Origin of the sequence: Pseudomonas sp. BNK-44-b (assembly GCF_047456245.1) — a bacterium.
GTDB classification, from domain to species: Bacteria; Pseudomonadota; Gammaproteobacteria; order Pseudomonadales; family Pseudomonadaceae; genus Aquipseudomonas; species Aquipseudomonas machongensis.
This window is the reverse complement of record NZ_CP179908.1, coordinates 5,679,702-5,736,824: the sequence shown is the minus strand read 5'-3', so window position 1 is coordinate 5,736,824 and position 57,123 is coordinate 5,679,702. Positions and strand designations below refer to the sequence as shown.

Annotated in this window: 50 protein-coding genes and 1 tRNA gene (1 of these 51 cut by a window edge); 32 read left to right on the top strand and 19 right to left on the bottom strand. The window is 63.6% G+C overall.

The window, feature by feature from the left end; all coding sequences use genetic code 11:
- Positions 1-12: 12 nt before the first annotated feature.
- On the top strand, positions 13-1,119 hold the full coding sequence (locus ACMGGG_RS25995; protein ID WP_414154669.1) for a multifunctional CCA addition/repair protein: 1,107 nt from the start codon (positions 13-15) through the stop codon (positions 1,117-1,119).
- A 156-nt stretch (positions 1,120-1,275) separates the two neighbouring features.
- On the opposite strand, the gene folK is transcribed toward ACMGGG_RS25995, so the two are convergent.
- Positions 1,276-1,788, bottom strand: a complete 513-nt coding sequence (folK, locus tag ACMGGG_RS25990) for a 2-amino-4-hydroxy-6-hydroxymethyldihydropteridine diphosphokinase (protein ID WP_153772391.1) — start codon at positions 1,786-1,788, stop codon at positions 1,276-1,278.
- Positions 1,779-2,135, bottom strand: coding sequence for a dihydroneopterin aldolase (gene folB / locus ACMGGG_RS25985; protein WP_414154668.1), 357 nt, complete (start codon positions 2,133-2,135; stop codon positions 1,779-1,781). The genes folK and folB overlap by 10 nt, the downstream gene beginning before the upstream one ends.
- 73 nt (positions 2,136-2,208) lie before the next feature.
- Between folB and plsY the strand changes: the two genes are divergently transcribed.
- A complete protein-coding gene (gene plsY / locus ACMGGG_RS25980) occupies positions 2,209-2,778 on the top strand; it encodes a glycerol-3-phosphate 1-O-acyltransferase PlsY (protein ID WP_054892211.1) in 570 nt (189 codons plus the stop codon).
- A 24-nt stretch (positions 2,779-2,802) separates the two neighbouring features.
- On the opposite strand, the gene tsaD is transcribed toward plsY, so the two are convergent.
- The gene (tsaD, locus tag ACMGGG_RS25975; protein WP_054892210.1) at positions 2,803-3,828 is read right to left on the bottom strand and encodes a tRNA (adenosine(37)-N6)-threonylcarbamoyltransferase complex transferase subunit TsaD; all 1,026 of its coding nucleotides are present in this window, start codon (positions 3,826-3,828) and stop codon (positions 2,803-2,805) included.
- A gap of 204 nt (positions 3,829-4,032) precedes the next feature.
- Here tsaD and rpsU point away from each other — a divergent pair, with 204 nt between their 5' ends.
- From rpsU to ACMGGG_RS25950, 5 genes are all read left to right on the top strand, one after another.
- A complete protein-coding gene (gene rpsU, locus ACMGGG_RS25970) occupies positions 4,033-4,248 on the top strand; it encodes a 30S ribosomal protein S21 (protein WP_003255575.1) in 216 nt (71 codons plus the stop codon).
- A gap of 230 nt (positions 4,249-4,478) precedes the next feature.
- A complete protein-coding gene (gene dnaG / locus ACMGGG_RS25965; protein WP_414154667.1) occupies positions 4,479-6,461 on the top strand; it encodes a DNA primase in 1,983 nt (660 codons plus the stop codon).
- A 67-nt stretch (positions 6,462-6,528) separates the two neighbouring features.
- The gene (gene rpoD, locus ACMGGG_RS25960) at positions 6,529-8,382 is read left to right on the top strand and encodes an RNA polymerase sigma factor RpoD (RefSeq protein ID WP_054892208.1); all 1,854 of its coding nucleotides are present in this window, start codon (positions 6,529-6,531) and stop codon (positions 8,380-8,382) included.
- A 131-nt stretch (positions 8,383-8,513) separates the two neighbouring features.
- Positions 8,514-12,257 carry an EAL domain-containing protein gene (locus ACMGGG_RS25955; RefSeq protein WP_414154666.1) on the top strand — a complete coding sequence of 1,248 codons (3,744 nt, stop codon included), beginning with the start codon at positions 8,514-8,516 and terminating at the stop codon, positions 12,255-12,257.
- Positions 12,258-12,272: 15 nt separating this feature from the next.
- A tRNA-Ile gene (locus ACMGGG_RS25950) sits at positions 12,273-12,349 on the top strand.
- Between the two features lie 55 nt (positions 12,350-12,404).
- Here the strand turns inward: ACMGGG_RS25950 and ACMGGG_RS25945 are convergent.
- Entirely contained in the window at positions 12,405-12,965 is a 561-nt protein-coding gene (locus tag ACMGGG_RS25945; RefSeq protein WP_054892207.1) for a TetR/AcrR family transcriptional regulator, read from the bottom strand.
- A gap of 87 nt (positions 12,966-13,052) precedes the next feature.
- Between ACMGGG_RS25945 and ACMGGG_RS25940 the strand changes: the two genes are divergently transcribed.
- The gene (locus ACMGGG_RS25940) at positions 13,053-14,273 is read left to right on the top strand and encodes an MFS transporter (protein WP_414154665.1); all 1,221 of its coding nucleotides are present in this window, start codon (positions 13,053-13,055) and stop codon (positions 14,271-14,273) included.
- 15 nt (positions 14,274-14,288) lie between these two features.
- Here ACMGGG_RS25940 and ACMGGG_RS25935 read toward each other — a convergent pair whose 3' ends face one another.
- On the bottom strand, positions 14,289-14,837 hold the full coding sequence (locus ACMGGG_RS25935) for a serine acetyltransferase (RefSeq protein WP_063542366.1): 549 nt from the start codon (positions 14,835-14,837) through the stop codon (positions 14,289-14,291).
- A 20-nt stretch (positions 14,838-14,857) separates the two neighbouring features.
- On the bottom strand, positions 14,858-15,508 hold the full coding sequence (locus ACMGGG_RS25930; RefSeq protein ID WP_414154664.1) for a hypothetical protein: 651 nt from the start codon (positions 15,506-15,508) through the stop codon (positions 14,858-14,860).
- A gap of 210 nt (positions 15,509-15,718) precedes the next feature.
- Between ACMGGG_RS25930 and ACMGGG_RS25925 the strand changes: the two genes are divergently transcribed.
- From ACMGGG_RS25925 to ACMGGG_RS25880, 10 genes are all read left to right on the top strand, one after another.
- Positions 15,719-16,180: an Lrp/AsnC family transcriptional regulator gene (locus ACMGGG_RS25925; RefSeq protein ID WP_054892204.1), complete on the top strand. Its 462-nt coding sequence runs from the start codon at positions 15,719-15,721 to the stop codon at positions 16,178-16,180.
- A gap of 165 nt (positions 16,181-16,345) precedes the next feature.
- Positions 16,346-18,028: a flavin monoamine oxidase family protein gene (locus ACMGGG_RS25920; RefSeq protein WP_054892203.1), complete on the top strand. Its 1,683-nt coding sequence runs from the start codon at positions 16,346-16,348 to the stop codon at positions 18,026-18,028.
- Between the two features lie 15 nt (positions 18,029-18,043).
- Positions 18,044-18,838, top strand: a complete 795-nt coding sequence (locus tag ACMGGG_RS25915; protein WP_112897171.1) for a carbon-nitrogen hydrolase family protein — start codon at positions 18,044-18,046, stop codon at positions 18,836-18,838.
- 91 nt (positions 18,839-18,929) lie between these two features.
- Positions 18,930-21,263 carry a pyrroloquinoline quinone biosynthesis protein PqqF gene (pqqF, locus tag ACMGGG_RS25910; protein WP_414154663.1) on the top strand — a complete coding sequence of 778 codons (2,334 nt, stop codon included), beginning with the start codon at positions 18,930-18,932 and terminating at the stop codon, positions 21,261-21,263.
- Between the two features lie 167 nt (positions 21,264-21,430).
- Complete coding sequence (gene pqqA, locus ACMGGG_RS25905) at positions 21,431-21,508, top strand: pyrroloquinoline quinone precursor peptide PqqA (RefSeq protein ID WP_081255326.1); 78 nt, start codon at positions 21,431-21,433, stop codon at positions 21,506-21,508.
- 72 nt (positions 21,509-21,580) lie between these two features.
- The gene (pqqB, locus tag ACMGGG_RS25900; protein WP_197889800.1) at positions 21,581-22,492 is read left to right on the top strand and encodes a pyrroloquinoline quinone biosynthesis protein PqqB; all 912 of its coding nucleotides are present in this window, start codon (positions 21,581-21,583) and stop codon (positions 22,490-22,492) included.
- Between the two features lie 9 nt (positions 22,493-22,501).
- Positions 22,502-23,257 carry a pyrroloquinoline-quinone synthase PqqC gene (pqqC, locus tag ACMGGG_RS25895; protein ID WP_414154662.1) on the top strand — a complete coding sequence of 252 codons (756 nt, stop codon included), beginning with the start codon at positions 22,502-22,504 and terminating at the stop codon, positions 23,255-23,257.
- Positions 23,254-23,529 carry a pyrroloquinoline quinone biosynthesis peptide chaperone PqqD gene (gene pqqD, locus ACMGGG_RS25890; protein ID WP_054892198.1) on the top strand — a complete coding sequence of 92 codons (276 nt, stop codon included), beginning with the start codon at positions 23,254-23,256 and terminating at the stop codon, positions 23,527-23,529. The genes pqqC and pqqD overlap by 4 nt, the downstream gene beginning before the upstream one ends.
- The gene (pqqE, locus tag ACMGGG_RS25885; RefSeq protein WP_151925266.1) at positions 23,501-24,649 is read left to right on the top strand and encodes a pyrroloquinoline quinone biosynthesis protein PqqE; all 1,149 of its coding nucleotides are present in this window, start codon (positions 23,501-23,503) and stop codon (positions 24,647-24,649) included. The genes pqqD and pqqE overlap by 29 nt, the downstream gene beginning before the upstream one ends.
- Positions 24,615-26,438, top strand: coding sequence for a prolyl oligopeptidase family serine peptidase (locus ACMGGG_RS25880; RefSeq protein ID WP_414154661.1), 1,824 nt, complete (start codon positions 24,615-24,617; stop codon positions 26,436-26,438). Before pqqE ends, ACMGGG_RS25880 begins: the two co-directional genes overlap by 35 nt.
- Before the next feature lie 27 nt (positions 26,439-26,465).
- Here ACMGGG_RS25880 and ACMGGG_RS25875 read toward each other — a convergent pair whose 3' ends face one another.
- Positions 26,466-26,624, bottom strand: coding sequence for a YqaE/Pmp3 family membrane protein (locus ACMGGG_RS25875; protein WP_003177654.1), 159 nt, complete (start codon positions 26,622-26,624; stop codon positions 26,466-26,468).
- 153 nt (positions 26,625-26,777) lie between these two features.
- Entirely contained in the window at positions 26,778-28,055 is a 1,278-nt protein-coding gene (locus ACMGGG_RS25870) for an aminotransferase class III-fold pyridoxal phosphate-dependent enzyme (protein WP_414154660.1), read from the bottom strand.
- 209 nt (positions 28,056-28,264) lie between these two features.
- Here ACMGGG_RS25870 and ACMGGG_RS25865 point away from each other — a divergent pair, with 209 nt between their 5' ends.
- The gene (locus ACMGGG_RS25865; protein WP_054892194.1) at positions 28,265-29,191 is read left to right on the top strand and encodes a LysR family transcriptional regulator; all 927 of its coding nucleotides are present in this window, start codon (positions 28,265-28,267) and stop codon (positions 29,189-29,191) included.
- A 265-nt stretch (positions 29,192-29,456) separates the two neighbouring features.
- Here ACMGGG_RS25865 and ACMGGG_RS25860 read toward each other — a convergent pair whose 3' ends face one another.
- From ACMGGG_RS25860 to bioB, 9 genes are all read right to left on the bottom strand, one after another.
- The gene (locus tag ACMGGG_RS25860; protein ID WP_063542352.1) at positions 29,457-31,226 is read right to left on the bottom strand and encodes an acyl-CoA dehydrogenase C-terminal domain-containing protein; all 1,770 of its coding nucleotides are present in this window, start codon (positions 31,224-31,226) and stop codon (positions 29,457-29,459) included.
- Positions 31,227-31,349: 123 nt separating this feature from the next.
- Positions 31,350-32,633, bottom strand: coding sequence for a sensor domain-containing diguanylate cyclase (locus tag ACMGGG_RS25855; protein WP_054892192.1), 1,284 nt, complete (start codon positions 32,631-32,633; stop codon positions 31,350-31,352).
- 203 nt (positions 32,634-32,836) lie between these two features.
- A complete protein-coding gene (locus ACMGGG_RS25850) occupies positions 32,837-34,642 on the bottom strand; it encodes a phenylacyl-CoA dehydrogenase (protein WP_054892191.1) in 1,806 nt (601 codons plus the stop codon).
- 292 nt (positions 34,643-34,934) lie between these two features.
- Positions 34,935-35,231 (bottom strand): hypothetical protein, encoded by a 297-nt coding sequence (locus ACMGGG_RS25845; RefSeq protein WP_063542348.1) that lies wholly within the window; start codon positions 35,229-35,231, stop codon positions 34,935-34,937.
- Between the two features lie 142 nt (positions 35,232-35,373).
- Positions 35,374-36,054 (bottom strand): dethiobiotin synthase, encoded by a 681-nt coding sequence (gene bioD / locus ACMGGG_RS25840; RefSeq protein WP_054892189.1) that lies wholly within the window; start codon positions 36,052-36,054, stop codon positions 35,374-35,376.
- A 1-nt stretch (position 36,055) separates the two neighbouring features.
- Positions 36,056-36,874 (bottom strand): malonyl-ACP O-methyltransferase BioC, encoded by an 819-nt coding sequence (gene bioC, locus ACMGGG_RS25835; protein WP_414154659.1) that lies wholly within the window; start codon positions 36,872-36,874, stop codon positions 36,056-36,058.
- Positions 36,867-37,598, bottom strand: a complete 732-nt coding sequence (locus tag ACMGGG_RS25830) for an alpha/beta fold hydrolase (protein ID WP_054892187.1) — start codon at positions 37,596-37,598, stop codon at positions 36,867-36,869. Before ACMGGG_RS25830 ends, bioC begins: the two co-directional genes overlap by 8 nt.
- Complete coding sequence (gene bioF / locus ACMGGG_RS25825) at positions 37,591-38,763, bottom strand: 8-amino-7-oxononanoate synthase (RefSeq protein WP_414154658.1); 1,173 nt, start codon at positions 38,761-38,763, stop codon at positions 37,591-37,593. The genes ACMGGG_RS25830 and bioF overlap by 8 nt, the downstream gene beginning before the upstream one ends.
- Before the next feature lie 2 nt (positions 38,764-38,765).
- Positions 38,766-39,824 (bottom strand): biotin synthase BioB, encoded by a 1,059-nt coding sequence (gene bioB / locus ACMGGG_RS25820; RefSeq protein WP_054892185.1) that lies wholly within the window; start codon positions 39,822-39,824, stop codon positions 38,766-38,768.
- A gap of 88 nt (positions 39,825-39,912) precedes the next feature.
- Here bioB and ACMGGG_RS25815 point away from each other — a divergent pair, with 88 nt between their 5' ends.
- From ACMGGG_RS25815 to rarD, 4 genes are all read left to right on the top strand, one after another.
- Positions 39,913-40,650 carry a ComF family protein gene (locus tag ACMGGG_RS25815; protein ID WP_063542338.1) on the top strand — a complete coding sequence of 246 codons (738 nt, stop codon included), beginning with the start codon at positions 39,913-39,915 and terminating at the stop codon, positions 40,648-40,650.
- A gap of 55 nt (positions 40,651-40,705) precedes the next feature.
- A complete protein-coding gene (locus ACMGGG_RS25810) occupies positions 40,706-41,470 on the top strand; it encodes a TOBE domain-containing protein (RefSeq protein WP_414154657.1) in 765 nt (254 codons plus the stop codon).
- Positions 41,471-41,687: 217 nt separating this feature from the next.
- Positions 41,688-42,662, top strand: coding sequence for a serine/threonine protein kinase (locus ACMGGG_RS25805; protein ID WP_063542334.1), 975 nt, complete (start codon positions 41,688-41,690; stop codon positions 42,660-42,662).
- Between the two features lie 63 nt (positions 42,663-42,725).
- The gene (gene rarD, locus ACMGGG_RS25800; RefSeq protein WP_054892181.1) at positions 42,726-43,613 is read left to right on the top strand and encodes an EamA family transporter RarD; all 888 of its coding nucleotides are present in this window, start codon (positions 42,726-42,728) and stop codon (positions 43,611-43,613) included.
- Between the two features lie 215 nt (positions 43,614-43,828).
- Here the strand turns inward: rarD and ACMGGG_RS25795 are convergent, their stop codons facing one another.
- Positions 43,829-44,347, bottom strand: a complete 519-nt coding sequence (locus ACMGGG_RS25795; protein WP_112897161.1) for a glycine cleavage system protein R — start codon at positions 44,345-44,347, stop codon at positions 43,829-43,831.
- Positions 44,348-44,782: 435 nt separating this feature from the next.
- Between ACMGGG_RS25795 and ACMGGG_RS25790 the strand changes: the two genes are divergently transcribed.
- Positions 44,783-46,960 carry a malate synthase G gene (locus ACMGGG_RS25790; RefSeq protein WP_414154656.1) on the top strand — a complete coding sequence of 726 codons (2,178 nt, stop codon included), beginning with the start codon at positions 44,783-44,785 and terminating at the stop codon, positions 46,958-46,960.
- 146 nt (positions 46,961-47,106) lie between these two features.
- On the opposite strand, the gene ACMGGG_RS25785 is transcribed toward ACMGGG_RS25790, so the two are convergent.
- Positions 47,107-47,550, bottom strand: a complete 444-nt coding sequence (locus tag ACMGGG_RS25785; RefSeq protein ID WP_054892255.1) for a response regulator — start codon at positions 47,548-47,550, stop codon at positions 47,107-47,109.
- A 216-nt stretch (positions 47,551-47,766) separates the two neighbouring features.
- On the opposite strand from ACMGGG_RS25785, the gene ACMGGG_RS25780 reads away from it, so the two are divergent.
- The 8 genes from ACMGGG_RS25780 to ACMGGG_RS25745 form a co-directional block, all read left to right on the top strand.
- On the top strand, positions 47,767-49,704 hold the full coding sequence (locus ACMGGG_RS25780) for a putative nucleotidyltransferase substrate binding domain-containing protein (protein ID WP_414154655.1): 1,938 nt from the start codon (positions 47,767-47,769) through the stop codon (positions 49,702-49,704).
- On the top strand, positions 49,701-50,411 hold the full coding sequence (locus ACMGGG_RS25775) for a PolC-type DNA polymerase III (RefSeq protein WP_414154654.1): 711 nt from the start codon (positions 49,701-49,703) through the stop codon (positions 50,409-50,411). Before ACMGGG_RS25780 ends, ACMGGG_RS25775 begins: the two co-directional genes overlap by 4 nt.
- Positions 50,412-50,547: 136 nt before the next feature.
- Positions 50,548-51,066: an RNA polymerase sigma factor gene (locus tag ACMGGG_RS25770; RefSeq protein ID WP_054892176.1), complete on the top strand. Its 519-nt coding sequence runs from the start codon at positions 50,548-50,550 to the stop codon at positions 51,064-51,066.
- On the top strand, positions 51,063-52,019 hold the full coding sequence (locus tag ACMGGG_RS25765) for a FecR domain-containing protein (protein WP_414154653.1): 957 nt from the start codon (positions 51,063-51,065) through the stop codon (positions 52,017-52,019). Before ACMGGG_RS25770 ends, ACMGGG_RS25765 begins: the two co-directional genes overlap by 4 nt.
- 141 nt (positions 52,020-52,160) lie before the next feature.
- Entirely contained in the window at positions 52,161-54,593 is a 2,433-nt protein-coding gene (locus ACMGGG_RS25760; protein ID WP_112897156.1) for a TonB-dependent siderophore receptor, read from the top strand.
- 115 nt (positions 54,594-54,708) lie between these two features.
- On the top strand, positions 54,709-55,821 hold the full coding sequence (locus tag ACMGGG_RS25755) for a PepSY-associated TM helix domain-containing protein (protein ID WP_414154652.1): 1,113 nt from the start codon (positions 54,709-54,711) through the stop codon (positions 55,819-55,821).
- Positions 55,818-55,994 carry a hypothetical protein gene (locus ACMGGG_RS25750; RefSeq protein WP_172964795.1) on the top strand — a complete coding sequence of 59 codons (177 nt, stop codon included), beginning with the start codon at positions 55,818-55,820 and terminating at the stop codon, positions 55,992-55,994. The genes ACMGGG_RS25755 and ACMGGG_RS25750 overlap by 4 nt, the downstream gene beginning before the upstream one ends.
- Before the next feature lie 72 nt (positions 55,995-56,066).
- A protein-coding gene (locus tag ACMGGG_RS25745; protein ID WP_414154651.1) for a dermonecrotic toxin domain-containing protein crosses the window boundary here: on the top strand, positions 56,067-57,123 show its 5' portion. Its footprint extends 1,742 nt past the window's final position; 1,057 of the gene's 2,799 nt are visible here — the first part of the coding sequence; its start codon is at positions 56,067-56,069; its stop codon lies off the right edge, out of view.

The window sequence follows — 57,123 nt, the reverse complement described above, 5'->3', positions numbered from 1 at the left end:
CGGAGGTTGTACATGCACATCTATAAAGTTGGCGGCGCGGTTCGCGACCGCCTGCTCGGGCGCCCGGTCAGCGATATCGACTGGTTGGTAGTCGGCGCCACGGTCGAAGAAATGCAGGCCCTGGGCTTTCGCCCGGTAGGCGCGGATTTCCCCGTCTTCATCCACCCGAAAACCGGCGAGGAATACGCCCTGGCGCGCACCGAGCGCAAGAGCGGTCGCGGCTATGGCGGATTCACCTTTCACGCCAGCCCCGAAGTCACACTCGAGGAAGATCTGATACGCCGCGATCTGACCATCAATGCGATGGCCGAGGACGACCAAGGCAATCTGCACGACCCCTACCATGGCAAAGTCGATCTGGATAGACGCATTCTTCGCCATGTTTCCCCGGCATTCGCCGAAGATCCTTTGCGAGTGCTGCGGGTTGCCCGCTTTGCCGCGCGCTATGCGCCGCTGGGCTTTCACGTCGCCGATGAAACCCTTGAACTCATGCGCCAGATCAGCACCAGCGGCGAACTGCAGGCACTGACTGCCGAACGGAGCTGGAAAGAGATCGAACGTGCGCTGATGGAAGCGCAGCCACAGGTGTTCATCGAAGTGCTGCGCGACTGCGGCGCGCTGCAACAACTGATGCCGGAGCTCGACCCCAGCCCGCAGGCACTCGCCCCGCTGCAACAGGCGGCAGAGCATCGGCAGCCACTGCACGTGCGCTGGGCCTGCCTGCTGCAAGGCGTTCGGGACACCTCACAACTGAAAGCTGTAAACCAGCGCTTCAAGGCGCCACGTGAATGCCAGGAATTGGCACTGCTGGTTGGTGAGTGCCTGCCTCTGGCGCATCGCGCAATGGAGCTGGAAGCAGCGGCATTGCTGGAGCTTCTGCAGAAGTTCGACGTGTATCGCAGGCCGCAGCGTTTCGAAGACTTCATCGCCGCCTGCGAGATGGAGGCACTTGCGCGGCAAGCAGAGCGTTATCCACAGGCCGCCTACCTGCGAGGCGCGGCGTCGGCGGCACGAGACGTCGATGTGAAACCCTTGGTTGCACAGGGTTTGACCGGACAGGCATTGGGAGAGGCACTGAAGGCAGAGCGCTTGCAGGCGTTGACACGCTACAAAGGCTGACCTTGCGCAGCGAGCCCGATCCTTGTGGAGCTGCGGTGGATGGCACCGGCTTTGCCGGCGATCGCGGCGCAAGTCGCAGCGGCAAACCGCCACCGCCAGGTGAGAAAAGGCCGCGACATTGAAACGGCCTTCAGATTCTGGATAACGCAGTCGTGGCTAAAATGGCTGCGTCAGTTGCAACCCACGCCACTCGAACGGCACGGGCGCCAGCTCCTGCTGGATATTCGCCTGCTGCCACAACTCGGCCATGGATTTACCTGCTCCAGGATGCACCAGATCGGGCGCGAGCAACGACAGCGGCCAGAGCACGAACGCGTTTTTCAGGATTTCGGCGCGCGGCAGTACAAGCCCGTCGAAAGTACCGTGCAGCTCATCGAACATCAGCACATCGATATCCAGCGGCAACCCCTTGCGATCCGGGGCATAGCGGCCGTTTTCCGCCTCGATGAACTTGAGCCGGCGATCCAGCTCCAGTAGCGGCAGCGCGGTCTGCCCGCTCACCACCAGGTTGAAGAAAGGCCCGCTCTTGATCCCTACCGCCTGGCTCTCGAACACCGCCGAACAGCGCATGTCCTGGAGGATGCCGGCCAGCGCATCAAGCCCGGCGCACAGGTGGCGCTCGCGGTCGATATTGCTGCCCAGTCCCAGGTAAACCGTGCTCAGAGACATCCGCGCTCGATCTCCACGCCCACGCCACCCCGGGCCGCAGGAACGGCACCGGGCTTGGTCAGCTTCAGCCGCATCCACGCAATGCCGAACTCTTCCATCAAGGTCGCCGCCAGACGCTCGGCGAAGGTTTCTACCAGCTCGAAGCGCGACTGCTCGGCAAAGGCCTGGATACGGGCCGAGACACTGGCGTAGTCCAACGCCAGGTCGAGGTCGTCACCGGCCGCCGCCGGGCGGTTGTCCCAGGCGAAACTCAGGTCCAGGCGCAGGCACTGGCGAATATCCCGCTCCCAGTCATAGGCACCGATGACGGTATCGACTTCCAGTCCCTCGATGAACACTCTGTCCAAGCACTTCTCTCCACAGACGACAAGGGCGACTGGCGCCGTTAGAATCAGGGCGTCCCCGCCCGGAATAGTTAGCATGTTTTGGTTATTGGCGCTGCTCGCCTACCTGCTCGGCTCGCTGTCCTTCGCCATTGTCCTGAGCCGCCTCAGTGGCAACCCCGACCCTCGCTCCAGTGGTTCGGGCAACGCCGGCGCGACCAACATGCTGCGCCTGGCAGGCCGCAAGCTGGCCATCCTCACCCTGCTCGGCGACCTGTGCAAGGGTTTGCTGCCAGTGCTGCTGGCCGGACTTGCTGGCCTGAGCCTGCAGGCCCAAGCCTGGATAGGCCTGTGCGCGGTGATCGGCCACCTGTTTCCGCTGTACTTCCGTTTCCAGGGCGGCAAGGGCGTAGCCACTGCGGCGGGCATGCTCATGGGGCTGTACTTTCCCGCCGCGCTGCTGGCGATCGGCGCCTGGTTGCTGACCTTCTACCTCACCCGTACCAGCTCGCTGGCGGCCTTGATCGCCACGCCTCTGACCCTGCCGCTGCTGGCCTGGCGCGAGCCGGCCGCGCTGCTGCCAATGACGGTGCTGACAGTACTTATAGTCTGGCGACACCGCAGCAATCTGCGCGACCTGTTTGCCGGCCGCGAACGACATTTCTGAATCACTCGCGGGGAAAACGCCGCCTCACAGCGGCGGCAATTGTTCCATCGGCCAACGCGCCTGCACGCTGATCGCCAGATCCTGCTGCTGTCCGGCCAACAGGCGCTGGCAGCCGGCATAGGCGATCATCGCGCCGTTGTCGGTGCAGAACTTTGGACGTGCGTAGTACACATTGCCCTTGATGCTCGCGAGCATGTCCTCGAGCGATGCCCGCAGCGCCTTGTTGGCGCTCACGCCTCCGGCGATGACCAGGCGCTTGAGACCGGTCTGCTTGAGGGCACGCTTGCACTTGATGGTCAGAGTCTCCACCACCGCCTGCTGGAATGCCAGCGACAGGTCGCAACGGGTTTGCTCGCTGTCGTCACCCGCATTGCGGCACTGCTGCCAGGTATTCAGGGCGAAGGTCTTGAGACCGCTGAAGCTGAACTCGAGCCCCGGACGGTCGGTCATCGGCCGCGGGAACACGAAGCGCCCGGGCGTACCCTGTTCGGCCAGACGCGCGATCTCGGGACCGCCGGGATAATTCAGACCAATCAGCTTGGCGGTCTTGTCGAAGGCCTCGCCCGCCGCGTCATCCAGGCTCTCGCCCAGAAGCGCGTACTGGCCGATGCCATCGACCTGCACCAATTGAGTGTGACCACCGGATACCAGCAAAGCGACGAACGGGAACTGCGGCGGTTGCTCCTCGAGCATCGGCGCCAGCAGGTGGCCTTCCATGTGGTGAACGCCGATCGCCGGAATATCCCACGCGAACGCCAGCGCCTGTGCACAGGAAGCGCCAACCAGCAGCGCCCCGACCAGACCAGGGCCGGCGGTATAGGCGATGGCATCGATGTCGGCAGCGACGCAGCCGGCTTCATCCAGCACTTCGCGGATCAGCGGCAGCATGCGCTTGACGTGATCGCGCGAGGCGAGCTCGGGCACGACGCCGCCGTAGACGCGGTGCAGGTCGATCTGGCTGAACAGCGCATCGGCCAGCAGGCCGCGCTCACTGTCGTATAATGCGACGCCGGTTTCGTCGCAGGATGTTTCCAATCCCAGTACTAGCATGGGTCCGTGCCTTGTGGAGGCTGAATTCGAAGCCGCGCATTCTAGTCCCCGTACAGAGTGCCGACCAGCGGTTTTCGATCAGAGGCTTTGCATTCCTCCCCGCTAAGGGTTAACATCCGCAACCCTTGAAAACCGACGTTCTCCAGCACACCTTTGTTTTGCCAGGAGCACGTCTACCCCGGTAATGAATTAAGGTAGCCCTGGATGCCAGCCGTCAAAGTTAAAGAGAACGAACCCTTCGACGTAGCTCTGCGTCGTTTCAAGCGCTCCTGCGAAAAAGCCGGTGTACTGGCTGAAGTTCGTAGCCGCGAGTTTTACGAGAAGCCGACCGCTGAGCGTAAGCGCAAAGCTGCTGCCGCTGTTAAGCGTCACGCCAAGAAAGTTCAGCGCGAACAGCGCCGCGCCGTTCGTCTGTACTAATACAGACGTTCTACGCAAAGCTTCTGCCCAGCCCGGCCTCGTGCCGGGCTAATGGCAGTTGTCGCTTCACACCCTTGGCCATGTGCCTTGGAGGCCCCGGCACTCGCCCATGGGCAGAATTCATACGCCTCACCAGAATGCCCGATGCGGCAGGTGATAGGCCGACACGCATCTCCCTTGTTGCTCTCTCCAGCGATTAGACTTGCCAGTAGCCAGATAACGAGACTGCCATGGCCGGGCTGATTCCCCAGAGTTTCATCGACGACCTCCTCAACCGCACCGACATTGTCGACGTGGTGAGTTCGCGCATCCAGCTGAAGAAGACCGGCAAGAACCATTCGGCCTGCTGCCCGTTCCACAAGGAAAAGACGCCGTCCTTCACTGTCAGCCCCGACAAGCAGTTCTACTACTGCTTCGGCTGTGGCGCCGGGGGCAACGCCCTGGGCTTCATCATGGACCACGACAACCTGGATTTCCCCCAGGCAGTCGAGGAACTGGCCCGCGCCGCAGGCATGGAAGTGCCGCGCGAAGAGGGACGACGCGGACAAAAGCCGCGCCAGCCCACCGACTCTCCGCTGTACCCGCTGCTCGAAGCAGCTGCCGAGTTCTATCGCCAGGCGCTGCGCAACCATCCGACACGCAAGGCAGCGGTCGAATACCTGAAGGGCCGCGGCCTGTCCGGCGAAATTGCCCGTGATTTCGGTCTGGGTTTCGCCCCGCCGGGCTGGGACAACCTGTTCAAGCACCTGGGCGCCGACACCCTGCAACAGAAGGTGATGATCGACGCCGGCCTGCTGATCGAGAATGCCGAGACCGGCAAGCGCTACGATCGCTTCCGCGACCGGGTCATGTTCCCGATCCGCGACAGCCGTGGCCGGGTGATCGCCTTCGGCGGGCGCGTGCTGGGCGATGACAAGCCCAAGTACCTGAACTCCCCGGAAACCCCGGTATTCCACAAGGGCCAGGAGCTGTACGGGCTGTTCGAGGCACGCAAGCACAACCGCAACCTCGACGAAATCATCGTGGTCGAGGGCTACATGGATGTGATCGCCCTCGCCCAGCAAGGCCTGCGCAACGCCGTAGCCACACTTGGCACCGCGACCAGCGAAGAGCACCTCAAGCGCCTGTTCCGCGTGGTGCCCCATGTGCTGTTCTGCTTCGACGGCGACCAGGCCGGGCGCAAGGCGGCCTGGCGTGCACTGGAGGCCACGCTGCCGAACCTGCAGGATGGCAGGCGTGCGCGCTTCCTGTTCCTGCCCGAAGGGGAAGATCCGGATACGCTGGTCCGCGCCGAAGGCACCGACGCCTTCCAGGCCCGCATCCATCAGCACGCCCAACCGCTCGCCGACTATTTCTTCGAGCAACTGGGCAGCGAAGCCGACCCTCGCTCGCTGGAAGGCAAGGCCCACATGGCGACCTTGGCTGCACCGTTGATCGAAAAGATTCCGGGCGCCAATCTGCGTCAGTTAATGCGCAATCGCTTGAAGGAAATTACTGGTCTTGATGTCCAGCAAATGGAGCAGTTGGCACAGAAAGCGCCCGCGCCCAGCGTACCGGACTACGATCCAGGCTATGACTACGATGCCATGGCCAGCTACACGCCGGACTTCAGCGAACAGCACCACGACTACGCTCCCGCCCAGCAGGAGCAACGCCCCTGGACGCCGAACAAAGGGGGTGGCAAGAAGCCCTGGGATGGCAATGGCAAGCCCTGGGACAAGAACCGCAAGGGCGGCAAGGGCTGGCAGCGCGACGAAGCGCCTCCACGCACGCCGGCACCGGTCGAACCCCCGGCGCTCGCGGCCTTGCGCACATTGCTGCACCATCCGCTGCTGGCCGGCAAGGTCGAGGACGCGAGCCATTTCGCCGACGAAGAACATCTTTACAGCCAGTTGCTGGTAGCCCTGATCGAAGCCGTGCAGAAGAATCCTGGGCTAAGCTCCATGCAACTGATCGCACGCTGGCACGGCACCGAACAGGGGCGTCTGTTGCGGGCGCTGGCGGAGAAGGAATGGCTGATCGATGCCGATAACCTTGAACAACAGTTTTTCGACACCATAACTAGCTTGTCAGCCCGCCAGCGCGAGCGAAGCTTGGAACATCTGCTCAGGAAAGCACGTCAAAGTGAGTTGAGCACTGAGGAAAAATCCCAGTTGCTCGCCCTGCTCAGCAGGAATGTTCCCGCACAAACCCCGACCTCATCTGGCGCGTGAGGTCCATGCTCGGGTATAATCCTCGGCTTGTTTTTTGCCCGCCAAGACCTTCAGTGGATAGGGTGTTATGTCCGGAAAAGCGCAACAGCAATCTCGTATCAAAGAGTTGATCACCCGCGGTCGTGAGCAGGGCTACCTGACTTACGCGGAGGTCAACGACCACCTGCCTGAGGATATTTCAGATCCGGAACAGGTGGAAGACATCATCCGCATGATCAACGACATGGGGATCAACGTATTCGAGAGTGCTCCGGATGCGGATGCCCTGTTGTTGGCGGAAGCCGACACCGACGAAGCCGCAGCCGAAGAAGCCGCCGCAGCGTTGGCGGCCGTTGAAACCGATATCGGCCGCACGACCGACCCGGTACGCATGTACATGCGTGAAATGGGTACCGTCGAGCTCCTGACCCGCGAAGGCGAGATCGAAATCGCCAAGCGTATCGAGGAAGGTATCCGCGAAGTCATGGGCGCCATCGCTCACTTCCCGGGCACCGTCGATCACATTCTCGGCGAGTACGACCGTGTAACGACCGAAGGCGGCCGCCTGTCGGATGTTCTCAGCGGTTACATCGACCCTGACGACAACATCGCCGCGCCTACCGAGGAAGTACCGATCCCAGGCGCCAAGACTGCAGCGGCGAAGGAAGAGTCGGAAGATGAAGAAGAAGGTGACGAAAACAGCGACGACAGCGAGGAAGAGGGCGAAAGCGGCCCCGATCCAGAAGTTGCGCGTCAGCGTTTCGGTGCCGTCTCCGACCAGCTCCAGGCCACCAACAAGGTCCTGAAGAAACATGGTCGCAGTGGCAAGGAAAGCGTTGCGGCGCTCCAGGCCCTGGCCGATCTGTTCATGCCGATCAAGCTGGTGCCCAAGCAGTTCGACGTACTCGTCGAGCGTGTGCGCGGTGCCCTTGACCGCCTGCGTCAGCAGGAGCGTGCGATCATGCAACTGTGCGTACGTGATGCCCGCATGCCGCGTGCCGACTTCCTGCGCCTGTTCCCGAGCAACGAGACCGACCAGACCTGGAGCGGTGACCTCGCCAAGCGCAGCACCAAGTGGGCCGCTGCCCTGGGTGAGAAGGACGCCGCGATCGTCGCCTGCCAGCAGAAGCTGATCGACCTCGAGACCGAGACCGGCCTGACCGTCGCAGAAATCAAAGAGATCAACCGTCGCATGTCGATCGGCGAGGCGAAAGCCCGTCGCGCCAAGAAGGAAATGGTCGAGGCGAACTTGCGTCTGGTGATCTCCATCGCCAAGAAGTACACCAACCGCGGCCTGCAGTTCCTCGACCTGATCCAGGAAGGCAACATCGGCCTGATGAAGGCGGTGGACAAGTTCGAATACCGTCGTGGCTACAAGTTCTCGACCTACGCCACCTGGTGGATTCGCCAGGCGATCACCCGTTCGATCGCCGACCAGGCGCGCACCATCCGGATTCCGGTGCACATGATCGAGACGATCAACAAGCTCAACCGTATTTCCCGGCAGATGCTGCAGGAAATGGGTCGTGAACCGACCCCGGAAGAGCTGGGTGAGCGCATGGAAATGCCTGAGGACAAGATCCGCAAGGTATTGAAGATCGCCAAAGAGCCGATCTCCATGGAAACCCCGATCGGTGACGACGAGGATTCGCATCTGGGCGACTTCATCGAGGACTCCACCATGCAGTCCCCGATCGACGTGGCCACGGTCGAAAGCCTCAAGGAAGCCACTCGCGACGTGCTCTCGGGCCTGACCGCACGCGAAGCCAAGGTGCTGCGCATGCGTTTCGGTATCGACATGAACACCGACCACACACTTGAAGAAGTCGGCAAGCAGTTCGACGTGACCCGCGAGCGGATCCGTCAGATCGAAGCCAAGGCGTTGCGCAAGCTGCGCCACCCGACGCGAAGCGAGCATCTGCGCTCCTTCCTCGACGAGTGATGACGAACCCCGGCCCAGGCCGGGGTTTTTCATGGGCGACAAAAAGCTGCAGGCAATCTGCCGCATTCACCGGCACTCTTCATCCGCCTCCGTCTACACTCGAATCAGCCCCCTGATAGAGAGAGGTCGCCATGCCCTTGATGCCGGCACTTCTGCTGCTGCTCTTGATGATCTGGAACACAGCGGCCGGCGCCCTGACCCTGACGGACGAAGAACAAGCCTGGCTCAACGCCCATCCGCAACTGCGCCTGGGCGTGGATGCGTCTTGGCCGCCATTCGAATTTCGCGACCAGGAAGGTCGCTATCAGGGATTGGCCGCCGACTACATTGCCCTGATCCAGCAACGCCTGGGCGTTTCGCTGCAGCCGATCGAGCCGAGCAATTGGTCGCAGGTACTCGAGCAGGCACGACAGAACCGCATCGACCTGCTTCCAGGCATCATGTCGACGCCCGAACGCCAGTCCTACCTGGCCTTCACCCGCCCCTACCTCGACTTCCCCATCGTCATCCTTGCCCACGAAGGCGGCCCTCAGCCACGCACCCTCAAAGACCTGTACGGCCTGAAAATCGCGGTCGTGGAAAACTACGCTCCCCATGAGTTACTGCGCACCCACCACCCGGATCTCAATCTGGTGGCCTTGCCCAATGTGAGTTCAGCCCTGCAGGCGTTGGCTACCGACGAAGTGGATGCCGTGGTTGGCGACCTTGCATCGAGCATCTGGAGCCTGCGCCAGCTCAAGCTCGATGGCCTGTACGTCAGCGGCGAGACGCCCTACCGCTATCAGCTGGCCATGGCCGCGCCACGGGAACAGAAAATCCTCATCGGTATTCTCGACAAAGTCATGGCTGACCTGAGCAGCGCCGAAATCAGCGAAATTCAGCAGCGCTGGGTCGGTAACGTCGTCGATCAACGGAGCCTATGGCGCGATCTGCTGGTCTACGGCCTGCCGACACTGGCCGTGGTGTTGCTGATCCTCGCCGCCATGCTGCGCATCAACCGCCGTCTCAGCTCGGAGATTTCGCGGCGGATCGCCCTGGAGCAAGAGCTGCGCAGCAGCGAATACCACTACCGCAGCCTGATCGAAAGCCTTTCGGCCATCGCCTGGGAAGCCGACGCCAACGACTTCACCTACAGCTACGTCTCCCCACACGCCGAGGGCCTGCTTGGCTACCCGCTGAGGGAATGGCTCAGACCTGGTTTCTGGCGCGGTATCCTGCACCCCGAGGACGCCCTCTGGGCCCAGGCCTACTGCGACGCCGAAACAGCTGCCGGGCGCGACCACAGCCTCGACTATCGCGTGATACGTGCCGACGGGCACATCCTCTGGGTGCGCAATATCGTCAGCATGATCGAGCACGGCCACAAGCCGCTGATGCGCGGCCTGATGATCGACATCAGCGAAACCAAACGCACCGAGGATGCCCTGCGCCTATCCGAACAGAAGTTCGCCTCGGTGTTTGAGCAATGCCCCGACATCCTGCTCATCGCCCGTCACAGCGACGGATGCCTGCTGGAAGTCAACAAAGCATTCGAGGAGCAGATCGGCCTGAGCCCGGCCCAGGTCATAGGCCGCACCGCCACAGAACTGGACCTGTGGGGCGTTGCTGGCTCCGGCCCGACGATCCTCGAGCGCATGCAACTGGGCGGCATCCGCAACCTGGAAATGAGCTTCCGGCGCAGCAACGGCGAGTTGTTCACAGGCCTCACCTCCGCTGAAAGCTTCGACCTGGATGGCACACCGGCGCTGGTGGTTGCCGTGCGCGACATCAGCCAGCTCAAGGAAACCCAGCAACAGTTGCAGACTTCCGAAGAGAAGTTCGCCAAGGCCTTCCACGCATCGCCCGACGGCTTGCTGCTGTCGCGCCAGAGCGATGGCCTGCTGCTGGAAGCCAACGAAGGTTTCTGCCGCCTGACCGGCTACGACATCAACCCAAGCCTTGGCCACAACAGCCTTGATCTGGGCATCTGGGCCGACCTCAACGAACGTGATCGGCTCATCGAACTGCTCAAGCGCGATGGTTTTGCGCGCGATTTGAGTTGCCATATCCGCCGTAGCGACGGCCAGATCCGCCTGTGCGAAATGTCCGCTCGGCCGCTGCCAATCGGCGGCATCGACTGCATGCTGACCATCACCCGCGACATCACCGAGCGCCACATGATGCAGGAAAAACTGCAACTGGCCGCCACGGTCTTCGAGAACACCGCCGAGGGCGTGCTGATCACCGACACCGAGCAGCGCATCAGTGCGGTCAATCGCGCCTTCAGCGAGATCACCGGCTACAGCGAACTCGAAGCCCTCGGCCAGACCCCGCGTCTGCTCGCCTCCGGCCAACACGACAGCGCCTTCTACGTCGCCATGTGGCATCAGCTCACCGCCGAAGGCCATTGGCAGGGCGAGATCTGCAACCGGCGGAAGAACGGCGAGTTCTACCCCAGTTGGCTGACCATCAGCGCCGTGCGCAACAGCGAACACGAGACCACCCATTTCGTCGCCGTGTTCGCCGACATCTCCAGCCTCAAGCACGCCCAGGCCAAGCTCGACTACCAGGCCCACCACGACCCGCTCACCGGCCTGCCCAACCGCACCCTGTTCGAGAGCCGCCTGCAGGCTGCCCTCACCTGCGTCCAGGCTTCCAGCCGCCAGGGCGCCGTGCTGTTCCTCGACCTCGACCGCTTCAAGCACATCAACGACAGCCTCGGCCACCCGGTCGGCGACCTCTTGCTAAAAGGCATCGCCCAACGCCTGAAAGAGCAGGTGCGCGATGTCGACACCGTCGCCCGCCTGGGCGGCGACGAATTCATCATCCTCTTGCCCGGCCTGCATCGCCCAAGCGACGCCAGCGCCATCGCCAACAAGCTGCTGACGTGTTTCCACGCCCCAGTTCAGGCCGGCGAGCACGAGTTCTTCACCAGTGCCAGCATCGGTATCAGCCTGTACCCGCAAGACGGCACCGACGTCGCCACATTGATCCGCAACGCCGACGCCGCGATGTACCGCTCCAAGGCCAAGGGCCGCAACCGCGTCGAAAGCTACACCCTCGACCTCACTGCCCAGGCCAGCGAGCGAATTTTCCTCGAGCATGAGCTGCGCCGCGCCATCGAACGCAACGAACTGAGCCTGTACTACCAACCCAAGTTCAGCCTCAAGACCCAGGGGCTGGTCGGTGCCGAGGCGCTGATCCGCTGGAACCACCCGACCTTCGGCGAAGTACCACCGGAGCAGTTCATTCACCTGGCCGAAGAGAACGGCAGCATCCTCCAGCTCGGCGACTGGGTGCTGGAGCAGGCCTGCCGGCAGATGCACACCTGGAAGCGCACCTACCAAGCATTCGGCCCACTGTCGATCAACCTCGCGGGCGCTCAATTACGCCAGCCCAGCCTGACCCGACGTATCGAACACCTGCTCAAGACCTTCCACCTCAAGGCCGGCGACCTGCAGCTGGAAATCACCGAGAACTTCATCATGAGCCAGGCCGAGGAAGCCCTGGCCATCCTGCATCAGCTCAAGCACCTCGGTGTGCAACTGGCGATCGACGACTTCGGCACCGGCTACTCCTCGCTGAGCTACCTGAAGCGCCTGCCGCTGGACATCCTCAAGATCGACCAGTCGTTCATCCGCGGCCTGCCCGACGATCCCCACGACGCCGCCATCGCCCGCGCCATCATTGCCCTGGGCCGCAGCATGCAGTTGACCATCATCGCCGAAGGCGTGGAGAACCAGGCCCAGCAACGCTTCCTGGCCGCTGAGGGGTGCGAACAGATCCAGGGCTACATCGTCAGCCTGCCCCTGCCCGCTGACGAGTTCGCCGCCACCTTTCTTCGTATAGCACTATCGGATCTTTCAGATGGCACCCTTAGCAAACCCTCGTTATAATCCGGCCGACCTCTGGGGCCTATAGCTCAGTTGGTTAGAGCAGAGGACTCATAATCCTTTGGTCCACGGTTCGAGTCCGTGTGGGCCCACCAGATACGACAAAGCCGCGCATCAGCGCGGCTTTTTTGCATCTGGCGGCAAACACCCTCAGCCGCCAATCCCCTCCAGCGTCACCTCTACCAACGCCTCCACATACGCCACCTCCAGCGGCTCACCGGAAAACAGAATCCGGTACACCAGCGGGGCCATCAGTCTATCGACCACGCGATCATTGCTCGGAACCGGTTCACCGCGTGCCACTGCGCGTTCGAGAATCGCGCCAAACTGGGCAGTGGCAATCTCCAGGCAGCGCCCGGAGCAGCCGCCGCCTGCCGCCAGCAAGTCGAGCACCGCGGCGCGGCCGGGTACCGATGACGTCTCTTCCATGTACTGGATGCCCCAGGCGAGCAAATCTCCAGCCAGGCTGCCGGTGTCGGTCGGGCCGCTGTCCGGGCGGATGCGCTGCAGCGCAACGTCACCCAGCAGTTCGTTGAGGTCGCCCCAGCGTCGATAGATGGTCGAAGGTGTCACACCGGCGCGGGCAGCGATCAGCGGCACGGTCAGTTCGCCACGCTCGCGCTCCTCCAGCAGCTGATTGACCGCATTGTGGACCGAGGCCTGGACCCTCGCACTACGCCCGCCTGGACGCACGCCCTGATTGATCGCCATATGCACCTTAACGCAAAGAATTTGCTTTTATCTCGAAACAGGTTCATCGTCTGCAAAAGCTAACTCTTAGCCTTTGCGAGAGCAACCATGAGCGATACCTTACCCAAAAGCATGCGCGAACGCCGCAACGGTCTGTCTCGCGCTGCCTCCCTGTGGTTATTGGGGGCGATACTGATCGCCTTTTCGGCTGCGGCCAGCGCGCCGACACCCCTCTACGCCCTCTACCGCGAAACCTGGGGCTTCTCGGCGGCCTTGCTGAGTGTGGTCTTCAGCATCTACGCGGGCGGTTTGCTGCTGACGTTGCTGGTGTGCGGCTCGCTGTCCGATCACATCGGCAGGCGCCCAGTGATAGCAGCCGCCTTGGCACTGGAGGTGTTGGCCATGGCGGTATTCCTGCGTGCAGAATCGGTCGAGGCGTTGATCGTCGCCCGCTTGCTGCAGGGCTGCGCCACAGGGCTTGCCACCAGTGTGCTGGGCGCCGCGTTGCTGGATTTCGACCGTGAGCGCGGGCCGCTGCTCAACAGCGTGACACCGATGCTGGGCCTGGCCCTTGGCGCCTTGGGCAGTAGTGCGTTGATGCAGTTTTCCGGCGAACCGCTGCACCGGGTGTTCCTGGTTCTGTTGGGGATCTTTGCGTTGTTCGCGTTGGTGCTGGCGCGCCTGCCGGAAAGCATCAGCCGTCAGCCCGGTGCATGGGCCTCGCTGCGGCCACGGGTGCGGATTCCGCCGCAGGCCCGGCGGGCCTTCTGGCGGATCGCACCGCTGAATGCGAGTCTCTGGGCATTAGGAGGCTTCTACCTGTCGCTGGGGCCGACGCTCGCGCGCCAGGTCACAGGGCTGCAGGCACCGCTGGTCGGCGGCACCCTGGTCTTTCTCCTCACCAGTTGCGGCGCGCTGGGCATCTTCGTCCTGCGCAACAGCGAGGCCCAGGTGATCCTGCGCCGCGGCAGCCTGGCACTGGTCACCGGCCTGCTGCTGACCCTGATCGGCGTGGACTGCGGCCTGGCCTGGCTGTTCTTCCTCGGTACCGCAGTCGCCGGCCTGGGCTTTGGTGGCGGATTTCTCGGCGCCTTGCGCTCGGTCGTGCCGCTGGCCCACGCTCACGAACGCGGCGGGCTGATGGCCGGGTTCTATGTGCTGAGTTACCTGGCCTTCAGCCTGCCGGCAGTTGCCGCCGGCATCGCCACCCAGCATGTCGGGCTGGTCGTTACCACCAATGCCTATGCTTGTGTGTTGCTGCTGGCGGCAGTCATGGTGCTTTTGTCGGGCAGTCGCGGCAATCGTTCGCCTGCCGCGTCGGTCGGCTGAACCTCACGGCAACCGTCAGCGCTGCAGCAGCGTCGCCTGCCGTGGGTTGTAGAACGTCGTGTCGGCGGGAATGTCGCGGGTGACCAGTGACATCGCACCGATCACCACGTTGTCACCGATGCGCAGGCGGTCGGCGATGATGCAACTGTTGGCGCCCAGGCTGACGTTGTCGCCGATCTCCAGCGCGTAGTGCTCCAGCCCCAAGGTCTTGATACCGATCGTGCAGTTCTGGCGAATGAAGAAATTGCGCCCGATCCGTACATGCCGAGTGATGACAACGCCCGGCAGATGGGCGATGCGCAACCCAGGCGCAATCTGCGCGCCGATGTCGATGTCCAGCGCATACTTCAGATTGAGTCGCTGCTGCATGCCGCGGGCATACCGGCGGGCCAGCCCCCCTTTGCCGTCCAGGTACTGAGCCAGACGGTAGGAAAACAGGAAGCGCAGCTTGTTATCCCTGCGTGACCGACGCAGGACGTTACTCAGCAAACTGACCAATCGCCCCGGCTTCTTTTTGTTGGAGACTTCCAGTCGCCAGCACTCCAGCAGATGTTCGAAGGTCAATGCCGGTTTCCCCTGCGCTATCAAAAGCCCCAGCGTAACAAGGTTTTCCAGAAATACTTCAGCGGCGAGCGCAGGTGGCGCCCCCAGTTCTGCTGCCACTGCGCCTCCTCATGCTGGGCGACACGCGCATCCTGGGAGGCGGCTGTGCTGATGCGGCGGAACAGCATCGGGTAGGCGCAGTGCTGCTTGATCCGTCGCTTGAACAGGCTGTCCAGCGTTCTACCGTCGTAAGGCGCGGCAACCAGCACTCGGCAGCCTTCATGGGAAAGAATGTAGGCATGCGGTGCACTGACCCGCCCACGGGCGATGAATGGAAACCAGGTCAGCCAGGTGCGGCCCATGGTATAGCCCAGGTGCAGGCTCTCGAACGGCCGGGTGGCGATGAAGCGGTTGATCCAGTTGATCGACGTGGCACGCCAGTCGTAGGGCTTGGCATCGTCCTCGAAAATCAGGATGCGCTGCCAGCCGTGCTCCAGGGCCATCAGCGCCAAGGCGCGATGGGACTCGTAGTGGCCCCGAATCGGGTTGATGTCCTTGTCCCTGAGGTGGAAGACCAGTGGATTGCCAATCCTGCTGCCCACTTCCCGCATGAAGCGCTCGCGGCTGTCCTGCCGATCGCGCAAGGAAACACAGAACGCCGCATCGACGTCGAACTTGAACAGGCTGGACACGTGGCACCTACAGCTAGGCAGAGGGGATTTCTGGCGTCAATTCTTTAGCGAGAATGATTATCAAATACCAAGTGCCGCATCATAATACGCACCCGCTCAAGGACAGAAGTGAAATCGATTTAATCATTTTGCCATCATCGTGCGAACGGCTCATCTTGCCGCCCGAGCCCAGGTCTGGCTAGGCTAGCGCACCCATTGCAGAGATTTGTCATGCCGGACTCCCGCGCCATCGCCCTCGACGAAATCGATCGCCAGCTCATTGCGCTGCTGCAGATCAACGCCCGCGAAAGCGTCGCTACCCTCGCACGCCAGCTGGGCATCGCCCGCACCACCGTCACGTCGCGTCTGGCGCGCCTGGAGAAGCACAAGGTGATCACCGGCTACGGCGTGCGCCTGGGCCAGCGCCTGGTCGGGGGTGGTCTGCAGGCCTATGTCGGCATCACGGTGCAACCACGATCAGGGCGCGAAGTGGTGCGCCGCCTGTCGGCGATGGGGCAGGTACAGCAGCTGTGCGCGGTGAGTGGCGAGTTCGACTACGTTGCCTGGCTGCTCAGTGACTCACCGGAACAGCTGGACCAGTTGCTCGACCAGATTGGCAGCCTGGAAGGGGTGGAAAAGACCACCACCTCGATCATCCTGAGCAGCAAGGTGGATCGCGGGCAGCCTGGATAGGCGTTTGTCATAATGCAAACCCTGATCGTCATATCGACATATCAGCCTGCATATCGACGCCACTATTGCTCTTAATTACGAACGCCACGCTTCATAAAATGACCGCCACGCATTTCCTATACTCAGGCTCCGCTCTCAGCGCAGCCGCTCTGGCAAGGTCATCAGATGAACAAGAAAAACCGCCACCCCGTCGACGGCAAGCCGCCGGTCACCATCTTCGGCCCTGATTTTCCTTTCGCCTTCGATGACTGGCTCGAGCATCCCGCAGGCCTTGGCAGCATTCCCGCGCAAAGGCATGGCGAAGAAGTGGCGATCGTCGGTGCCGGCATCGCTGGGCTGGTGGCGGCCTACGAGCTGATGAAGCTGGGCCTCAAGCCGGTCGTCTACGAAGCCTCGAAGCTCGGCGGGCGCCTGCGCTCGCAGGCCTTCAACGGCACCGACGGTATCGTCGCCGAACTGGGCGGCATGCGCTTCCCGGTATCGTCCACCGCGTTCTACCACTATGTCGACAAGCTCGGCCTGGAAACGAAACCCTTCCCCAACCCGCTGACCCCGGCGTCGGGCAGCACGGTGATCGACCTCGAAGGCCAGACCTACTACGCCGAGAAAGCCGCCGACCTGCCGGCCCTGTTCCACGAGGTGGCCGAAGCCTGGGCCGATGCACTGGAGGACGGCGCACGCTTCGGCGAGATTCAGCAGGCCATCCGCGAGCGCGACGTGCCGCGCCTGAAGGCCCTGTGGGATACCCTGGTGCCGCTGTGGGACGACCGCACCTTCTACGATTTCGTCGCCACCTCCAAAGCCTTCGCCAAGCTGAGCTTCCAACACCGGGAAGTGTTCGGCCAGGTCGGTTTCGGCACCGGCGGCTGGGATTCGGACTTCCCCAACTCGATGCTGGAAATCTTCCGCGTGGTCATGACCAACTGCGACGATCACCAGCACCTGGTGGTCGGAGGTGTGGAGCAAGTGCCGCAGGGCATCTGGCGGCATGTGCCGGACAGCACTGCGCACTGGCCGGCCGGCACCAGTCTTCGCTCGCTGCACGGCGGCGCGCCGCGGGCCGGGGTCAAGCGCATCGCCCGCGCCAGCGATGGCCGCCTGGCGGTTACCGACAACTATGGCGACACCCGCCACTACGCCGCCGTGCTCACCACCTGCCAGAGCTGGCTGCTGACCACCCAGATCGACTGCGAAGAGTCGCTGTTCTCGCAGAAGATGTGGATGGCCCTGGACCGCACCCGCTACATGCAGTCGTCGAAGACCTTCGTCATGGTCGATCGCCCGTTCTGGAAGGACAAGGATCCGCAGACCGGCCGCGACCTGTTGAGCATGACGCTCACCGATCGCCTGACCCGTGGCACCTATCTATTCGACAACGGCGACGACAAGCCGGGAGTGATCTGCCTGTCGTACGCATGGATGAGCGATGCGCTGAAAATGCTGCCGCATCCGACCGAGAAACGCGTGCAGCTTGCCCTGGATGCGCTGAAGAAGATCTACCCGAAAACCGACATCGCGGGGCACATCATCGGCGACCCGATCACCATCTCCTGGGAAGCCGACCCCTACTTCCTCGGCGCCTTCAAAGGCGCGCTGCCAGGCCACTACCGCTACAACCAGCGCATGTACGCGCACTTCATGCAACAGGACCTGCCCCCCGAGCAGCGCGGCATCTTCATTGCTGGCGACGACGTGTCCTGGACCCCGGCCTGGGTCGAAGGCGCGGTGCAAACGTCGCTGAATGCGGTGTGGGGTATCATGAACCACTTCGGCGGCAAGACCCATGCGGACAATCCCGGGCCGGGCGACGTGTTCCACGAGATCGGCCCTATCGCCCTGCCTGACTGAGACGAGGAGGCGCTCATGCGCATCGCCCTGTTCCAGGGAGCGCCCAGGCCACTGGACGTGCCCGGCAATCTAGAACGCTTGCAGCACCAGGCACAACTGGCCGCAGCACGTGGTGCGCAAATGCTGGTGTGCCCGGAGATGTACCTCAGCGGCTACAACATCGGCGCCGAGGCGGTACAGCGCCTGGCCGAACCCGAAGACGGACCCTCGGCCATGGCGGTGGTGGAGATTGCCCAGGCGCAGCGCATCGCCATCGTCTATGGCTACCCGGAGCGGGCCGAGGACGGCTCGATTCACAACAGCGTGCAACTGATCGACGCCCACGGCCGCAGCCTGTGCAACTACCGCAAGACCCACCTGTACGGCGAGCTGGACCGCTCGATGTTCAGCCCGGGCGCCAACCACTTTCCGGTGGTCGAGCTCGATGGCTGGAAGCTGGGGCTGCTGATCTGCTATGACATCGAATTCCCCGAGAACGCCCGGCGCCTGGCGCTTGAGGGTGCCGAGCTGATCCTGGTGCCGACCGCGAACATGACACCCTACGACTTCGTCTGCCAGGTGACGGTGCGCTCGCGGGCGCAGGAGAACCAGTGCTATCTGGTATACGCCAACTACTGCGGGGCTGAGGCTGAGATCCAGTATTGCGGACAGAGCAGCATCATCGGCCCGGACGGCAGCCTGCTGGCCATGGCCGGACGCGAGGAATGCCAATTGCTGGCCGACCTTGAGCACGAACGGGTGGTGAAGGGGCGTGAGGCGTTTCCGTATCTTGCGGACCTGCGGCGGGATCTTCACCGCGGTCAGGATTGAAGCCGACGGGAAAGGAGCGGGTTCACCGACGAAATCGGCACCGTGGCAGATGGCACCGGCCCGGTCGCCGTAAATGCGCTAGCATCGCTCCATGACCGACGCTATCAACACACTCACCCTGCCCAACGGCCTGCGCCTGACCCTGCGCCACGCCCCGCGCCTCAAGCGCGCCGCCGCCGCCTTGAGGGTCCATGCCGGCAGTCATGACGCTCCGGCGAGGTGGCCGGGCATAGCGCACTTTCTCGAGCACCTGCTGTTCCTCGGCACCGCGCGCTTCCCGCTGGAAGACGGCCTGATGCGGCATGTGCAGGCATTCGGCGGCCAGGTCAATGCCAGTACCCGCGAACGCACCACCGATTTCTTCTTCGAAGTGCCTCCCACGGCCCTGGGCTCAGCGCTGGAGCGCCTGTGCCAGATGCTCGCCGAACCGGACCTGAGCCTGGCACGCCAGCACCGCGAGCGTGAAGTGATCCATGCGGAGTTCATCGCCTGGTCGCGCAATGCCGAGGCGCAACGCCAGTTCAGGCTGTTGCAATGCGTATCGCCACATCATCCCTTGAGCGGGTTCCACGCAGGCAACCGGTACAGCCTGGCGTTGCAGGACCCGGCTTTCCAGCGCGCGCTGGGCGACTTCCATGCTCGCTTCTATCGCGGTGGGCAGATCCATCTGAGCCTGTGCGGGCCGCAATCGCTGATGCAGCTCGAAGCACTGGGCCGGCAGTTCGGCAGCCTGTTCAGGGCGGGCAAAATGCAAGCGCAAACACCTCCCGCCCCCTTGCTCGATACCCCCTTGATCGAGCTCGAAGCCTCCAGAGGCGGCCTTGATTTGCTGTTCGCCCACGAGCACCTTCCGCCAGGTGCCGAGCAGGCCCTGGACCTGCTGAAGGCCTGCCTGAGCGACAGCCGCCCAGGCGGCTGGCTCGATGCCCTGCGCCAACGCGGCTGGCTCCAGGAGGTTCACAGCGATTCGCTGTATGCCTTTGCCGGCCAGTTGCTCTGGCACATCCGCCTGCAACTGCAGCCGGACGCCCCGCCAGCCGAGGTTCGCGCACTGCTGCACGGCTGGTTCGGCGCGTTGCGGCGCCTGGACGCCGCAGCGCTCAACAACGAGTTCGAGCGCCTTCAACACAGTCGCAAGCAAGCAGCCAGCGCACTTGAACTCGCCCGTCGGGACAGTGCCCAGCGGCCGTTCGAAGCGCTGGATGCCCAGGCACTGAAAGCCTTCAAGGCATTGCTCGATGATCTGCCGAGCGGTGAGCAGGGCCAATGGCAGCAACCGCACGATGAGCCCCTGCTGATCGCAGACCTCCCGGTTGGATACGCAGCGCTGCCGGATGATCTGCCCGTCAGCGACATCCTGCCGGTCGAGCGAGGCCTCGCAACGCTGTATCTACGCTGGCGTATCGCCTCGCCCCTGCGCGAGCGCTTTCACGCAGTGCTGTCACAAGCGCTGCAACCACTGCTCGAACGCGCCCGCCGCGCCTCGCTGCAGCTGGACTTCTCTCTCATTGGCGAACACTGGCAACTGCGCTGTGCGGGCACGTCTGGCGCGGTAATCCGCACCCTCGACCTGGCCTTGGAACACCTGCGCCACCCTGCCCCCCACTTGCTGCACACACCTGCGCCCGCCGAGCCAGCGCACATCCCGATCAGGGCACTGCTCAAGGCACTGCCCGATCACCTGCGCGAGGCAACCATACAGCCTCAGCCAGCCTGCCTGCTGGATCTGACAATGCTTGGGCAGATCTGGGCCAGCGCGCCTCGACACGGCCTCGCCATCGGCTTCGATGGCGCAGCGCAAGCGGCGCTCGGCGCGGTGTTGGCACATGCACCGGGGTTGTCAGGGGCGCCACCGTCGGCCTCCCGGTCATTGCCGGCCCGACGCTGGCTGCATCACCCCACGGGCGGCAGCGAGCATGCGCTGCTGCTGTTCTGCCCGGTTCCCGCACACGATGAAGGCGCAGGTCGGGTACTGGCGCAAGCGCTGCAAGGACCGGTTTACCAGCGCCTGCGGGTCGAACTGCAACTGGGCTATGCCGTGTTCAGCGCCTTTCGTCAGATAGAAGGCCAAGGCGGCCTGCTGTTCGGTGTGCAATCGCCACAGGCAACGCCCGGCCAGATTCTCGAACACCTGCTCAGCCTGTTGGCCGACGGCGTCACGTTCGACCCCGCCGCCGTACGGGCCCTGGCCGCGCAGTTCGAGGAGCCGGCGATGGCCAATGCGGAAGTCGCCGAATGGGCCTGGCAGACATATCTGGCTACAGAGCCGACAGACCTTTCCCATCTGCGCAGGTCTATTCTCAGGACAGACCAGCCAATACTGGACGATCTGGTGAAACGCCTTCTGGACGCCGAGCACGGCTGGCTATGTCTGGCCACCAGCGAAGCACCGGATGCGCGCTTTGCGCAAATTCCCTCTGTCTGAGGCGAGGATTGTTACCTGTACTGCAAGGGCGCTTTTCGAAGAATTAACCTTTCGGTACAAATTTTTCTTGTAAGATAGCGCAATCTCAGCCAATGGAACCTCCTGACTCAGGCGGCACCAAAGTAGATAGCTGACATCCACCCACACCATCCGGAAGGAGTTCGACCATGACCACCTGGACCAAACCCGCTTACACCGACCTGCGCATCGGCTTCGAAGTCACCATGTACTTCGCCAGCCGCTAAGCAGCGCTGCAGTGCAACGCCTCGGCCCGCCGGGGCGTTTTCGTTTCATGGACCAGGGGCAAGACAGTAGCCATGTACATCCAGATTCTCGGTTCCGCCGCCGGTGGCGGTTTCCCCCAGTGGAACTGCAACTGCGTCAACTGCAAGGGCTTTCGCGATGGCAGCCTGCGCGCAACGGCACGCACCCAGTCGTCCATTGCCCTGTCCGACGACGGTGAGCACTGGATCCTGTGCAACGCTTCGCCCGACATCCGCGCCCAGCTCCAGGCCTTTGCACCGATGCAGCCGGCACGTGCCCTGCGCGACACCGGTATCGACGCGATCGTCCTGCTCGACAGCCAGATCGACCACACCACCGGCCTGCTCAGCCTGCGCGAAGGCTGCCCGCACCAGGTCTGGTGCACCGACATGGTCCACCAGGACCTGAGCACCGGCTTCCCGCTGTTCACCATGCTCAGCCACTGGAACGGTGGCCTGCAGTGGAATCGCATCGAGCTGCAAGGCAGCTTCGTCATCCCCGCCTGCCCTGATCTGCAATTCACGCCCTTCCCGTTGCGCAGCGCTGCGCCACCCTACTCGCCGCACCGTTTCGACCCGCACCCAGGCGACAACCTTGGCCTGCTGGTCGAGGACCTGCGCACTGGTGGCAAGCTGTTCTACGCGCCGGGGCTGGGTCAGGTCGACGACAAGCTGCTGCAGATGATGCACGGCGCCGACTGCCTGCTGGTCGACGGCACCCTGTGGGAAGACGATGAAATGCAACGCCGCGGCGTCGGCACCCGCACCGGCCGCGAAATGGGCCACCTGGCCCAGAACGGCCCCGGTGGCATGCTGGAGGTGCTCGATGCCTTCCCACGCCAGCGCAAGGTGCTTATCCACATCAACAACACCAACCCGATTCTCGACGAGGACTCTCCGGAGCGCGCCGAAGTCCAGCGCCGTGGCGTGGAAGTCGCCTACGATGGCATGAGCATCGAGTTGTAAGGAGGCCTGATGAGCGACGCACTGCCGATGTCCCCTGCCGAGTTCGAGCAGGCCCTGCGCGCCAAGGGCGCCTACTACCACATCCATCACCCCTACCACGTGGCGATGTACCAGGGCCGCGCCACGCGCGAGCAGATCCAGGGCTGGGTGGCCAACCGCTTCTACTACCAGGTGAACATCCCCATGAAGGATGCCGCGATCCTGGCCAATTGCCCGGACCGCGAAGTACGCCGCGAGTGGATCCAGCGCCTGCTCGACCACGACGGCGCCCCCGGCGAGGACGGCGGCATCGAAGCCTGGCTGCGCCTCGGCCAGGCGGTGGGCCTGGACCCGGAGCAACTGCGTTCGCAGGAACTGGTGCTGCCCGGCGTGCGCTTCGCCGTCGACGCCTATGTCAACTTCGCCCGCCGTGTATCCTGGCAAGAAGCGGCCAGCAGCTCGCTGACCGAGCTGTTCGCCCCGCAGATCCACCAGTCGCGCCTGGACAGCTGGCCGCAGCACTATCCCTGGATCGATCCGGCCGGCTACGAGTACTTCCGCACCCGCCTGGGCCAGGCCCGACGCGATGTAGAGCATGGCCTGGCGATTACCCTGCAGCACTACACCACGCGCGAAGGGCAGGAGCGTATGCTGGAAATCCTGCAGTTCAAGCTGGATATCCTCTGGAGCATGCTCGATGCCATGAGCATGGCCTATGAACTGAACCGCCCGCCCTATCACAGCGTCACAAGCGAACGGGTCTGGCACAAGGGGATCGCACTATGAGTCTCGACCGCACACTGGTGCCGAACTGGCGCACCGGCTACCGCTTCCAGTACGAACCCGCGCAAAAGGGCCACGTGCTGCTGTACCCCGAAGGCATGATCAAGCTCAACGACAGTGCCGGTCTGATCGGTGGGCTGGTCGATGGCCAACGCGATGTCGCGGCGATCATCGCTGAGCTCGAACAGCAATTCCCCGGTATCCCGGAAGTGGCCGAGGACATCGAGCAGTTCATGGAGGTGGCCCGTGCCGAACACTGGATCACCCTCGCCTGAGGTGCCGGTCGGCCTGCCGTTGTGGCTGCTGGCCGAGCTGACCTACCGCTGCCCGCTGCAGTGCCCTTACTGCTCCAACCCGTTGGACTTCGCCGCCCAGGGCAAGGAGCTGAGCACCGAACAGTGGTTCGAGGTGATGGCTCAGGCCCGTGAAATGGGCGCGGCGCAGATCGGTTTTTCCGGCGGCGAGCCGCTGGTGCGCCAGGACCTCGCCGAGCTGATCGGTGAGGCCCGGCGCCTGGGCTACTACACCAACCTGATCACCTCCGGGATCGGCCTCACCGAGCAGAAGATCGCCGCGTTCAAGCAGGCCGGTCTGGACCATATCCAGATCAGCTTCCAGGCCAGCGACGAACAGGTGAACAACCTGCTGGCCGGCTCGAAGAAGGCCTTTGCGCAGAAGCTGGAAATGGCGCGCGCGGTGAAGGCCCACGGTTATCCGATGGTGCTGAACTTCGTCACCCACCGGCACAACATCGACCGGATCGACCGCATCATCGAACTGTGCATCGCCCTCGAAGCCGACTTCGTCGAACTTGCCACCTGCCAGTTCTACGGCTGGGCGCACCTCAATCGCCTGGGCTTGCTGCCGACCAAAGAGCAGCTCGAACGCGCCGAGCGCATCACCAACCAGTACCGTGATCGGCTGAAAGCCGACGGCAATCCGTGCAAACTGATCTTCGTCACCCCCGACTACTATGAAGAACGCCCCAAGGCCTGCATGAACGGCTGGGGCAGCCTGTTCCTGACCATCACCCCCGACGGCACCGCCCTGCCCTGTCATGGCGCGCGTCAGTTGCCGGTGCAGTTTCCCAACGTGCGCGACCACGACCTGCGGCATATCTGGTACGACTCGTTCGGCTTCAACCGCTTTCGCGGTTACGACTGGATGCCCGAACCCTGCCGTTCGTGCGACGAAAAGGAAAAGGACTTTGGCGGTTGCCGCTGCCAGGCCTTCATGCTCACTGGCGATGCCAGCAAGGCCGACCCGGTGTGCGCCAAGTCGCCGGATCACGGCATCATTCTCAAGGCCCGCGAGGAGGCGCAGACCGCTCAGATGAACATCGAACAGATGACCTTTCGCAATGAGCGCAACTCCCGTGTCATCGCCCGCGGCTGAGTTCAGCGCCACCCAGGCGGTGGCCGCCGGCACCGACTTCGCCGAACTCAAGGTCGGCGAGCAGGGGCTGTTCTGGAACGAATTCCGCCCCGCCGATGGCGCCTGCCGCATCTGGCACTGGCGCCAGCAGCAGGCCCACTGCCTGACACCGGACGGTTTCAGCGCGCGCAGCCGAGTGTATGAATACGGCGGCGGCAGTTTCTGCCTGGCCCCGCAGGCGGTGGTCTTCGTCAACGAGAAGGACCAGCAGGTCTACAGCCAGGCGCTGGACGGCTCGCCCCCCCAAGCACTGACAGCAGCCTCAGAATGCCGCTATGGCGACCTGCAATGGCATGACGGCCAGGTGCTGGCGGTCGAGGAGCGGCATGGCGAAAGCGTCGAGCACCGCTTGGTGACGCTGGCCGCAGGCATGCGCCAGGTACTGGCCGAAGGTGCCGACTTCTACGCCTCCCCTGTTCTGAGCCACGACGGTCAGCGCCTGGCGTGGATCGAATGGGATCGCCCGGCGCAGCCTTGGACCCTCACCCGCCTGATGAGTCGCGCGCGGCAAGCCGACGGACACTGGGGGCCGACGCACTGCGTGGCCGGCCAGGACGAGTCCCTGCAACAGCCTCGCTTCGACACTGACGGCAGGCTGTATTGCCTGTCCGACCGCAACGGTTTCTGGCAGCCCTGGGGCGAGTTCGACGGGGGCTGGCAGGCTATCCCTGCCGAAGCTGCCGACCACGCTGCTGCGCCATGGCAACTGGGCGCCTGCACCTGGCTGCCCCTGGGCCCGCAAGGCTATCTCGCGACCTGGTTCGACAACGGCTTCGGCAAGCTGGCGGTTCGCAGCGAAGACCAAGACCTGCAAGTGTTCGCCGAGGAGTACACGCGGTTTCGCAGCCTGGCGATGGACGCACAGCACCTCTATGCCATCGCCGCCTCACCCACGCGCCCACCGGCAATCCTCGCCATCGCACGCGACGGCCAGCGCAGCCGGGTCCTGGCAGGTGGCGGCGAGGTACTGCCAGCCGAGCGCATCAGTTATCCACAGCCCATCCGCTACCCGAGTGGCGACGCCCTGGCCCATGGATTCTTCTACCCAGCCATGGACAGCCAGCACACACCCCCGCTGGTGGTGTTCATCCACGGAGGCCCGACCTCGGCCTGCTACCCGGTACTCGACGCACGCATCCAGTACTGGACCCAGCGTGGTTTCGCCGTCGCCGACCTCAACTATCGCGGCAGCAGCGGCTATGGCCGCGCCTATCGCCAGGCATTGCACCTGCGCTGGGGCGAAATCGACGTGCAGGACGCCTGCGCCGCCGTTGCCTTCCTCGCCGGGCAAGGCTTGATAGACCCGGACAAGGCGTTCATTCGCGGCGGCAGTGCCGGCGGCTACACCACCCTGTGCGCCCTGGCCTTCCACGACGTATTCCGCGCGGGCGCCAGCCTCTATGGCGTCAGTGATCCCATCGCGTTGGGCAAGGCGACTCACAAGTTCGAAGGCGATTACCTGGACTGGCTGATCGGCGACCCGCAGCAAGATGCCGAGCGCTACCGGCAACGCACGCCGCTACTGCACGCTGAGCGGATCAAGGCGCCGGTGATCTTCTTCCAGGGTGAGCTGGATGCAGTGGTAGTGCCGGAACAGACCCGCAGCATGCTTGAAGCGCTGAAAGCCAATGGCATCGAAGCGGTTGGGCACTTCTACCCTGAGGAGCGTCATGGTTTTCGCAAGGCACAGAACCTTGCCCATGCGCTGGAGGAGGAATGGCGCTTTTATTGCCGGGCACTGGCGGGTTGAGGGGGCCGCGCCCGGCCCCGTCATGCGTTAGCGCTTGGCGATGATGTACACCGCATGCACGATCCCTGGAATGTAGCCCAGCAGGGTCAGCAGGATGTTGAGCCAGAACGCGCCGCCGAAGCCAACTTGCAGGAACACGCCCAAAGGCGGCAGAAGAATAGCGATGATGATACGAATGAAGTCCATGTGAAGCTCTCCTGGGATGGTTCTCAACACAGACTAGTGCGCTTCGCTGGAGGTTCCACACTGATATCACGTCTGAAAAAAAACGCCCCGGGCCAAATACAGCTGGCCAAGGGCGATGCGCAGGAACGCGAGACGGTTCGTTGAATTCGGTGGTCAGGCCGTCGCTTCGCGGCGAACCTGTGGGTGGGAATGCAAGCGGGCGAAGGCCCGGGATAACCGCTGCAGCATTTCGTCGATATTGCCCCGGCTAACGGTCAGCGCCGGCGAGAAGCGCACCACATCCGCTTGCGGAGCATTGAGCAGCAGGCCTTCGTGCAGTGCTGCCTCGACCAGTTCCTGGGCCAGCGCTTCACGCAACTGCAACGCCCATAACAACCCCTGGCCCCGCACCTCGCCCTGCCCGTAGCGCCCCGCCAGACGGCTAAGACCCTCGCGCAGGTGCCGGCCGCTGTCCTGCACCTTCTCGAGAAAACCCGGGGCCAGCACGGTGTCCAGCACCGCCAGGCCCGCCGCGCTCATCAGGGCGTTGCCGTGGTGGCTGCCCTCGAGCTCGCCCGGCGCGGCGCAGCAGGCCGTACCGCGGGCCAGCAGGGCCGCCAGCGGCACTCCGCCACCCAGGCCCTTGCCCAAGGTGAGGATGTCGGCACGCACGCCGTAGGTCTGTTCGGCCAGCAGCGCGCCACAACGGCCGATACCGGTCTGCACTTCGTCGAGAATCAACAGGATGCCCAGCTCGCGGCAGAGCTTTTCGACCCCCTGCAGGTATTCACGTGTTGCCGGAATCACGCCGGCTTCGCCCTGGATCGGCTCGAGCATGATCGCCACGGTGCGCGAGTCGACCTCGGCATGCAGCGCAGCCAGGTCGTTGAACGGCACCTTGCTGAAGCCTGGCAATCCCGGTTCGCAGCGGTTGCACGGCAGCGGGTCGGACGCCGACAGCGCGCCAAGGCTGCGGCCATGGCAGGCCTGGCTGGCCGTGATGATGTGATAGGCGCCGCCGCGATGCAGCTGGCCCCATTTGCGCGCAAGCTTGATTGCGCCCTCGCAAGCCTCGGCGCCACTGTTGAGCAGGTACGCCTGGTCGCTGCCGGTGCTTTGGCACAAGCGCCCGGCCAACGCCAGCAGCGCCGAGCTGTGAAAGCCCGCGCCCGGATTGATCAGGGCCTGGGCCTGGCTGCCGAGGGCTCTGGCCAGCACTTCAGGGCTGTGCCCGAGGCTGTTGACCGCGCAGCCCTGGGTGAAGTCCAGGTACGCATGCCCCTGGTCGTCCCACAACCAAGAACCCTGACCCCGCACGAACACCTGAGGTGCGCGCTCGCGGCCAGGCATCAGCCACTCGCGGGACAACGGCGAGGGCCGCGCCTCATGCGTCGGGCTCTGCACGGGCCCGGCAACGGCCGCAGCCGAACGACGCAGCTTGAACAGGTTCATGATGACTCCAAGGCAATCACGGGGACGGCAAGGCGCCCCGGTCTTCGCCTGAGGACGGATATTTTGCCTTGCCTATCAAAAGTGTTTCTCATCCGGGGCAACAATGAACCGGGCGGATCGCTTCAGCCCTCCGGAATACGGCGATAGACTAGGCGTACCGGCGCTTCGCGGCCATTTCGTTTTTTCAGCTTTTTCGATAAGTATTTCTTATGGATTTTCGCCAACTGCGTTATTTCGTCGCGGTCTATGAAGAAGGCCATGTGGGGCGGGCTGCTGAGCGTCTGTCACTGTCGCAACCGGCACTGTCGCAACAGATCCGCCAGCTTGAGCACAGCCTTGACCTGAACCTGTTCGAGCGCAGCAACAAACGCCTGCTGCCGACACTCGCCGCGCACACCCTCTACAACCATGCATTGCCCCTGCTCGACGGGCTGCAGCGCGCCCAGGAAGCCATGCAGGGGTTCAAGGGCCAGTCCTTGCGCACCTTGGCCATCGGTGTGCTGCAGACCGTACGCCCGAGCCTGGTGCCGCGGCTGCTGGAGAAACTGCGCAAGGCCCAGCCACACCTGGTCGTACAGATCTACGAACTGTCGGGGCTGGAAATCGAGCGGCGGCTACTCAACGGCAGCCTGGATATCGGCATCAGCTACCTGCCGCCACGTCAGCCTGGGCTGCACGGGCTGTTGTTGTACGAAGATGAACTGCAGCTTGTCATCCCCAATACGCATCCACTGAAAGACTTCAAGAAGGTATCGATCAGACAAGCCGCCGAACTGCCGCTGCTGATGCTGGGGGAGGAGTTTCAGATCCGACAGATCTGGAAGGCACAACTGGCCAACCTCGGGCGCAGGCCGCAGGTGCAGGCAGAGATGAACAACATGGGGGGGATTCTCGACAGCCTGGCCAATACCGCCCTGGCGACCATCCTTCCGGGGCGGGCCAAGGAAGCGGCCGAAGACGATCAGGCACTGCTGTGGAAACCCCTGAGCGAGCCGCGGGTCCCGCTCAAGGTGGGCCTGGTGTTTCGCGATGCCCAGCGCCAGCAGGCATCGGTGGAGTTGCTGCGCACCCTGCTTGAGGAGGAGAGCGATGCCCGCCAGGCTGGCGTGCAGACACTGGATGGGCGCGGCGCATAAAAACGCCAGACAAAGAAAACCCCGCCGAGGCGGGGTTCTCCAGACTGTTTCCCTGACATCCTTATCGTCCCACCATCCTGGCGGGAAATCCTACGTGTCCCTGTTCTGTCCTTTGCGCTTCCTGCGCTCCGTCCATGTAAGAAAGATTAACCGTGGATCCAATCTTAGGAAAGAGGAGAAAAGTCACCACGTAATGTAGGAAAAAGCTTACAAGGCCGAGGTTTTCAGAACGTCCCGTTTGCACTCGAAAACCCCGACTCCTCGATCAGAATTGCGCGGCGTCCAGCAGGTACAACGACTCGCTGCCCGCCTTCACCGAAGCCACCAACGAATCCAGCCTTGGCAGCAGGCGGGCGAAGTAGAAGCGCGCCGTCCCTAGCTTCGCACCATAGAAGGCCTCGTCGCCCTCGCCTACCTGCGCAGCACGGGCCATCAATGCCCACATGTAGCCATAGGCCACGTAGCCGAACGCATGCAGGTACTCGACCGAGGCGGCACCAATTTCGTTGGGGTTGCCTTTCGCCTGCTCCAGCACCCACTCGGTCAAGCCGTCGAGCTGATCCAGCGCAGCACCCAGCGGCCGCGTGAACTCGTCGTCGGCAGCGCCGAGGAACTGACGGATCTCGTCAGCGAACAGACGGTAGTACGCGCCGCCGCTGGCCACCACCTTGCGCCCCATCAGGTCCAGGGCCTGGATGCCGTTGGTGCCCTCGTAGATCTGCGTGATGCGCACATCGCGCACCAACTGCTCCTGGCCCCATTCGCGAATGTAGCCGTGTCCACCGAACACTTGCTGGCCATGTACGGTGCACTCCAGGCCGAGGTCGGTGAGGAAGGCCTTGGCCACCGGCGTCAGCAAGGCCACCAGTTCCTCGCTGCGTTTGCGGGTAGCGGCGTCTTCGCTGAACTTGGCGCTGTCCAGTTGCATGGCGACATAGGTGGAAAACGCCCGACCGCCTTCGATCAACGCTTTCATGGTGAGCAGCATGCGGCGCACATCGGGGTGGACGATGATCGGGTCGGCGACCTTGTCCTTGGCTTGCGGGCCCGTCGGTGCGCGGCTCTGCAAGCGGTCGCGGGCGTATTCGACGGCATTCTGGTAGGAGCGCTCGGCCGACGCCAAGCCCTGGATACCGACACCCAGGCGCTCGTAGTTCATCATGGTGAACATCGCCGCCAGGCCTTTGTTCGGCTCACCGACGATATAGCCGATTGCCTCGTCGAAGTTCATCACGCAGGTGGCCGAAGCCTGGATGCCCATCTTGTGTTCGATCGAGCCACAGGTGGCCGGGTTGCGCGCACCCAGGCTGCCATCGTCGTTGACCAGGAACTTGGGCACCAGGAACAGCGAGATGCCTTTCGGACCAGCCGGCGCGTCCGGCAGCTTGGCCAGCACGAGGTGGATGATGTTTTCGGTCAGGTCGTGCTCGCCACCGGTGATGAAGATCTTGGTGCCGCTGACCTTGTAGCTGCCGTCGGCCTGCGGCTCGGCCTTGGTGCGGATGATGCCCAGGTCGGTGCCGGCATGGGGTTCGGTCAGGCACATGGAGCCGGCCCAGACGCCGGCGTACATGTTCGGCAGATACTTTTCCTTCAACGCTTCGCTGGCGTGGGCGTTGATCGACAGGCAGGCACCTGCGGTGAGCATCGGATACAGCCCGAACGACAGGCTCGAGGCGTTGACCATTTCCTCGACCTGGGCCGAGATGGCCTTGGGCATGCCCATTCCACCAAACAGCGGATCCCCGCCAACACCGACCCAGCCGCCTTCGGCGTAGGTCTGGTAAGCCTCGATGAACCCGGCCGGGGTGCGGACCGCGCCATTGTCCCAGTGGCAGCCTTCTTCATCAGCGGCGCGGCTCAGGGGCGCAATGCTCTTGCTGGTGACCTTGCCTGCCTCTTCCAGCACGGCCAGGGCAGTTTCGGCGTCGACAACCTCAGCCAGCCCCGGCAACTGGGACCAGAGATCGGCAACCTTGAAGACTTCATTGAGTACGAAGCGCATATCGCGCAGGGGCGCTTTATAGTCGGCCATGACAACCTCTCGCTAGCAGAGTCGGGGGCGGCCGCCATGGGCCGCACACTGGGTTGGAAGCAGTGTAACCGAACAACTTTTACGAGACATAGGGTCATCACGCGACCATATAGTCGACTATAGTCACGCCATGCGAACTGCCCCGCGCCGTGCAGTTTGCCCCTGCTGCATGACGCAGTTACGACCCGCAGCCTTGGCGCTGTAGAGCGCCTGGTCAGCGGATTTGAGCACTTCTTCCGGGTTTCGGTGCTCCGGTAGGCGCTCGGCGACGCCGATGCTGATAGTCACCGACACCGTGTTGCCCGCCGAACCTGCACGGCGCTGGCGCCCGGTGGAATCATCCTGTGGGCGGCTGTTCTGATCGCGTAGCTGGATGGCGTAGTTGGCGATCATCTCGCGCACCGCTTCCAGGTGCGGCAGGCATTCTTCGGCGGTCTGCCCGGCGAATACCAGGGCGAACTCCTCACCGCCATAGCGATAGGCGCGCCCGCCCCCGGTCACCTTCGACAGGCGGCTGGCGACCAGGCGCAACACTTGGTCGCCGACATCGTGGCCATGGGTGTCATTGAATTTCTTGAAGTGATCCACGTCGGTCATAGCGATTACATAATTGCGGCCCAGGCGCTGCATGCGTTCGTTCAGTGCGCGGCGGCCAGGAAGGCCGGTCAGTTCGTCGCGAAACGCCATCTGGTAGGCCTCGTGGGAAACCGCTGCGGCGATCATCAGCATCACCTGGCTGCACATGATGTTCAGGGTGAAGGGCAGGATGAACGTCTGCGGCAGCATCCAGAAGATCCCCACCAGGCCGGTGACCTGCGCGGCGTGCAACGGCCGGGGCTCGCGCAGGTACTGCACCACCAGGAGGATGAATACGCCCAGGAACAACGGGTAGGCCAACTGGATCAGGCTCATCCACTGCCCATGCAGCGACGGCCAGCGGATCTCTGCCAGCCACGTCAGCAACGTCTGTGGATAACTCTGCTCCAGTGCCAGGGTCACGCTGCCAACCGCGAACAGCACGGCGAAGCGGGCAAGCATGTCCTGGGCCAGGTGGGTGCGTTCCTGCCAGGCGCCGAACAGGCCGAACAGTGCTGGCAGCAGCAGGCACACGAGGTGGAACACCACCGCAGCGTCTTCGCGAACCTTGCCATGATCGCGGTAGTAATCCGTCTGGGTATCGAGCAGGAAGTAGGCGATGTACACCGTGACCATCAGGAACAGTTCACGCTGGCGGCGGTACACCGCACAGTAGGCACCGCCGAGCAGCAGCACCAGGGTAGGTAATACGTTGAACAGGGACGTGAAGAACACGCTCAGGTCCCTGACATACGCCGCCGCAAGCCCCGACACCAGCAGCAGGATCGAAGGCAGAAAGTGGCTGGCGCGAACAGCGGATAGACGAAACAAGGGTAATCTCCGACCCGGCAGATCAATAATAGCATTGTGCCCTTACTTCATCGGCAGCGCACATGAATAGATGAATACAACGAAGGGTTTAACGGCACGCGGGGGGCGAGTCTTGAGGTTTTCTCGTTACCGGATGCAACGAGAGCAGGCAAAAAAAAACGCCTGCCGATAATGGCAGGCGTTTTTCCGTACAGCGTCGGGCGTCAGATCGACAGACCGAAGTCTTCTTCTTTCATCGCCATCAGGTTGTTGGCACCCGACAGGATGGCCGCCACGTGCGTGCGAGTACGCGGCAGGATGCGCTGGAAGTAGAAGCGCGCGGTCTGCAGCTTGGCAGTGTAGAACGCCTCTTCAGCGGTGCCGGCCGCCAGCTTCTCGGCAGCCAGGCGGGCGATGTCGGCCCAGAAGTAGGCCAGGCACGCGTAGCCGGAGTACATCAGGTAGTCCACGGACGCGGCACCGACTTCCTCACGGTCTTTCATGGCGGCCATGCCGATCTTCATGGTCAGCTCGCCCCACTCCTTGTTCAGCGCAGCCAGCGGCTCGACGAATTCCTTGGTGGCTTCGTTGCCTTCCTGTCCTTGGCAGAACTTGTGGACGATCTTGGTGAAGCCCTTGAGCGCCTCGCCCTGGGTCATCAGCACCTTGCGGCCCAACAGGTCGAGGGCCTGGATGCCGGTGGTGCCTTCGTACAGCATCGAGATGCGGCTGTCGCGCACGTTCTGCTCCATGCCCCACTCGGCAATGAAACCGTGGCCACCGTAGATCTGCACGCCATGGTTGGCGGCCTCGAAACCGACTTCGGTCATGAATGCCTTGGCGATCGGGGTCAGGAAGGCCAGCAGTGCATCGGCCTTCTTGCGCTCTTCCTCGTCCTGGCTGTACTTGACGATGTCCACCTGCTTGGCGGTGAAGTAGACCATTGCGCGGTTGCCTTCGGCAAAGGCTTTCATGGTCAGCAGCATGCGGCGCACGTCCGGGTGGACGATGATCGGGTCAGCGGCCTTGTCCGGTGCTTTCGGGCCGGTCAGGGAGCGCATCTGCAGACGATCGCGGGCATATTTCAGGCCACCCTGGAAGGCCACTTCGGCGTGAGCCAGGCCTTGCAGTGCTGTCCCCAGGCGCGCGGTGTTCATGAAGGTGAACATGCAGTTCAGGCCCTTGTTGGCCGGGCCGATCAGGTAGCCGGTGGCCGCGTCGAAGTTCATCACGCAGGTGGCATTACCGTGGATGCCCATCTTGTGCTCGAGGGAGCCGCAGCTCACGCCGTTGCGCTCGCCTACACCGCCTTCGGCGTTCGGCAGGAACTTGGGCACGATGAACAGCGAGATGCCCTTGGTGCCGGCCGGGGCATCGGGCAGGCGCGCCAGCACGATGTGGACGATGTTATCGGCCATGTCGTGCTCACCGGCCGAGATGAAGATCTTGGTGCCGGATACCTTGTAGCTGCCGTCGGCCTGCGGCTCGGCCTTGGTGCGCAGCATGCCCAGGTCGGTGCCGCAGTGCGGCTCGGTCAGGCACATGGTGCCGGTCCATTCGCCGGACACCAGCTTGGTCAGGTAGGTTTCCTGTTGCTCGGGGGTCCCGTGCTCGGAGATGGTGTTCATCGCGCCGTGGGACAGGCCTGGGTACATGCCCCAGGACCAGTTCGACTCGCCGACCATCTCGCTCAGGGTCAGGCCCAGCGACTCTGGCAGGCCTTGGCCGCCGTGCTCTACGTCATGGGCCAGGCTCGGCCAGCCGCCTTCGACGAACTGCTTGTAGGCTTCCTTGAAGCCGGTCGGGGTCTTCACGCCCGACTCGCTCCAGGTGCAGCCTTCCAGGTCGCCGACACGGTTCAGCGGGGCCAGCACCTGCTCACAGAACTTGGCACCTTCCTCGAGGATCGCATCGACCATGTCCGGTGTAGCATCCTGGCAACCCGGCAGGCTCTGATAGTGCGCTTCATAGCCGAGCAGCTCGTCACGGACGAAGCGAATATCACGCAAGGGGGCTTTGTATTCAGGCATGGCGATGAACCTCTGGGCTGAGTTCGTTGGGGAGACCGCGGGTACCGACCAGCTCTTGGCGGCTTTCGGTCAAACAGTTGTTTGAAACTTACGTTTAGCTCAGGGCAATGTCAAGAAGGGACGATAGTGCCAATTCGGTCGCGAACGATGGCGTTTCTGCCAGCGCTTGATTCATCGGCCCAACGCGCCTGTGGGAGCGGGTTTACCCGCGAACAAACCAGGCACACTTGCGTGGCTTGGTTGATTCGCGGGTAAACCCGCTCCCACAGGTACTTGGCCGACGGTTATGCAGTCAGGCGTAGGTATCGATGAACCGACCGAGCATTTCGTCGGAGGCCTTGGCGACTTTCACGCCCAGTTCGACTTCGTGCTTGCCCAGGGCGAGCTGCACGGTACTGGTGGCCAAGTCTTGCTGTTGGCTGCGGTCTACACCCCGCAGGCGCTCGGCCTGATAGCTGGTGGACTGGCTGGCGCCTGCGCGCTCGACGCCATTGCTGGCGATCTGGCTGGCGGCCTGGTCGACGCGGTTCTGCCCGTTCTGGATGGCGCCGAGGCCTGCGTAGAAAGCAGAGCTGCCGGTGATTTCCATATCAGGACTCCACAAGACTGGGTGAGGGAAGAGGGCTCAATTAAAACAGCCCGCAAGGAAAATTACCCGTTTAAATCCTTAATAGCCCAGTGCCAGCTAATAGAATCAGGGCATTTTTCGTAACCGGATGTTCACCAAGCGGTCAGTCAAGCAAGTCCAGGTCCAGATAACCGGCAACCGCCTCGGCTCCGGCAGACTTCAGCCACGGCACCCGCCCCAGGCATGGTGCCGGCAGGCGCTCGGCGAGGCTTGCCAGGTTTTCTTCAAGCCGCGCAGTGCGTGGATCGACGATATTGGCCACCCAGCCCGCCAGTTGCAGCCCATCGCGGGCGATGGCCTCGGCACTGAGCAGCGCATGGTTGATGCAACCCAGGCGCACCCCCACCACCAGGATCACCGGAAGCTTCAAGGCAACCGCCAGGTCGGACAGGTTGGCATGATCGGACAACGGCACCCGCCAGCCACCCGCCCCCTCGATCAGGGTGAAGTCGGCGCCGTGCGCCAGTATTTGCTGCATGGCGTCACGCAGTGTCGGCACGCTCAGTGCCACGCCGGCTTCGCGCGCGGCCACATGCGGGGCGATGGCCGGTTCGAAGGCGAAGGGATTGACCTGCTCATAGGGCAGCTTGATCGAGCTTTCGTCGATCAGCGCCAGCGCATCACTGTTGCGCAGCCCCTTGGGGCTGACCGTGCATCCGGACGCCACAGGCTTGGCAGCCAGCGTGCTGCGCCCAAGGTTATGTGCTGCACGCAACAGCCCGGTGGCGATGGTGGTCTTGCCGACATCGGTGTCGGTACCGGCGATGAAATAGGCCTGGCTCATGTCACTCCTCTTCGCCTTTGCGCAACACCCCATAGACCACCTGATAGGTGGCAGGCAGACCTTGGTCGTCACGGAACTGCTCATAGGCCTGCAGCAGCCCCTGCATGCGTGCACGCCCGGTCAGGCCCGACGGGCGTCCGGGATTCAGGTTGTGCGCACCCAGCGCCTTGAGTTCGTGGGTCAGGCTGCGCACATCCGGGTAGTGCAGTACGTGGGGCAGGCGCTCCAGCCCGAGCAGGGTCAGGCCGCTGTCGGCGCAGAGGCGCTGGTAATCCTCGAAGTGCCGGAAACGATTGACATGCACCAGCCCATCCACTGCCTGCCAGCTGGCACGCAACTCCTCCAGCGTGCCGACACACAGGCTGCTGAACGCCAGCACTCCGCCCGGTCGCAACACGCGCCGGGCTTCGGCCAGCACGCTGGAGAACTGGTCGCACCACTGCACTGCCAGGCTGGAGAACACCAGGTCGAAGGCACCATCGCGCAGCGGCAGGCGCTCGGCATCACCGGCCACATGATGATGCGCCCCACCGTGCTCGCGGGCATGGCTCAACATGCCTTCGGCGATATCCACTGCCACGCCATGGGCAGCCTCGAAGCGCGCAGCCAGGGCGCGACTGAAATGGCCTGTGCCGCTGCCCAGGTCGAGCCAGCGGGTCGGCGCCATCGACGCCGGCAAGCGCGCGAGCAAAGCGTCACCCACCGCGCGCTGCAGGGCTGCGACGCTGTCATAGCTGGCCGCCGCGCGAGAGAACGAGGCCGCCACCTGGCGCTTGTCCGGCAGGGCGCCGGGCAGGATCGGGCGGGAAAGATCAGTCATCACCACTCTCATGCAAGAAACTCTTGATACCCGCTGCAAGCTCCTGTGGGTACTCCAGCAGGAACGCGTGGGAACTGTCTTCGACCAGGCCGACTTCAACATCCGGCAGCAGCTCGCTGAGCGCCTTGGCCGCATCCGCCGGCACCAGTGCATCGCTACCTGCGAACAGGTGCAACTGTGGGCCGCCGTACTGCTCGAGCGCCTGGCGGGTATCCAGCTTGGCCAACACTTGCAGGCCGGTGGCCAGGTACAAGGGATCGGTGTCCGGCACACCCACGCCGAGCTGGCGCAGCAAGGTGCGGGGTTGCTGCGCCCCCTCGCTGCACAGCGTGCGAAATCGCTTGAGGGTGACCTGCGTGTGGCTGCGACAACCATCGAGGAAGGTGCCGAAAGTGTCTTCGGCCATGCCGTGGGGCCAGTCGTGGCGGGCCACGAAACTCGGATTGCTGGCCAGCGTCAGCAGGCCACAGCAATGGTCGCCACGCTTGTGCGCCAAGGCGCTGGCAAGCATGCCGCCCAACGACCAGCCACCCAGCCAGACATCCGTCGGCAGCTTGCGGTCGAGGTGATCGACCCAGGCCTGGATGTCAGCATCAGGCAGCTCCGGCAACGCTGCCAGGTCGACCTGCAGGCGTGGATCCTGCGCCCGCAGGCTGGCAGCCAGGGGTTCCAGTGAAGCGGTGCCCAGCCCCCAGCCGGGCAAGAGGATCAGTCGGTTACGCATCGGCGGACTCCAGCTGTGCATGACACTCGGCCAATGCATTCAACAATAGCTGGACCTGCGCCTCGCTGTGCGCGGCGCTCAAGGTTACGCGCAGGCGCGCACTGCCGACAGGTACGGTTGGCGGGCGGATCGCGGTCACCAGCAGACCGCGCTCGCGCAGCATCTTCGACAGCGTCAATGCCCGCGCCGCATCGCCGACCAGGATCGGCTGGATCGCGGTCGGGCTGTCCATCAACGCCAGGCCGATCTGTTGCGCGCCCTGGCGGAACTGGCGGATCAACGCGCCAAGATGCTCGCGCCGCCAGCGTTCATCACGCAGCAGTCGCAGGCTTTTCAGCGTTGCACAGGCCAGTGCCGGCGGCTGACTGGTGGTGTAGATATAAGGACGGGCGAACTGCACCAGCGCCTCGATCAGGTCATCACTGCCCGCGACGAAGGCGCCGGCAGTACCGCAGGCCTTGCCGAGCGTGCCGATCAGCACCGGCACCTGATCGATGCCCAACCCGAAGTGCTCGACGATACCGCCACCATTGGCGCCCAGCGTGCCGAAACCATGGGCATCGTCGACCATCAGCCAGGCGCCATGTGGACGCGCCACCGTCGCCAGGGCGGGCATGTCGGCAAGATCACCGTCCATGCTGAACACGCCATCGGTGACCACCAGCGTGTCACCGACCACTTTATCCAGGCGACTCGCCAGGCTCGCCGGATCGTTGTGCAGGTAGCGGCTGAAGCGGGCGCCGCTGAGCAGCCCACCGTCGAGCAACGAGGCATGGTTGAGACGATCCTGCAACACCGTATCGCCCTGCCCCACCAGCGCGGTGATGGCGCCGAGGTTGGCCATGTAGCCGGTGGTGAACAGCAGCGCACGCGGGCGTCCGGTCAACTCGGCGATGGCCTCTTCGACCTCGTGGTGCGGAGTACTGTGGCCGACCACCAGGTGCGAGGCACCGCCACCGACACCCCAGCGCTCGGCACCGGCACGCCAAGCGGCGATCACTTCCGGGTGATTGGCCAACCCGAGATAGTCGTTGCTGCAGAACGCCAGCAGACGCTGCCCGTCGACCACCACCTCCGGGCCTTGCGGGCTCTGCAACAGGGGTCGGCGCCGATACAGGTCCGCAGCGCGCCGTTCGGCCAGGCGCGCCGCCAGATCGAAGGCCATGATCAGGCCGAAGCGGCGTCGTAGAACATCTCGCTGCTGCGCTGCTCGACCAGCGCCTGCTCGATGGCCGCCTGGTGCACTTCGTCGGCGTGCTCCTCACGCTCTTCGGGCTTGATGCCCAGACGCGCGAACAGCTGCATGTCCTTGTCCGCCTGCGGGTTGGCGGTGGTCAGCAGTTTCTCGCCGTAGAAGATCGAGTTGGCGCCAGCCATGAAGGCCAGGGCCTGCATCTGCTCGTTCATCTGTTCTCGACCAGCAGACAGGCGCACGTGCGACTTGGGCATGAGGATCCGCGCGACCGCGAGCATGCGGATGAAATCGAACGGATCGACGTCTTCTGCGTTGGCCAGCGGCGTACCGGCAACCTTCACCAGCATGTTGATCGGCACCGACTCCGGGTGCTCGGGCAGGTTGGCGAGCTGAATCAGCAGGCCTGCGCGGTCGTCCAGCGACTCGCCCATGCCGAGAATGCCGCCGGAGCAGATCTTCATCCCGGCATCGCGTACGTAGGCAAGGGTCTGCAGGCGCTCGCTGTAGGTGCGGGTGGTGATGATGCTGGTGTAGAAGTCCGGCGAGGTATCGAGGTTGTGGTTGTAGTAGTCCAGACCCGCCTGGGCGAGTGCCTGGGTCTGGTCCTGATCGAGCTTGCCGAGGGTCATGCAGGTTTCCAGGCCCATGGCCTTGACCCCTTTGACCATCTCCAGCACGTAGGGCATATCCTTGGCGGAGGGGTGCTTCCAGGCGGCGCCCATGCAGAAGCGAGTCGAGCCGATGGCCTTGGCCCGGGCAGCCTCTTCCAGCACCTTCTGCACTTCCATCAACTTCTGTTTTTCCAGCCCGGTGTTGTAGTGGCCGGACTGCGGACAATATTTGCAATCTTCGGGGCAGGCACCGGTCTTGATCGACAGCAGCGTCGAGACCTGCACGCGGTTCGGGTCGAAGTGCGCGCGATGAACGGTCTGCGCCTGGAACAAAAGGTCGTTGAACGGCTGCTCGAACAGCGCCCTGACCTCGGCCAGGGACCAGTCGTGACGTGTTGTTGCATTTGTGCTGGCGCTCATCGGCGTTTCCTTATCTAGGCTCTGACAGGCGCCGGGACAGGAAAGCCCGCAGCGCTTCACGGATAGCTCGCATAGTCAGGGAAGGCCCATGCACTGTCAACCAAACATAAAAACACTGGTTTACAACTGGCTAAATATTAAACAGATCTGTTTGCTTTGCGATGAGCCTGCGCAACAGGCATATCCCTTGTGTCCGGCCTGCGAGCATGAGTTGCCGTGGCTCGACGAACAGTGCACGCGCTGTGCGCTGCCCTTGGCGATGCGGGCGTTGACCTGTGGCCAGTGCAGCCGCAGGCCACCGCCGTTCGAACGGGTCATTGCGCCGTGGCATTACGGGTATCCGCTGGACGCTGCGATCAGCCGCTTCAAGCACCGCAGCCAGTGGCCGCTGGGGCGGTTGCTGGCAGATCTGCTGGCACAGGCCCTGCAGCACCGCTATGACGAAGGCCTGACAAAACCCGACCAGCTGTTGCCCGTGCCACTGGCTGCACGTCGACTGCGCCAACGCGGCTTCAACCAGGCCGCCATGCTCGCACGCTGGCTGTCGAGCCAGTTGCACATCCCCTGCGACGAGCGCGTGCTGCTGCGCCCACGGGACACCGCGGCGCAGCAGACTCTCGACGCCAAGGCGCGCTGGCGCAACTTGCGCCAGGCCTTCACCGTCGCACCGCACGCCACGCTCGACGGGCGCCATGTGGCCCTGGTCGACGACGTGCTGACCACCGGTGCCACTGCCCGAGCGCTGGCGAGCCTGCTGCGCAAGGCCGGGGCGCGCCGGGTCGATGTGTATTGCCTGGCACGCACGCCCAGGCCTGGGCAGGGTTGACTAGACTCGGTCTCGAAGGCACTTTCGCCGCATCACACTGCCGGTAACCTGCCCAATGTCTCTACCCGCCTTGCTTGCCCAGCACATCTTCCGTCGCCCGCAGCGCATCGCCCTGCTGCAGCACATCGCTGAACAAGGCTCGATCACCCGCGCCGCCAAGGCGGCCGGGATCAGTTACAAGAGCGCCTGGGATGCCATCGACGAGCTCAACAACCTCGCCGCTCAGCCGTTGGTCGAGCGCAGTGCCGGCGGGCGTGGCGGTGGCGGTGCCAAGCTGTCGACGGAGGGCGCGCGAGTATTGCGCCTGTATCAGCGCATCCAGGCGTTGCAGAGCGAAATCCTCGAATCCACCGAAGAACACAGCGACCTCGACCTGCTCGGCCGCCTGATGCTGCGCACCAGCGCTCGCAATCAGTTGCGCGGGCAGATCAGCGGGCTGCGCCGCGAGGGGCGTTACGACCGGGTCAGCCTGGCACTTGGCAGCGGGCTGGAAATCGATGCGCTGATCACACCGGACAGTACCGAACGGCTGGAGCTGGCCCTGGGAAGCACGGTGGTGGCCCTGCTCAAGGCCGGATGGGTGAAAGTGCTGGCTGACGGTGATCAGCCGGACGCCGAGAGCAATTGCCTGCACGCCCAGGTAGAAGAAGTACTGGCCAATGAAGGCGGCAGCAGTGAAATGCGGCTGGCGCTGGAGAACGGACAGACGCTGTACGCCTTTGCCGAACCGCAATGGCTACAGCAGCAGGCAGTCGCAGCAGGCAGCAAGGTGCGAGCGCAGTTTCATCCTTCGTTCGTGCTGCTGGGGGTGCCGGTGTAGCGCAATGCGTTAGAGCGGGCTCGCACCGCGATCACCCGAAGCGGCTACCTGGCAGGCGACGTGATGGGCCTGGAGCATTGTAGTGGCCGGTTTACGGCTGCTTCGCGCCCGATCGCGGGACGAGCCCGCTCCCACAGGAATGCTGGGAGCTTTGGCACCTGAAGCCGCCATGGAATGCGTTACCATGCCGCGCATGCATTCCCCTGCCGGAGCTCCCATGTCCCACCCCTTCGATACCCTCACCCCCGACCTGGTCCTGGACGCCGTCGAAAGCCTGGGCTTTCTCAGCGATGCCAGGGTGCTGGCGCTCAACAGTTATGAGAACCGCGTCTACCAGGTGGGTATCGAAGGTGAACAACCGCTGATCGCCAAGTTCTACCGCCCCGGGCGCTGGAGCGATGCAGCCATCCTCGAGGAACACAGCTTCAGCTTCGAACTGGCCGAGCACGAGGTGCCGGTTGTCGCCCCGCTTCAGCATGAAGGTCGCAGCCTGTTCGAGCACCAGGGCTTTCGCTTCACCTTGTTCCCTCGCCGCGGCGGCCATGCGCCCGAACCTGGCAACCTCGATCAGCTGTATCGCCTCGGGCAATTGCTCGGACGCCTGCATGCCGTCGGCGCCACGCGCCCCTTCGAGCATCGCGAAACACTGGCTGTGGACAACTTTGGCCATGCCTCGCTCAAGACCCTGCTCGACGGCGATTTCGTCCCGCGCGAGTTGCTGCCGGCGTTCGAATCCGTGGCCCGCGACCTGCTCAAGCGGGTCGAGGATATCTACCAACGCACGCCCTTCGAGACGATCCGCCTGCATGGCGACTGTCACGCTGGCAACCTGATGCACCGCGACGACGTCTACCACGTCGTCGATCTCGACGACTGCCGCATGGGGCCGGCAGTGCAGGACCTGTGGATGATGCTGGCCGGCAGCCGCGAAGAGCGCCTGACGCAGTTGGCCGAACTGATCGACGGATACAACGAGTTCCACGATTTCGACCCGCGCCAACTGGCGCTGATCGAGCCACTGCGCGCCCTGCGCCAGTTGCATCACAGCGCCTGGCTGGCACGGCGCTGGGACGACCCCGCGTTCCCGCGCAGCTTCCCCTGGTTCGGCCAGCCACGCTACTGGGGCGACCAGATCCTGGCCCTGCGCGAGCAGATGGCGGCGCTGGATGAAGCGCCACTCAAATTGTTCTAGTTGCAAGGCGCCAGCTGTCTACAATAGGCGCCGCGATATCAGCTGCCAAAGCAAGGAATCTGCATGCACGCCGCAAACCCGCAGCGCGGGTACATCCTCGGCCTCAGCGCCTACATCATCTGGGGGCTGTTCCCCCTCTACTTCAAAGCCATCCAGAGCGTCCCGGCGGTGGAGATCATCGTCCACCGGGTACTGTGGTCGGCACTGTTCGGTTCGCTCCTGCTGCTGGTATGGAAACACCCAGGCTGGTGGCGCGAGCTGCGCGACAACCCGCGGCGCCTGGCGATCCTGGCCCTGAGCGGCGCACTGATCGCAGGCAACTGGCTGACCTACGTGTGGGCCGTGAACAACGGGCGCATGCTCGAGGCCAGCCTGGGCTACTACATCAACCCACTGGTCAACGTGCTGCTGGGCATGCTCCTGCTGGGCGAACGCCTGCGCCGCCTGCAATGGCTGGCGGTCGGGTTGGCCGCAGCGGGGGTGGCGCAACAGGTGTGGCAGGTCGGTGGCCTGCCCTGGGTGTCGCTGGGGCTGGCGCTGTCGTTCGGTTTCTATGGCCTGATCCGCAAGCAGGCGCCGGTGGCGGCGCTGCCGGGGTTGGTGGTGGAGACCTGGATGCTGGTGCCGTTGGCACTGGGCTGGCTGCTGCTGCACCCGCAAGCCAACAGCGCCAACCTCGCGTTCTTCAGCAGCAGCGAAGCGTTGTGGTTGATGGCTGCGGGGCCGGTCACGCTGGTGCCGCTGGTGTGCTTCAACGCCGCCGCGCGCCACCTGCCCTACACCACCCTGGGCTTCCTGCAATACCTGGCGCCGACCCTGGTGCTGTTGCAGGCGGTGCTGCTGTTCGACGAGCACCTGTCCTCGAGTACCCTGATCGCCTTCATGTTCATCTGGGCTGGCCTGGCGATCTACAGCGTCGATGCCTGGCTGAGCCTGCGCAAACGCGCCTGATCGAAAAACAGTCAAACTTCTACAGGCCACGTATCACGTGGTCTGCAGCAAGGTCTCCAGAGGTTATCCACACCCTGATCCCCGCGCTTTGTGCACAAGCCCCTGAAATATGGACATTTTTTGCACAATCCGCTGCAGCCCGCGATCTATCGGGGCTGGCCTGGAGTACCCTCAGGTTATCCACAGGGGCTTCCCCGTTAAATCGGGATAACCCGCTATTCCTCCGGCCTGAGCTTCAACTCCACCATCAGGTCATCGGCGAGGCTTTCGAGCTTCTGCTGCAGGTCATCCAGCGACAAGGTCAGCGGCAATGCCAGCAAGGCATCGGCGTGGAACAGTGGCTCGCTGCTCATCGGTGCCGGGCGTACTTCGGTGCTCAAGCGCTCGAGGTTGACCCCCTGCTCCGCCAGCAACCGGGTGATATCGCGAACGATCCCGGGGCGGTCATTGCCCACCAGCTCCATCGCGATCGGTTTCCAGGTGCAGGACGGTTCGATGCCGCTCTCGGCAATCAGCACGCGGATCCCATGGTCGCCCAGCTTCTGCAGTGACTCGACCAGCTCGTCATAGTTTTCCGCCGGCACCGCCACCCGCAGGATCCCGGCGAACTGCCCGGCCATGCGCGACATGCGGCTTTCCAGCCAGTTACCGCTGTGATCGGAGATGCACTGGGCGATGCGTTCGACCTGTCCGGCCTTGTCAGGGGCGATCACGGTGAGTACAAGATGATCCACGGGCCACTCCTCTACCTGCTCTTACAAGGGCATCGAATCAGTATAGGCAAGGCGCGGCAACCTGCCGCAGGGCAGACCGAGCAACAAATCGTGTACCGTTTAGAGATTTATCTGGAACAATCCACACGTTTTTTGCGAACATACTGTCTCCCAGCGTGACCCCATGCGACCAACGGGTCGCACAACGACGCTTTTAGTCTGATGTTCACTCGCCTACTGCATCATGTAGTATGCGCCAGCGCGGACTACAAAACGTCGTTTGGATGTCTGCCAAGGCGCCTGTGAAAATACGCGAATCGCCCGCCAGCCTGTCTGGCAGGCCGCACCCAGCCGCGCTCGGGCTGCATGACGAGGGCATGTACTGGCCGCGTGTTTAGAGAAGCGCTACAGGCTTAATACAGAAGAGCGAAATAGCTGAGCAGAGTGAGGCAAGCAATGACTGGATACGTTCAAGTCGGTGGCCTTCAGGTCGCCAAGGTCCTGTACGACTTCGTCAACGACGAAGCCATTGCGGGGACCGGCATCGTCGCCGAGCAGTTCTGGGCCGGTGCAGAGAAGATCATCAACGACCTCGCTCCAAAGAACAAAGCCCTGCTCGCCAAGCGCGACGAGCTGCAAGCCAAGATCGATGCCTGGCACCAGGCACGCCAGGGTCAGGCCCACGACGCCGCGACCTACAAAGCATTCCTCCAGGAAATCGGCTACCTGCTGCCACAAGCCGACGATTTCCAGGCCACCACGCAAAACGTCGACGAAGAAATCGCCCATATGGCCGGCCCGCAGCTGGTGGTGCCGGTGATGAACGCGCGCTTCGCCCTGAACGCCGCCAACGCCCGCTGGGGTTCGCTGTATGACGCACTGTATGGCACCGACGCCATCAGCGAAGAAGGCGGCGCCGAAAAAGGCCAGGGCTACAACAAGGTACGCGGCGACAAAGTCATCGCCTTCGCCCGCGCCTTCCTCGATGAGGCCGCGCCCCTGGCTGCCGGCTCCCACGTCGATTCCACCGGCTATCGCATCGACGCCGGCAAGCTGGTCGTCGCGCTCAAGGGCGGCAGCAACAGCGGCCTGCGCGACGACGCCCAACTGATTGGTTTCCGTGGCGACGCCGCAGCGCCGACGGCCGTGCTGCTCAAGCACAACGGCCTGCACTTCGAGATCCAGGTTGACGCCAGCACCCCGGTCGGCAGCACCGACGCCGCCGGCGTGAAAGACATCCTGATGGAATCGGCACTGACCACCATCATGGACTGCGAAGACTCTGTCGCCGCCGTCGATGCCGACGACAAGGTCGTCGTCTACCGCAACTGGCTGGGCCTGATGAAGGGCGACCTGGCCGAAAGCGTGACCAAGGGTGGCAAGACCTTCACCCGCACCATGAACCCCGACCGCGAGTACGCAGCGCCCAATGGCGGCAGCGTTACCCTGCACGGTCGTTCGCTGCTGTTCGTGCGTAACGTCGGTCACCTGATGACCAACCCGGCGATCCTCGATGCCCAGGGCAACGAAATTCCCGAAGGTATCCAGGACGCCCTGTTCACCAACCTCATCGCGCTGCACAACCTCAACGGCAACACCAGCCGCAAGAACACCCGTAGCGGCAGCGTGTACATCGTCAAGCCGAAGATGCACGGCCCTGAGGAAGTGGCGTTCGCCGCCGAGATCTTCAGCCGCGTCGAAGACCTGCTGGGCATGCCGCGCAACACCGTCAAAGTGGGCATCATGGACGAGGAGCGCCGCACCACGGTCAACCTCAAGGCCTGTATCAAGTCGGCAGCCGAGCGCGTGGTGTTCATCAACACCGGTTTCCTCGACCGCACTGGCGATGAGATCCACACCTCGATGGAAGCCGGCGCCATGGTGCGCAAGGGCGCCATGAAGAGCGAGAAATGGATCGGCGCGTACGAAAACAACAACGTCGACATCGGCCTGGCGACTGGCCTGCAAGGCCGTGCCCAGATCGGCAAGGGCATGTGGGCCATGCCTGACCTGATGGCGGCGATGCTCGAACAGAAGATCGCCCACCCGCTGTCCGGCGCCAACACCGCCTGGGTCCCTTCGCCGACCGCCGCGACCCTGCACGCGCTGCACTACCACAAGGTCGACGTCCAGGCGCGCCAGCGCGAGCTGGCCTCGCGCACCCCGGCCTCGGTGGACGACATTCTGACCATTCCGCTGGCGGCCAACACCAACTGGTCTGCCGACGAGATCCGCAACGAGCTGGACAACAACGCCCAGGGCATCCTCGGCTACGTCGTACGCTGGATCGACCACGGTGTGGGCTGCTCGAAGGTGCCGGACATCAATAACGTCGGGCTGATGGAAGACCGCGCCACCCTGCGCATTTCCGCCCAGTTGCTGGCCAACTGGCTGCGTCATGGCATCGTCACCCAGGAGCAGGTGCTGGAAAGCCTCAAGCGCATGGCAGCGGTGGTCGACAAGCAGAACGCCGGCGACGCCCAGTACCGCCCGATGGCGCCGAACTTCGATGACAACATCGCGTTCCAGGCCGCGGTCGAGCTGGTCGTCGAGGGTGCGAAGCAGCCGAACGGCTATACCGAGCCGGTACTGCATCGCCGCCGTCGCGAGTTCAAGGCGCGTAACGGGCTGTAAGTTAGATCTACGACGGGGGTCGCTTTGCGGCCCAATCGCGGCACAAGGCCGCTCCCACAGGTACAGTGCACGGTTCGAAGCTTGCGCCGTACCTGTGGGGGCGGCCTTGTGCCGCGATTGGGCTGCGAAGCAGCCCTAGTCCTGCATTACTCGATCTTCAATTCTCTTTTCACCAGCCCCAGCAATTTCCCCAGATCCACCGGTTTAAGCAGAAAATCCACCACCCCCAGGTGCATCACGTCCACCGCCTCCTTCACATCGGTGTCACCCGACACCACGATGATCGACAAGGCCGCCCGCTCCGACTCGCGAATCTGCCGAATCAGTTCCAGGCCATCCTTGGGCTCCATGCGCAGATCGGTGATCATCAGCGCGATGCGCGGTTCGTAGTGCAGCTTGAACATCGCCTCCTGCGCACCATCGGCCATCATGCAGTCGATGCCACGGCTTTTCAGGTACAGGCTCAGGGCCTCGCTGTTCACCGGGTTGTCGTCCACCACCAGCACCACCGGCCTGGGCGCAACTGGCGCGCTCACCACGGCCAACGCTTCGCGCTCGGCGTCACTCAGTATTTCGTCATGCTCAGCCATGGCCATCTCGTCAAAAAAATCTCGTGCTAGGTTTAGGACCGCGAAAACCGGCGTAGCCTACCCACCTTTCGTCGGATCCTTGACAGCGACGCTCACCGATAGACTTACGTCCAATGGGCATCCACGGGCAGCCAGCCGACCATGGAGGCCGAAAACAACAAAGCCGATACCTATAGATAGATATATATAGTTCGGCGTAGCGATACGGTCAGCTTCATGAGCAAAAAGGACGCCTACACCCAGGCCGGCAGGACAGCGGTGCTGCAGAACATCCAAGGTACGCTGCAGTTTCTGCAGCGCTTCCCGCCGTTCAATCAGATGGAACAGGGCCACCTCGCCTATCTGGTGGAGCAGTGCCAACTGCGCTTCTATGCCAGCGGCGAAAGCATCATCAAGCCCGCCGACGGGCCCGTGGAACACTTCTACATCGTCAAGCAGGGCCGGGTGGTGGGCGAACGCCAGCATGTCATCGGCCCCGGTGTTGAAACCACCTTCGAGATCGCCAGCGGCGAATGCTTCCCCCTGGCCGCATTGCTTGGCGAACGGGCCACGCGCACCGAACACCTGGCCGGCGAAGACACCTTCTGCCTGCAACTGAACAAGGCGGCGTTCATCCGCGTGTTCTCGTTGTCCGGCGTATTTCGCGACTTCGCCCTGCGCGGCGTCAGCAGCCTGCTCGATCAGGTCAACCAGCAGGTGCGCCAGCGCGCCGTGGAAACCCTGGGCACGCAGTATTCGCTCAATACACCGCTGGGCGAGCTGGCCATGCGTCATCCGGTGGTGTGCACGCCCGACACGCCACTGCGCGACGCGGTACGGTCGATGCACGAACAACAAGTGGGGAGCATTGCCATCGTCAATGAGCAGCGCTTCCCCATCGGTATCTTCACCCTGCGCGACCTCCGTCAGGTGGTCGCCGACGCCAGCGCCGAGCTCAGTGCACCGATCGACCGGCACATGACCGTCGCACCATTCTACCTCAGCCCCCAGGCCAGCGCCTTCGATGCCGCCATGGCGATGACCGAACGGCATATCGCGCATGTCTGCCTGGTGGATAACGGTCGCCTGTGTGGGGTGGTGTCCGAGCGCGACCTGTTCTCCCTGCAGCGGGTCGACCTGGTGCATCTGGCGCGCACCATCCGTCACGCGCCGCGCCTGGAAGTGCTGGTGGCATTGCGCGGCGAGATCGGCCAACTGGTCGAGCGCATGCTCGCCCATGGTGCTTCCTCGACGCAGATCACCCAGATCATCACCCTGCTCAACGACCATACCGTCTGCCGGGTAATCGAGCTGGCGCTGGCCGAACGCGGCGACCCCGGCGTGGCCTTCAGTTGGCTGTGCTTCGGCAGCGAGGGACGCCGCGAGCAGACCCTGCACACCGACCAGGACAATGGCATTCTCTTCGAGGCACGCGACAGCGCCGAAGCCGACGCCATTCGCGCGCGCCTGCTGCCACTGGCGCAATACATCAACCACAACCTCGCCCAGTGTGGCTTCACCCTGTGCAAGGGCAATGTCATGGCCGGCAACCCCGAGCTATGCCTGTCGCGTGCCGAATGGGCGCGGCGCTTTGCCGGTTTCATCCGCGAAGCCAGCCCGGAAAACCTGCTGGGTTCGAGCATCTACTTCGACCTGCGCGTGGTCTGGGGCGATGAGCAAGGCTGCGAAGTGCTTCGCCAAGGCATCCTCGCCCAGGTTGCCGACAACCGTATCTTCCAGCGCATGATGGCTGACAACGCCCTGCGCCAGCGCCCGCCGGTCGGGCGCCTGCGCGAGTTCGTGCTGACCCGTCAGGGCAACGACAAGGCCGCCACCCTCGACCTCAAGGTCCAGGGCCTGACACCCTTCGTCGATGGCGCCCGCCTGCTCGCCCTGGCCAACGGCATCGGTGCCAACAACACACTGGAACGGTTGCGCCAGCTGGTGGCCAAGGGCGTCATCGATGCCCTCGATGGCGCCGCCTTCGAAGAGGCCTATCACTTCATCCAGCAGACCCGCATGCAACAGCACCAGCGCCAGAGTCGCGATAACCTGGCCTACTCCAACCGCGTCGACCCGGACAGCCTCAACCATCTGGACCGCCGCATCCTGCGTGAATCGCTGCGCCAGGCCCAGCGCCTGCAAAGCAGCCTGGCGCAGCGGTACCAGCTATGAAGCTGTTCGCCTGGCTACGCTCCAGCGCACCGGCGCTCGACGATGAACTGCGCCAGCGCCTGGCCGCGCTGCCAGGCCCGGCAGCGTACAGCGTGCAGCCTCTGCGCGAGCAGCGCTGGGTAGTACTGGACCTCGAAACCAGCGGTCTGAACCTCAACCGTGACCAGGTGCTGTCGATCGGAGCCGTGGCCATCGAGGACGGCGGTATCGACCTGGGCCGCCAGTTCGAACGCACCCTGCACCGTCCCGAACAGAAGACCAACGCCAGCGTGCTGATCCACGGCCTGGGGCCCAGCGCACTGGCGGCAGGCAGCGACCCGGCCGAAGCGCTGGTGGACTTGCTGGAGTTCATCGGCGACAGCCCGGTACTGGCCTTTCACGCGCCGTTCGACCAGGGCATGCTCGGGCGCGCCTTGAAGGAAACCCTCGGCTATCGACTGCAACATGTCTTCATCGATGTGGCGGAACTGGCACCGATGCTCAACCCCGACACCGTGCTACGTGAGGCAGGCCTGGACGACTGGGTGGCACGCTTCGGCCTTGAGGTACAGGCGCGCCATCATGCCAGCGCCGACGCCCAGGTCACCGCAGAGCTGGCCTTGATCCTGTTCAGCCAGGCACGACGCCAGCAACTGGACAGCCCGCTGCAACTGGAACAGCGGCTGAGGCAGTGGCGGCGGCGCGCCGTGCACAGCCATGGCCTGTAGGCAGGCGCTGGCCTTTTCGCGGATAAACCCGCGCCCACAGGCATTCTGACCAGCGTCAATTGCATCCCCCCGCCCTCCTCTGCCACAATCGCGAATCATTATCGTTATATAACGCATTCTTCCCCGGGGAACGCCATTGTCCTCTGCGCACAGCCCACATGCCGAGCTGGTCGGCAGCCTGTACCGCGACCACCGCAGCTGGCTGCTGGCCTGGCTGCAGCGCAGCACAGCTTGCCGCCAGCGCGCCGAAGACCTCAGCCAGGACACCTTCGTGCGCCTGCTCGGCCGCGAACAGTTGATCGCGCCTCGCGAACCCCGCGCGTTTCTTGTCGCCGTGGCCAAGGGGCTGCTGTTCGACCATTTCCGCCGCGCCGCCCTGGAGCAGGCCTACCTTGCCGAGCTGGCGTTGCTGCCTGAAGCAGAGCAGCCTTCGCCAGAAACCCAGCACCTTATCCTCGAAGACCTCAAGGCCATCGACCGCCAGCTGGGCAAACTGTCGAGCAAGGCACGCACCGCGTTCCTGTACAACCGTCTGGACGGCATGGGCCATGCCGAGATCGCCGAACGCCTGGGGGTGTCGGTGTCGCGAGTGCGCCAGTACATTGCCCAAGGCATGCGCCAGTGCTACGTGGCGTTGTACGGGGAGCCGACGTGAGCAATACGCCGGTCTCGGCCAAGGTCCTGGAAGCCGCCATTGCGTGGAAACTTTGCCTGGAGGGCGGCGACGGCACCGCCGATGAGCGCAACGAATTCACGCGCTGGCACGCCGCCAGCGAGGAACATGCGCGCGCCTGGTTCCAGCTTGGCATGCTCGACCAACGTGTGGGCGCGGCTGCAGGCCCCGCCCGCCACGCCCTGCTGCAGTCACGCGCCGGCCTGCGCCAGCGGGTTGGCAAGCTCGGTGGCGGGCTGGCCGGGATGCTCCTGCTCGGTGGCCTGCTGGCCTGGATCGGCGCCCCTTCGCTGGCACCCAGCTACTGGCTGGCTGATCAACGCACCGGGACCGGAGAGCTGCGTACCCTGCGCCTGGAGGACGGCACACTGCTGAGCCTGGCCACCCACACCGCAGTCGATATCGACTACGAGGGCGAACAACGGGTGATCGTGCTGCACCAAGGGGAGATCTCCGTGGAAACCGGCCACGACGACCCTCGCCCGTTGTGGGTGCGCACCGACGATGGACGGCTGCGTCCGCTGGGCACGCGCTTTCTGGTCAAACGCGAAACTGCCGGCACACGCCTTGAAGTGCTGCAGGCCCAGGTAGCTGCGCAACCGAGCAACACGGGCAACGAAGAAGTGCTGAACGAGGGCCAGCAAGTCTTGATGCACAGCAACGGCCTCGGCCTGGTCGGCCCGGTCAGCGCCGGTGCCGACGCCTGGACCCGGGGCATGCTGGTGGTCGACAACGTGCGCCTGGCGGATCTGGTGGCCGAACTCGCCCGCTACCGCCGCGGCCACTTGGGCGTGACCGACGAGGTGGCCAACCTGCGTGTCACGGGCAGCTTCCCGCTGACCGATATCGACCTGGCGCTGGCCTCGCTGGTGCCGGCACTGCCGGTGAAGGTCGAGCGGCATACGCCGTGGTGGGTGACCGTCGGGGCGCGGTGAATCAGTAGCGGTCCTATCGCGGGGCGAGCCCGGAACATCCCTGCAATAACCCCAGACAAAAAAATCTCCACCCCCCCTGTCACTTTCCAAATCTCGCTCGGCAAGGAAGCAGTTAGCACTTATCCGTCTAGGAGCCACTGCATGTCCCGTGCTGTCGAGTCTTACCTGCGTCCCAGCCTGATGGCCCTGGCCATCGGCCTTGCCACCCCTCTGGTCAGCCCCATGCTGCTGGCTGCCGAGCAGTCCAGCGTGCGGGCCTACGACCTGCCCAGCGCGCCGCTGGCCGGCACCTTGAACCGGATCGCCAGCGAGGCCGGCATCGCCCTGGCCCTGGACCCGAGCCTGGCCAGCGGACGTACCTCGGCACCGGTTCGTGGCACCTTCAATGGCATCGGCGCCCTGCAGGCAGCCCTGCGCGGCACCGGCCTGCAACTGCAGCAGGGCAGTGCAGGCAGCTACAGCCTGGTCGCCGTGCCGGAAGGCAGCCTGGCGCTACCGGAAACCAGCGTGAACGCCTCCAGCGACAGCGAAAGCGCCTGGGGACCGGTCGATGGCTACCTGGCCAAGCGCACCGCTGCCGGCACCAAGACCGACACCGCACTGGTCGAGGCCCCGCGCTCGATCTCGGTTGCCACCCGCCAGCAGATGAGCGACCGCGGCGTGCACAGCCTCGATGACGCGGTGAAGTACATGCCAGGTATCGTTTCCGCCAGCTTCGGCAGCGATACTCGCTACGACTGGATGCGCGTGCGGGGCTTCGAGCCGACCCAGTTCCTTGACGGCCTGCCACTGCCACGCGGCGTCTATGCCAACCCAAAACCGGAAACCTGGAACCTCGACCGCCTGGCCCTGCTGCGCGGCCCGGCGTCATCAATCTATGGCCAGACCCCACCCGGTGGTTTGCTGGACATCGTCAGCCGTCGCCCGCAAGCCGAAGCCGCACATGAGATCGAGGTGCAGTACGGCAGCGACAACCATCGCCAGATCAACTTCGCCAGCACCGGCAAGATCGACGATGAAGGCCGGTTTCTCTACGGCGTCAGCGGTGTGATCCGCGATGGCGGCACGCAGATCGACCATATCGACGACAAGCGCTACAACATCGCTCCGAGCCTGACCTGGAACATCGACGAGGACACCTCGCTGACCTTCCTCAGCCAGTTCACCCGTGACGATACCGGTGCCACCAGCCAGTTCCGGCCGATACAAGGCACCAAGATCGACATGCCGTTTGGCAAGATCTCGCACCACAAGAACCTCGGAGACCCGGACTACGAGTTCTACGATCGCACCTATTACGCGCTGGGCTATGCCTTCGAGCATCGCTTCAACGACGTCTGGCAGTTCCGCCAGAATCTGCGCTACACCAAGTCGGACCTGGCGTTCCAGACCATCACTCCCGGTAGCTACTATCAACCCGGAGGCCCGGTGAAGGACGATGGCACCGTCAGCCGCATGTCCACCAACACCGATGAAGACATCAGCCAGTTCGCGGTGGACAACAACTTCCAGGGCGACTTCGCCACGGGGGACATCACCCATACGCTGCTGATCGGCCTGGATCACCAGCGTATGAACAGCAACTACCTGTCGATCTTTGGCTTCAACGTGCCAGACAGCAACGTCCTCAACCCGGTCTACGGGCTGCCGATCACTCGCCCGGATCGCTCCACGGCGTTCTACGACTACAACCAGAAAACCCGCCAGACCGGCCTGTATGTTCAGGACCAGATGGCGCTTGGCAACTGGCGCCTGACCTTGGGTGGTCGTGAAGACTGGGTGCACACCGGTACCAAGTTCTTCAACAAGAACGATGCCACCAACACCCAGCGCGACAAGAAATTCAGCGGTAACGCGGCGATCAGCTACGTCTTCGACTCGGGCTTTGTGCCCTACCTTTCCTACGCAGAATCGTTCCAACCCTCCAGTAATGCCAGTGCGTCGCCCACCGACTCGTTCAAACCTACCGAAGGCCAGCAATGGGAGCTGGGCGTCAAGTACCAGCCGCCGGGCTCGAATACCCTGCTGACGGCTGCTGTGTATGACCTCACCCAGAAAAACGTCTCGGTCACCAACAACGTGGGTGGCGTATCGATCACCAGCCAGACCGGCGAAGTGAAGGTACGTGGTCTGGAGCTCGAGGCCGTCTCTGATGTCACCGAGAACCTGAAGGTGATCGCTGCCTACACCCTGGCCAAGTCGGAGGTACAGGATGGCATCTACAAAGGCAACCGCCTGCAACTGATGCCCAACCAGCAAGCCTCGCTGTGGGCCGACTACACCTGGCACAGCGGTGTGCTCGACGGCTTCGGCATCGGCGGCGGTGCGCGCTACACCGGCAACACCTACGGCGACCAGGGCAACACCTACCTCGGCAAGGCCAAGGCCTACACCGTGTTCGACGCTTCGGTGCACTACGACCTGGGCCGCCTGGACAACAGCCTCAAGGGCGCCTCGGTGGCGGTCAATGCCACCAACCTGCTGAACAAGGACTACATTTCGACCTGCGATTCGTACTACTGCTACTACGGCGACCAGCGTAGCGTTGTGGTCAGCGCCAACTACAAGTTCTGAGTGACGCATCGCGGGGCAAGCCCGCTCCTACAGGTACACCACAATCCTGTGGGAGCGGGCTTGCCCCGCGATTGCGTCCTGAAAGACAGCACAAGCTGCAAAGGCTGCAACCCTGATGAAAAGCCAAACCATCCGCCGCTGGTCGGCGATCCACACCTGGACCAGCCTGATCTGCACGCTGTTCCTGCTGCTGCTCGCCCTGACTGGCCTGCCGCTGATCTTCCACCACGAACTCGAACACCTGCTCGGTGATGCCCCGGAACTGCGCGAGATGCCTGCCGACACGCCGCATCTGGACCTGCAGCAACTGGTAATCAAGGCCGAGCAACACCGCCCCGGCGAGGTCATGCAGTATTTCGGTTTCGAGGATGACGAGCGCAACGGCGTGGTGGCGATCACCGCAGCCACCGCTGGCACCGAACCCAACGCCTCGCACACCTTCATGCTCGACGCCCGCACCGGCGAGGCGGTGGCCATGCCCGCCGCCAATGGCGGCTTGATGATGACTATCCTGCGCCTGCACGTGGACATGTTCGCCGGCCTTCCCGGCAAACTCCTGCTGGCCGCCATGGGCGTGCTGTTCGTCGTTGCCATCGTCTCGGGCACGGTGCTCTACGCTCCGTTCATGCGCCGCCTGCAGTTCGCCACGGTCCGCACCGATAAATCGCGGCGCCTGCGCTGGCTCGACCTGCACAACCTGATCGGCGTTGTCACCCTGACCTGGGCGCTGGTGGTCGGTGTCACCGGGGTGATCAGCGCGCTGTCCGACCTGGTCATCGCGGCCTGGCGCAATGACAGCCTGGCGGCGATGGTTGCGCCCTATCGCGATGCCCCACCACTCACCGAACGCGCGCCTGCCACGCAGTTGCTGCAGATCGCCGAGCTGGCCGCGCCCGGCATGCGTGCAGACTTCATCGCCTTTCCCGGTACACGCTTTTCCAGCGAACACCACTACGCGGTGTTCATGAAAGGCGCGACACACCTGACCTCGCACTTGCTGACGCCGGTACTGATCGATGCCCGTACCCTGGAAGTCACCGCCATTGGCGATCGCCCCTGGTACATGGACGCCATGGGCCTGTCACAGCCGCTGCACTTCGGCGACTATGGCGGACGGCCAATGCAGATCCTCTGGGCGGTACTGGATGTGCTGACCATCGTCGTCCTGCTCAGTGGCCTGTACCTGTGGTGGGGCAAGCAGCGCAAGCCCCGCGAGGTGCGGACATGAGCCACCGCTCGCAAAGCACTCGCCGGATCTTCGCCTGGCCAACCGCCATCGCCCTCCTGAGCGCTGCGGGGCTGTTCGCGGCTCTGCTCGGGGATGGCGCCTGGGATGTGCTGTCCTGGGCGGGGCTGGGCATACCGGTACTACTTGGGGTGCGCGGCCTGTCGAGACGATGAGGTAATCGGCTAACGCGCCCACCGAGGCCTGGCACGCCAAGCTGGCCGCTCCATCACTACGGAGCGCAGCCAATGAGCCTGCAACATTTCCAAGCCTTCGATCAACAGCTGAGCGACCTGCTTGCGTCGCCGCCCCGGCCTGAGGCCTCGCAGCCCTGGCTCAAGGCACGCCAGCGGTATTTCGCAGACCTCGCCGAGTATTGGCTCGACACCGGCGTCACCGGCGAAAGTCGTAAAGCACGACTGGTCAGCTTGCTACGCGCGCAACTGCTCGCACAGATCACCCTGCGCGTCGATGATCACACCCTCGGTTCGAACCACGCCGAACTGCTCAAAACCAGCATAGAAATGCCGCTGCCCGGGCAACGCCAGCACCTGCCTCCTGCCGAGCGCCCACAAATCTACCGCCCACTGCTGGACATCGGCACCCCTCACTGGCGCGAGTACCTGCCCGGCGCCTTCGTCATTGTCGAAGGCGGCCCCGAGGGCAGCATGCCCGACTCTGCCGAGTCCAGCGACTACGCCTTGCTGTGCAGTCTGTCCCATGGCATCGAGGCGTTCGACGACCTGGCAGAACTGCACACCGAGCTGTGCGAGCGCATGGACGACCTGCAGCAGAGCAGGCCGCTGTTGCAGTTGATGGCCGGCGATGAACAGCGGGAGCTTGCGCGCAATGCCGAACGCCTGCGCTACGAATGGTTCAACGATGATCCGTTGCAGTTGCAGGTACAGGCCCTGATAGATAGCCAACATGCACGCCTGACCCAGGTCTGGGAAAACGCTGCCCAGACATCGCCAATCGACTGGCCGAACCTGACAGCCCAACTGGACACGGCCGCCGACCTGCTGCCGCTGGCCGACAGCAGGTCGGCCCTGCAGACACGCTATGCCCTGCTGCTGGAAAGAAACAGCCCCGCCTGGCTCAAGAACGCGTCGACACAAGGCCTGATCCATATCATGCAAACCATGCAGGAGCTGGTGATCGCCATCGACAAGGCTGCCGCGCCAGGCATTCTCAGTCACGATCAGTTCCTCGACCGTGAAGGCCTGAGTACATGGATTTGCGAACAACTGCGTTCAGCCATGCGCCAGCAGTATCAATTCGATGCCGACCCGCTTGATCTGCATG

What these genes read in the sequence shown, in the direction of transcription:
- ACMGGG_RS25995 (WP_414154669.1), top strand. Translation starts at nt 13, where the DNA reads ATGCACATCTATAAAGTTGGCGGCGCGGTTCGCGACCGCCTGCTCGGG.
- folK (WP_153772391.1), bottom strand. Translation starts at nt 1,788, where the DNA reads ATGTCTCTGAGCACGGTTTACCTGGGACTGGGCAGCAATATCGACCGC.
- plsY (WP_054892211.1), top strand. Translation starts at nt 2,209, where the DNA reads ATGTTTTGGTTATTGGCGCTGCTCGCCTACCTGCTCGGCTCGCTGTCC.
- tsaD (WP_054892210.1), bottom strand. Translation starts at nt 3,828, where the DNA reads ATGCTAGTACTGGGATTGGAAACATCCTGCGACGAAACCGGCGTCGCA.
- rpsU (WP_003255575.1), top strand. Translation starts at nt 4,033, where the DNA reads ATGCCAGCCGTCAAAGTTAAAGAGAACGAACCCTTCGACGTAGCTCTG.
- dnaG (WP_414154667.1), top strand. Translation starts at nt 4,479, where the DNA reads ATGGCCGGGCTGATTCCCCAGAGTTTCATCGACGACCTCCTCAACCGC.
- rpoD (WP_054892208.1), top strand. Translation starts at nt 6,529, where the DNA reads ATGTCCGGAAAAGCGCAACAGCAATCTCGTATCAAAGAGTTGATCACC.
- ACMGGG_RS25955 (WP_414154666.1), top strand. Translation starts at nt 8,514, where the DNA reads ATGCCCTTGATGCCGGCACTTCTGCTGCTGCTCTTGATGATCTGGAAC.
- ACMGGG_RS25945 (WP_054892207.1), bottom strand. Translation starts at nt 12,965, where the DNA reads ATGGCGATCAATCAGGGCGTGCGTCCAGGCGGGCGTAGTGCGAGGGTC.
- ACMGGG_RS25940 (WP_414154665.1), top strand. Translation starts at nt 13,053, where the DNA reads ATGAGCGATACCTTACCCAAAAGCATGCGCGAACGCCGCAACGGTCTG.
- ACMGGG_RS25925 (WP_054892204.1), top strand. Translation starts at nt 15,719, where the DNA reads ATGCCGGACTCCCGCGCCATCGCCCTCGACGAAATCGATCGCCAGCTC.
- ACMGGG_RS25920 (WP_054892203.1), top strand. Translation starts at nt 16,346, where the DNA reads ATGAACAAGAAAAACCGCCACCCCGTCGACGGCAAGCCGCCGGTCACC.
- ACMGGG_RS25915 (WP_112897171.1), top strand. Translation starts at nt 18,044, where the DNA reads ATGCGCATCGCCCTGTTCCAGGGAGCGCCCAGGCCACTGGACGTGCCC.
- pqqF (WP_414154663.1), top strand. Translation starts at nt 18,930, where the DNA reads ATGACCGACGCTATCAACACACTCACCCTGCCCAACGGCCTGCGCCTG.
- pqqA (WP_081255326.1), top strand. Translation starts at nt 21,431, where the DNA reads ATGACCACCTGGACCAAACCCGCTTACACCGACCTGCGCATCGGCTTC.
- pqqB (WP_197889800.1), top strand. Translation starts at nt 21,581, where the DNA reads ATGTACATCCAGATTCTCGGTTCCGCCGCCGGTGGCGGTTTCCCCCAG.
- pqqC (WP_414154662.1), top strand. Translation starts at nt 22,502, where the DNA reads ATGAGCGACGCACTGCCGATGTCCCCTGCCGAGTTCGAGCAGGCCCTG.
- pqqD (WP_054892198.1), top strand. Translation starts at nt 23,254, where the DNA reads ATGAGTCTCGACCGCACACTGGTGCCGAACTGGCGCACCGGCTACCGC.
- ACMGGG_RS25880 (WP_414154661.1), top strand. Translation starts at nt 24,615, where the DNA reads ATGAGCGCAACTCCCGTGTCATCGCCCGCGGCTGAGTTCAGCGCCACC.
- ACMGGG_RS25875 (WP_003177654.1), bottom strand. Translation starts at nt 26,624, where the DNA reads ATGGACTTCATTCGTATCATCATCGCTATTCTTCTGCCGCCTTTGGGC.
- ACMGGG_RS25870 (WP_414154660.1), bottom strand. Translation starts at nt 28,055, where the DNA reads ATGAACCTGTTCAAGCTGCGTCGTTCGGCTGCGGCCGTTGCCGGGCCC.
- ACMGGG_RS25865 (WP_054892194.1), top strand. Translation starts at nt 28,265, where the DNA reads ATGGATTTTCGCCAACTGCGTTATTTCGTCGCGGTCTATGAAGAAGGC.
- ACMGGG_RS25860 (WP_063542352.1), bottom strand. Translation starts at nt 31,226, where the DNA reads ATGGCCGACTATAAAGCGCCCCTGCGCGATATGCGCTTCGTACTCAAT.
- ACMGGG_RS25850 (WP_054892191.1), bottom strand. Translation starts at nt 34,642, where the DNA reads ATGCCTGAATACAAAGCCCCCTTGCGTGATATTCGCTTCGTCCGTGAC.
- ACMGGG_RS25845 (WP_063542348.1), bottom strand. Translation starts at nt 35,231, where the DNA reads ATGGAAATCACCGGCAGCTCTGCTTTCTACGCAGGCCTCGGCGCCATC.
- bioD (WP_054892189.1), bottom strand. Translation starts at nt 36,054, where the DNA reads ATGAGCCAGGCCTATTTCATCGCCGGTACCGACACCGATGTCGGCAAG.
- bioC (WP_414154659.1), bottom strand. Translation starts at nt 36,874, where the DNA reads ATGACTGATCTTTCCCGCCCGATCCTGCCCGGCGCCCTGCCGGACAAG.
- ACMGGG_RS25830 (WP_054892187.1), bottom strand. Translation starts at nt 37,598, where the DNA reads ATGCGTAACCGACTGATCCTCTTGCCCGGCTGGGGGCTGGGCACCGCT.
- bioF (WP_414154658.1), bottom strand. Translation starts at nt 38,763, where the DNA reads ATGGCCTTCGATCTGGCGGCGCGCCTGGCCGAACGGCGCGCTGCGGAC.
- bioB (WP_054892185.1), bottom strand. Translation starts at nt 39,824, where the DNA reads ATGAGCGCCAGCACAAATGCAACAACACGTCACGACTGGTCCCTGGCC.
- ACMGGG_RS25815 (WP_063542338.1), top strand. Translation starts at nt 39,913, where the DNA reads ATGCACTGTCAACCAAACATAAAAACACTGGTTTACAACTGGCTAAAT.
- ACMGGG_RS25810 (WP_414154657.1), top strand. Translation starts at nt 40,706, where the DNA reads ATGTCTCTACCCGCCTTGCTTGCCCAGCACATCTTCCGTCGCCCGCAG.
- ACMGGG_RS25805 (WP_063542334.1), top strand. Translation starts at nt 41,688, where the DNA reads ATGTCCCACCCCTTCGATACCCTCACCCCCGACCTGGTCCTGGACGCC.
- rarD (WP_054892181.1), top strand. Translation starts at nt 42,726, where the DNA reads ATGCACGCCGCAAACCCGCAGCGCGGGTACATCCTCGGCCTCAGCGCC.
- ACMGGG_RS25790 (WP_414154656.1), top strand. Translation starts at nt 44,783, where the DNA reads ATGACTGGATACGTTCAAGTCGGTGGCCTTCAGGTCGCCAAGGTCCTG.
- ACMGGG_RS25785 (WP_054892255.1), bottom strand. Translation starts at nt 47,550, where the DNA reads ATGGCTGAGCATGACGAAATACTGAGTGACGCCGAGCGCGAAGCGTTG.
- ACMGGG_RS25780 (WP_414154655.1), top strand. Translation starts at nt 47,767, where the DNA reads ATGAGCAAAAAGGACGCCTACACCCAGGCCGGCAGGACAGCGGTGCTG.
- ACMGGG_RS25775 (WP_414154654.1), top strand. Translation starts at nt 49,701, where the DNA reads ATGAAGCTGTTCGCCTGGCTACGCTCCAGCGCACCGGCGCTCGACGAT.
- ACMGGG_RS25760 (WP_112897156.1), top strand. Translation starts at nt 52,161, where the DNA reads ATGTCCCGTGCTGTCGAGTCTTACCTGCGTCCCAGCCTGATGGCCCTG.
- ACMGGG_RS25755 (WP_414154652.1), top strand. Translation starts at nt 54,709, where the DNA reads ATGAAAAGCCAAACCATCCGCCGCTGGTCGGCGATCCACACCTGGACC.
- ACMGGG_RS25750 (WP_172964795.1), top strand. Translation starts at nt 55,818, where the DNA reads ATGAGCCACCGCTCGCAAAGCACTCGCCGGATCTTCGCCTGGCCAACC.